This window comes from Streptosporangium sp. NPDC049376 (assembly GCF_044466505.1).
Taxonomy (GTDB): domain Bacteria; phylum Actinomycetota; class Actinomycetes; order Streptosporangiales; family Streptosporangiaceae; genus Streptosporangium.
Genome location: NZ_JBITMT010000004.1, coordinates 1 through 57,671, shown reverse-complemented (window position 1 = coordinate 57,671; position 57,671 = coordinate 1). Strand labels below are relative to the sequence as shown.

Genomic DNA, 57,671 nt, shown 5'->3' with positions numbered 1-57,671 from the left:
GGCACCTCAGGCACCACCGTACAAACAGCACAGTCAGACCCACTCACCGACGGCTGGCTCATCCGCTGGCGCGTCAGAGGCACCACCTACACCGGTAGCGCCACCGCCGTGAACGGACCATGGTCGGAATGGCAGACGGCGAGGGTGAGCATCAACAACCCCGCGGGGACCGGCCTTGGTGTCCTGCCGGGTATGCAGGCGGCCGGGGCGTGGACCCTGTCGTCCCTGACACCGTGGCTCTACACCAAGGTGACCTCCTCGGGCGGCGCCTCCTCCTATCTGGGCGTCGAGATGGAGCACGACCCCTCGGTGCCCGACCAGGGCTCCGGACAGATCTGGGCCGGGCAGGGCACAACCTCATACCCCTCGGGAACCAACGCCTGGGCACAGGTCCCCACCACGAAACTGTCCGACGGCTGGCTCATCCGCTGGCGCGTCAGAGGCGTCACCACCACCGGCACCAACGGCCCATGGTCAGACTGGCAAACCGCAAGAGTCGACCTGAAGAAGCCGTCCGTGACCGCTCTGGGAGTGACGCCGGGGACCATATCCGCAGGACTGTCAAGAACGGTCTCACTGACTCCATGGATATATGGAAAGGTCACCGACCCGGAGAATCGGGCGTCGTACCTGAGCGTCGAGATGGAGCACGACCCCTCGGTGCCCGACCAGGGCTCCGGACAGATCTGGGCCGGGCAGGGCACAACCTCATACCCCTCGGGAACCAACGCCTGGGCACAGGTCCCCACCGCGAAACTGTCCGACGGCTGGCTCATCCGCTGGCGCGTCAGAGGCGTCACCACCACCGGCACCAACGGCCCATGGTCAGACTGGCAAACCGCGAGAGTCGACCTGAACGAACCCGCCGTCGAGGGTGTCGGCATGAACCCCGCGACGCGGGGATCGGTGTCGTGGACATCGGCGTCACTGGTCCCATGGCTGTATGCGAAGGTGACCGATCCGCAGGGCCGGGCGTCGTATCTGGACGTCGAGATGGAGCACGACCCCTCGGTGCCCGACCAGGGCTCCGGACAGATCTGGGCCGGGCAGGGCACAACCTCATACCCCTCGGGAACCAACGCCTGGGTACAGGTTCCGTCGGGAAAACTGTTCGAGGGTTGGAAGATCCGCTGGCGTGTCAGGGGTGTCACCACGACGGCTGTGAACGGTCCGTGGTCGGACTGGCAGTTCGCCACTGTGGCCGGCCTGCCGTTCACGGTCTTCTCTCCGGACAACAACATGCAGGTCGGCACGCTGACGCCGACGTTGTCCACGCACGCGCAGCCGATGAACGAGGCTCCCGTCACCTACTGGTTCCAGGTCTGCGCCGGAACGAAGCCGAACTGGACATGGTGTGAGAGTTCCCCTGAGTGGACCAAGTCCGGCGCGTGGAAGGTTCCCGAGCAGAAGCTGAAGTGGGGTGAGACCTACTGGTGGTACGCGAAGGCGGCGACCAGCAGCGCCACCGTCACCTCAGCGTGGCGGGCCTTCACTCCCGTCCCCGAACAGGGAACGCTCAGTTCGCTGTTGACCTCGGGCACCGAAGGGCGTGAGTTCAACCACGCGTCGGGGAATTACACGCACACCGAAACCGACCTCGCCGTCGCCGTGGCGGGACCGCCTCTGACGGTTGCGCGCACCTACAACAGCCTGGACCCGCGTACCGACGGCGCGTTCGGATCCGGCTGGACGACCCGCTGGGACATGCGGATCGACAACGAACCACAGACGGCGACGCTGCTTGTGACCTATCCCGACGGAGAGCAGCTACGGTTCGCCGCCAAGGGGGACGGCACCTACGCGGCTCCCCTGGGAACGTACGCGACACTCGCCGTACTCCCCGAGGGCGGTTGGCGGCTGATGGACAAGTCCGCCGCTTCCTACTGGTTCGACTCCTCCGGCCGACTGACCAAGATCACCGATCACCGGAGTCGCACCCAGGAACTCACCTACGGAACCGACGGCAAGCTGGCCAAGGCGACCGCGACCGGTGGCAGGTCCCTCACCTTCACCTGGAGCGGTGGCCACATCGCCAGTGTGTCGACCGATCCGGTGAACGGCACTCCCATCACCTGGAACTACACCTATGACGGCGACAAGCTGACGAAGGTCTGTCCCCCGGCGACCGGCGGCGCCTGCACCGTCTACACCTACGGTGACGCCTCCCGTTACAGCAGTCTGGTGCTTGACGCCGCTCCGGTGGGCTACTGGCGGCTGAACGAGACGGCGACCGCCCTCGGTACGAAGATCCCCAGCGCGACGGCTTGGAAGACGGAGACGGACGACGCCAAACTTGCCGGTGTCCTTCCTGACGCCACCGCCGCGACTCCCGGAGCACTCACCGGCTCTCCGAACACGGCCATCCGGTTCAAGGGAACGGTGAACTCGGCCTATGTCTCGGTGCCGTCGACAATGATCAGTGGCCAGGGAAACTCGCTCGCGGTGGAGGCCTGGTTCAAGACGACCGGTTCGGGCACCGTGATCGGCTACCAGAACTCGGCCACCGACGTCCCCTCGGCCTTCACTCCCGTGGTCTACGTCGGCAAGGACGGCAAACTGCGCGGCCAGTTCTACAACGGCAAGCCCACTCCGATCACCTCGGCCACACCCGTGAACAACGGCGCCTGGCACCACGTGGTGTTGTCCGGCGCGGAGAACACCCAGACACTGTTCCTGGACGGCCAGGCGGTCGGCACCCTGTCAGGAACGATCATGCATGTCGATCAGTGGGAGACCAGGATCGGCTACGGTTACGGCTCCCCCAGCTGGCCGTCCACGACCAGTTCCACCGCGGCCTTCCCGTTCGCCGGTGACATCGACGAGGTCGCGGTGTACGGCAAGCCGCTGGGCGCCCAGGTGGTGAAGGCGCACTACGCGGCGCGGCTCCCGCAACCGCAGGTGACCAAGGTCGTCGCCCCGTCGGGCCGGACGGTGGCGGAGAACGTCTACGCCGCCGACGGTGGCCGCCTGACCACGCACACCGACAACAACGGTGGGGCCTGGACGCTGTCCTCGCCCGTGTACGCCAAGGAGTCCAGCACCCTGACCAGCGCCACGGTCACGGTCACGGACCCCCACTCGGGCACTCTGACCTACGTCAGCGACTCACTTCACGGAAACCGCGCCGTTTCCCAGACCGACCAGCTCGGCAAGACCACCAAGTACACCTACGACACCGGTGGTTTCCCTGCCAAGGTCATCGACCCCAACGGCAACGCCATCGAGATGGCGTACAACGTCCGTGGCAATCTGCTGGCCAAGAAGACCTGTCGGACGGCCGGCAGTTGCTCCAGCGAGTACTTCACCTACCGTCTGGACGTCGACAACCCCTTCGACCCGCGTAACGACCTGAGGGTCGCTCACCGTGACGCGAGGTCGGCCTCTCCCACAGACGAGACCTACCAGACGTCCTGGACCTTCAACGCCTTCGGCGAGGAGACCAAGCAGACGACACCGGTCACCCCTGACTTCCCACAGGGTCGTTCGACGACGAACGTCTACACCGACGGCACCGAACCCGCGATCGGCGGCGGCCTCACCCCGGCGGGCCTGCTGAAGTCCGCCAAGGACTTCAAGGGCAACGAGACCACCTACGCCTACACCGCCGCGGGCGACCGCGCGACCGAGACGAGCCCGACGGGTCTGGTCAAGAAGTACGAGCACGACGCGCTGGGACGGGTCTCCAAGGAGACCGTGGTCTCCAGCGCCTACCCGGACGGAGTTGCCACGGCCATCGTCTACGACGCACTGGGCAGGGTCGTCTCCCGAACCGACAGCGGCGTCAAGAACGACGTCACCGGGGTGACGCACACCGCCCAGACGACCCATACCTACGACGCGGACGGCCTGCCGCTGACCGAGTCGCAGGCGGACCTGACAGGCGGCGACCCCCAGCGCACCACCACCTACACCTATGACTCCTACGGCCGGGTGGAGACCGTCACCGCCCCCGAGGGGGGAGTCCAACGGTTCGCCTACAACCACAAGGGCCAGAAGGTCAGCTTCACCGACGAGCGCGGCACGACCTACACCTACGGCTACACCACCCGTGGTGAACTGGCCGAAACCACTCTGAAGGGCTGGACCGGCAGTCCGCTCAGCCCGCAGCCGGCCACGGACGTGGTCATGCTGTCGTCCGCCTATGACCCCGCCGGGCGGCTGGCCTCCCAGACGGACGTGATGGGACGCACCACCGCCTACACCTACTACACCGACAACCTGCTCTTCGAACGGATCGCCAAGGGCGTCAAGCTGAACGGCTCGGCCACCGCCCGGGACGTGGTGCAGGACTCGCTGGTGTACGACGCGGCGGGCAACCCCATCCGCAAGACCAGTGGTAACGGCACGCTGCGCGTGGACGCGGTATACGACGCCGCCGGGCGTGTCACCTCGCAGGCCACGGATCCGGCGGGACGGAACGTGGTCACCACCGCCGGTTACGACGCCAACAACAACGTGACCAAGGTCACTCAGACCGCGGCCGGCACCGATCGCACCGAGATCAGTGAATACGCATACAACGCGGACAACCAGCCCATTCGCCAGGTCACGCGCAACGGCGACGAGGACTTGATCACCACGCTCACGGTGGACGATCGCGGCCTGGTCACCGCCATGACCGACGCGCGCGGAAACGCCCCCGGAGCCGATCCGGCCGCCTTCACCTCCAACATGACCTACAACGCGGCAGGCCTGGCCACTCAGGTTCAGCTGCCCACGGTCACCGTGGAAAGGCCTGGAACGGCACCGGCCGGCCAGCGTCCCACGACCAAGCTGGGCTACAACACCTTCGGTGAGCAGACCCAGCAGGTGGACGCCGAGGGCCGCACCACGACCACGACCCTGGACAAGGCCGGTCGGCCCGTCGAGCAGACCTTCCCCGCCTACACACCGCCCGGTGGGCAACCGATCACTCCCAGGACCACCGGCGCCTACGACGCCGCAGGCCAGTTGATCAGCGCTGTCGACCGGCGCGGCCAGACCACCACCGCGGTCTACGACGCGTTGGGCCGCAAGGTACAGGTCACCGCCCCCAAGGTCGGTACGGCCGCGGCCGGAGTCTGGACCTACGGCTACGACCTCCTGGGCGAGGCGCTGTGGACAACCGACCCCACAGGAGCCCGTTCCGAATCCACCTACGACGACCTGGGCCGCCAGATCACCCTGACCACCGTCGAACGCAAACCCACCCAGGCCGCCTACGTCACCAAGCTCGAATACGACGACGCGGACCGGCTCGTCAAGAGCACCCGGCCGACCGGAGAGTCGAGCACCCGTGCCTACGACGCGACCGGAGCGCTCATCGGACAGACCGACCCTCTGGGCAACACAACGACGTTCGGCTATGACCTGGCCGGACGCCCCGTCAAGACGACCAACCCGCTGGGCGTCTCCAGTACGGCGAGCTACGACCTCGCCGGGCGGAGAATCCAGACACAGGAGCTGAACGCCGCCGGAACCGTCCTGCGGACGGAGAAGGTCGACTACGACCCCGCCGGTAACCCGATCAGCCAGACTTCGGCGGAAGGTCACATCACCACCCGGATATTCGACGCCGCGAACAGGCTGGTCGAGCTCCGGGAACCGGTTTCGGCCACCAAGAAGATCATCAGCACCTTCGGCTACGACGCCTCCGGGGCCCGGACCCGCTCGACCGACGGTCGTGGCAATGCCACCTTCACGACCTACAACAGCCTCGGCCTGATCGAGTCGGTGATCGAGCCCAGCACCGCCGCGCATCCGAACCTGTCGGACCGGACCTGGACCACCGGTTATGACGCCGGCGGAAACCCCGTCGCCACCGCCGTCCCCGGCGGAGTGCGGATCGACCGTACCTTCGACGAACTGAACCGGCTGGTCAAGCAGGTCGGAAGCGGAGCGGAGGCCGCGACGGAGGACAAGGTCTTCGGCTACGACCTGGCCGGCAGGCTCACCAGCGCGAACGACCTGAGTTTCACCCTGAACGACCGCGGCCTGCTGCTGAAGACCGCCGGCACGGGCGGCGACATCAGCGCCTACGCCTACGACGCCAACCAGCGGCTCACCCAGCGCGTTGACGCCACCGGCACCTCCGCCTTCACCTGGGACAACGCCGACCGGCTGACCCAGTCGGTGGACCCCGTCAGCGCCACCACGATCGACTACGCCTACGACCAGGCCTCGCGCCTGACCGGCATGACCTACGGAGCCGGAGGAGCCAGGCGCAGTTACACCTACGATCCGCTGAACCGCCTGACCAAGGACGAACTCACCACGTCGGCGAACGGTCCGATCGCCTCCATCGAGTACGGCTACGACCTCGACGACAACCTGACCACCAAGACCACCGCGGGTACGGCAGGCGCCGGAACCAACACCTACACCTACGACTGGTCCAACCGGCTCACTTCGTGGACCGCCCCCGGCGGCGCCAAGACCGACTACGAATGGGACGACTCAGGCAACCGCACCCGGGCGGGGACCAAGACCTACACCTACGACGAACGCAACCGTCTCACCTCCGGTGACGGCTACACCTACACCTACACCGCGCGTGGCACCCTGGCCGAGCAGACCAACGGTCAGGTCCACCTCTCCAAGTTCGACGCCTTCGACCGGCTCATCAACGACGACGCCGTCCAGTACGACTACGACGCCCTCGACCGCGTCGAGACCCGCACCCAGGGCCAGCAGGCCGCCCATTTCACCTACGACGGTCTGACCAACCAACTGGTCACCGTCACCGACGCCAACAACGTCAGGAAGGCGGCCTTCGGCCGCGACGCCCTCGGCCGTACTCTTGGCATCAACGACGGCACCGGTGCCCAGTTGGCCTTCTCCGACCTGCACGGAGACCTGATCGGCGTCTTCACCGCGACCGGCACCTCCCTGATCGACTCCACCGCCTATGACCCCTTCGGCGAAGTGATCACCCGTACCGGTAACGCCCACACGCTCGGCTACCAGGGCGGCTACACCGATCCGAGTACAGGCAAGGTCAACATGGCCGCCCGCTGGTACCAACCGACCACCGGCAGCTTCGTCTCCCGCGACACCCTGACCCAGAACCCCGACCCCTCGGTCCAGCTCAACCGCTACGTCTACGCCAACGACAACCCCCTCACCAACATCGACCCGGACGGCCACGCCGCCAGAGCGACTACGAAGAAAAAGTCGAAGACGAAGACGAAGACGTCGTCCATAAAGCCCGGAAAGAGCATCAAGTGCCCCAAGGGCACCAAGAAGGGCAACAACTCAATCTGTAGCGACGCGGCCGGCGAGTACAGGGAGTGCAAGGGAGAAAAGTACAGCAACGGAGTCTGTCAGGACATGAAAGACGACTACGTCGGCTGCCGAACCGAGAAGCGGGCCGGGAACTCCAAGAGCAACGCCGACATCTGCTCAGATTTCGCAGACCAGTATCTCGTGTGCCGGAAGGGAAGCGACTACCAAAGCAAAAAGAGCGACGACGTCTGCAGCGGCGCCGGCCGAGAGGTTCGCCGCTGCCAATACGGAGAGCTCGACAGCAGTAAGAGGGGATACGGAGAGTCGACCGGGGCCTGCGGAAACGTGCGCTTCGACTACTACTCGTGCCGCGCGGACAAGCGAGGCGACGACCAGGGGTGCAGTTCCTTCTCCGAGGTGAAATACAAGTGCTCGCTGCACCGCGACGTCCGATGCGACGATCTGGAGGACAAGTTCCTCTCGTGCTACAAGAAGGGCAGAGGAGGTTCGGCGAACGAATGCGCCTTCGGCGCGAACATGTTGGCCCACTGCCGTGACAGCATGAACAGAGGGTTCTTCGACAAGAAGAGCACCTGCGGCGACGCATGGAATACCTTCCTCAAGGAATGCCAGGGCTCACGTGGCTCCTACGGGGAGAAATGCACCAAGGGCGAAAGCTGGCAGGACGTCACATACTCCATCTGCGAGAAGCGCGCACAAGGCCACGGGTGCGTGAGCTACGTCAGCGGGCAGGACATCGGAAAGGTCCAACAGGGTGGTGGCCTGACCATGGTGTTCGTGTTCGCCGGACTCGATGTCTGCACGGCCGTCGGTGGCGCCGTTCCGCAGGTCGCGGGTGTCTGCGGAGTGGCGAAAATCATCGGTTCCACCATCGAGGAGATCCGGAAGGACGTGATCAGTTCCGCGATCGCCGGAAGCGCGGAACACGCCGAGGAGGGTGGTCTTCAGATGAGCACCACGACCAGTAACTGTGTGGCCAAGAACCCCTCGAAATACACCTCATCGGGCCAGGATTGTTCTCCGAAGAACGAGCACGTCGTGAGAACGCAGTACGCACCATTGTGAGCCGAACGGTTTGGAGAACGAGATGAACGACCTGGCCGGAGCCCGGCAGACGGACGCGCACGACAGCACACGCTGGAAAACACGTGCGATTCTGTTTGCCGTGCTCCTGGCCGGCTCCTTGGTCGCGGCCGGACTCGCATGGAGTCATGAACACGGCAGGGCGCTGGCCCAGGAGCGCGTCGCGCTGGCGCACGGGCTCGCGCTCCACGCCGCGGAGTTACGCGACGCCGACTTCGACGCGGCCAGGAAGCTCGGCACGGCCGCGGTCGGGATCCACTCCGACGAGCAGACCCGGGCGGGGCTGGTCGACACGCTGGTCGACACATACGGCAGAGCTCTCTCGCCTCTCATTCAGGAGCCATCTCACGAGGTGACGGTGAGCGGCGACGGGCGGGTCGCCCTGAGCAACGACGGAGGCGAGGCGAACGTCTGGGACCTCAAGTCCTGGACCGACCCGAAGGCCATCAGAAAGCCTGACCAGGTTCCCCCATTGAAGGGGCGCGAAGGAGCATCCGTGAACACGACCGCGCTGTCCTTCGACGGGAGGACCGCGCTCACCGGTGACGACGGCAACACCACGACCGTGTGGGATCTCACCGACCTGGCCAAACCGGTCCGGCTGGCGACGATGGAGGCCGACCGGACCGCCCAGTCCACCAACGGCGTGAAAAAGGTGATGTTGTCACACGACGGCCGTACGGCGGTGATCGTCGACCACGACGGCGTCATGACCGTGTGGGACCTGGCCGACCGGTCCCATCCGAAACGCCTGTCAGCAACAGGATCGGACACCGTCCCCATCCGCGACTTCGCGCTCAGCGCGGACGGCCGGACCGTCGTCGCCGTGGACGATCACAACAAGGTGGCGGTCTGGGACGCCGCCGCCGAGCACCCGGTCAAGGCGGCGGATCTGGACCTGTCCATGAAGTTCTCGCAGAGCGCGACGAGGACGGCGATGAGCGCGGACGGGCACGTCGTCCTCGTCCAGAGGGCGGGGCAGATCGAGATCTGGAATCTCAACGACCGAGCGCACCCGGTGCGCCACACCACGCTCGACCTGTCCTTCGACAAGCTGTACGGCACATACGACATGTCCCTGACTCCCGACGGGAAGCGCGTCCTGGTCGCCGGGCCGAGCGGTTCCGGCACCCTCTGGGACCTCTCCGACCCGGCCAAACCGGCCCGGCTGGCCACGCTGAACGGGCACATGCCGGAGGTCGAATCGGTGGCCCTCGGCACCGACGGCCACCTCGCCCTGATGGCCGGTTCCAGCGGGGTCTACTTCTGGAACCTCACCGGCCTCGATGAGATCGTCGCCGACCCGAAGCAGGCGTCCTGCGACCGTTACAGCGCGGAGATCAGCAAGGCCGAGTGGGCTCGTTACGCGGGTGGCGAGGACTGGTCGGAGTACAAATCGGAAGACTCGGACAGCGTCAGTGTCTGCCTCATCGATTGGTGGTCATGACAGACCGGCGACGGCGGCGCCGAGTTGGAGGACCGTGACGTCCACCTGGCCGTGGCCGTCCTTCCAGCCCGCGACCACCGAGCAGCCGCCCTCCTCAAGGAGAGGACCGAGGGGGGCGTCCGCGCCCAGGTAGGTCAGGCCCTCGGCCTCGGCCACGTCGCAACAGCCCAGGCTGAGGTGGGCGCGCAACCGGGAGTCGGCCACGGCGTCGAGGGCCGGGGTCCACGTCTCGTCGGCGTTGCCCTCGAAGGGGATCAGACTGCCGGGGCCATCGCCGATGCCGGTCGCGACCCGCATCGCGTCCAGGAGCGAGCCGTCCGAGGCGATCCTGGCGTAGCAGACGTGCCAGTTCTCCGCCAGGATCGGGTCGGCGAGGTCGAGGTCGTGACGCCACAGCACTGGTGCCAGGTCGGCGCCCCGTACGACGTCGGGGGCGAGGCAGGCCCGTGCCAGGTCCGCGGCGAAGGCGTCGGTCAGGCCGTGACTGGAGAACTGGAAGAGCGAACGGCCCGCGTCGAAGCGCAGGGGTGGCTCCCCCATGTCGTACAGGTAGAGGTCTCCGACCTCGATCGGCTCGCCTCCGGTCAGGATCGCCGGGTTCAGCCAGATCGGGTCCCTGTCGATGCGTGTCTCGTGGAAGAAGTGCCCGTGGTAGTAGGCGGCGTACTCGGCACCGCGGTCGTACCCGGCGAGCGGACGGCCGAGAAGGGCCCCGAAGGCGGCGGACAGCGACGCCTTCCAGGCCACGGCGCCACCGGTGACAGAGGTGTAGCGGGTCATGCCTTGAACTCCTGGGGGGAAACTACGCCGGCCGATGGTCAGGTGGACGGCAGAGCGCCAAGCTTGCAGGCCTTTCGACTCTTGTATGGCAGATTCGCATGGTCTCATGGAGCGGACAGCCGTACGACATGAGAATTCACCGCATGTTCCCGCACGTGCCCCACGGTGGCCGGATACGGCTGCGCCCCACGGGGTAGCCGTGCGCCGAACATCACGCCGGTGGCGCCTTATCGTGAGGAAGTGATCACAGTTGGGGTGGACCTCGCCGCTGAAGCCGTCCGTACGGCGGTCGCGTGGCTCGACTGGTCCGATGGCGGAGCCCGGGTCCGTGAGGTCGTGGTCGGCGCGGACGACGATCTGATCGTCGAGGCGCTCATGGGCGCGGACAAGGCCGGGGTGGACTGCCCGTTCGGCTGGCCGGACAGGTTCGTCGACTTCGTCACGGCCCACAGGAACGGACACGTCGAGGTGCCCGCCGAGGTGGCGGGCCGTACCTGGCGCGGGGACCTCACCTACCGGGTCACCGACCGGGTGGTCGTCGAGTCGACCGGCCAGAGGCCGTTGAGCGTCTCGGCCGACCGTATCGGGCACACCGCCATGCGCTGCGCGGCCCTGCTCGCCGAACTGGCCCGGCGGGGACAGCCGGTCGACCGCGCCGGGAACGGTGTGGTCGTCGAGGTCTACCCGGCGGCGTCGCTCAGGTGCTGGGGACTGACGTCCAACGGCTACAAGCGGGCGGCGAACCTCGGCACGCTCGGACTGCTGGTCGACCAGCTCCAGGAGACGGCCTCCTGGCTGGATCTGGGGACGCACGAACAGTTGTGCCGACGTTCCGACGACGCCACGGACGCCGTCGTCGCCGCGATCACCGCCCGCGCCGCGGCTCTGGGCCGCGTGACGGCCCCCACTCAGGAGCAGGCTCCCACAGCGCGTTCCGAGGGGTGGATCGCGCTTCCCACCGGCGCCCTGCGGGACCTCGGTCGAGGATGACCCCGTACGGCTTTGCCTGGGGGAAGGGCTCGTCGCCTACGCTGGAGCCGTGAACCAGCCTCGCCCGCAGGACCTGCGACCGCTGCGGACCAACGACACGGCCACGATCCTCGTGGGGACCGTCCTGTGGGCGGTCGCCCTGGTCGTGCTCCTGGTCGTACGGCCCGCCCCCGAGCAACAGTGGTGGATGTGGACCTGCGTGTCCGGCATCTGCGGCGGCTTCTTCGGCCTGTGGTTCGTACGGCGCCGCGACCGGCGGGCCTCCAAGGCGTCCCGGGAGGAGGACGAACCCGCCCCCCTCCCCTGAAACCCTGAACACTCCTGAACGACCCTGAGCGGCCCGGACGACCGGCCGGAAAAGGGTCAGGTCGAGGCGGTCCAGCTGTCGAGGTCGGCCTCGGCCAGCAGCAGCGGGACGGCGGCCGGGTCACGGAGCAGGGCCGCCACGGCGAGCCGGTCACCCCACTGGCCGGACGCCCACGCCAGCCCGCGTGCCAGGCCCTCGACCCCCGAGGCGTGCACGGTGCCCTCGTGGAAGCGCCAGGTGGCGGCGACCCCGTCCACGAGCAGCTTCTCGTGCTCCACGTAGGTCGTCGGCGCCGTGGGCAGCAGCGACCGCACGGCGGCGGGCACCTCGCGGACCGCGCCCTCCGAGGTCACCTCCCCGGCGGCCTCCTCCCCGGCCAGCGGCAGGTCGAGCAGCTCGGACAGCGCCTCGGCCAGGTCGAACGGCGCCAGCACCAACGGCCGGTCGGCCACCAGGGGCAGCAGGTCGGGCGCCTCGACGACCACCGGCTCCCCCGCCGCCGGATCCGATTCGGAGTCCGATTCTGACCCGGACGACAGCAGGTGACCGTCCTCGACGTCGGCGACGACGATCTCCCCGTCAAGCACGGCCCGCACCGCCCGAGGCGGGGCGACGCGAACCGGGTCAACCCCCGCCAGAGCCACCCACAGGGCACGAAGCTGGGCCCGGTCCACCTCGACGGAGGGGTCGCCGAGCAGTTCGAGCAGCTCGTCGGGGCCGCCGTGCGAGGCCAGCAGGTCGGTCAGGGTCGTCCGGACGCCGATCATGGACAGCGCCGCCTCGTCCACGACCGCCGGGGCGTCGCCGTACAGGCCGAACAGCAGCGGGTCGGCGTTGGGCAGCCGCAGCTGGGTGGGGCGGCGCCCGCCGAGGACCGGGTGGGTGGACAGCCACCACGCCGTGTAGGAAGGCACCTCGACGACCTCGCCGGCGACCAGCAGCCGCAGCGGGTTCAGTACGGCGCGCAGCGGCGGGCGGGAGAGCAGGGCCAGCGCGGAGGGCCAGTCGGCGACATACTCCAGGTCGCGGACCGCGGAGAACTCCCTTGCGACCGGCGGCACGTCCACCTCGGGCAGCAGGTCGAGCACGGCTTCGAGCCACTCGTCCTCGCGGTCCAGGTCGTGGTCGCAGTCGTCGGGGTCGATCATCACGTCGGTGTCGTTGACCACGGCGAAGCCGTCGAGCACCCCGGCCGCGGCCAGGACCCGCGGGCCGTACCGGTCGACGAGTTCGGGGGCGGCCGTGCCGAAGTGGGTCTCCTGGTCGAGCAGCCCGGCCAGCGAGCCGTCGGCCAGCAGCAGCTCACCGGCGGGGTACAGCTCGCCGTCGGTGCCGCGCAGCGCCAGGTTGGACAGCCAGGGGGCCTCACCGGCGACCAGCCCTGCCGCGTCGACCAGGGCGAGCACCGCCTGGGCGACCGGCTCGGCGTCCGCGCTGTCCAGGGACTCGGCGACGGCCGTACGGGTCAGCGGGTCCTCAAGGACCGTCCTCGGCGTGGCCTCGGCGGCGCCGAGCCGCAGCAGCAGCGGGTGGGCGGCGTCCGGGTGGACGACGCGCAGCCCGAGGGGGGCGAGCACGGCCGGGTCGAGGGAGGAGCCCTCGGTCAGCAGCAGCGTGCCGCGCGGCCCCCTGACCAGGCGGCCGTCGGCCAGCGGCACCGGCAGCGCGCCGAGCGCCTCGGGGTCGTCGGCGGGCAGGACCTCGTACAGCGACCGCCACCAGGACGGCTCCCGGTCGGCGACGACGTCGCCGGACAGCATGTCCACCACGTCGGCCAGCTCGACCCGCCGTACCCCGAGCGAGGTGATCGCCGGGTGCCTGGACGGCCATCCCGCGGGCAGCAGGCCGGGGACCATGGGGGCGACCTTGCGCAGCAGCTCGCCGGGGGCGGAGACCACGGACGCCTGCCGCCCGGTCACGACCCACTCCTCACCCGTGTCCTGCCGGCTCTCCGCGTCGGCGGGCGGAGAGAGGGCGGGCAGCAGCGCGGCGTCGGGCAGCCTGCGCAGGATGGCCCTGCGGATGTGGGCGTCCAGCTCGCCCTTGCCCATCAGGCCGGGGACGAGGTCGAGCAGCTTGGAGGTACGGGCGAGGCCGGACAGCAGTTCGACGTAGGCGTCGGCGGCGCGCTCGACCAGGAAGTCCGTCAGCGGCCCCATGGCCACGTGCCGCCGGTCGGTGGCCATCGGGAACGAGGCGATCAGCAGCGCGGGCAGGTCGAGCGGCTCGTCGCTGGGCGTCGGCGCGTGCACGACGGGCGGCACCCGGGCGGGCAGCGGCCTGGGCTCCTCCTGCCCCGTCGCCGTACCGACGACAGGAACCGCCCAGCGGACCAGCCAGTACGGCCTGGCCCGCTCCTCGGTCGGCCGGTCGGCGAACAGTTCGGCGGCCTCCTCGGGGGAGAACCGTCCCGAGGTGGAGACCACCTTCCAGCCGTCGGGCAGGATCGTCCGCGTCTCGCCCTCAAGGTCGATCTCGATGGACTCAAGGGCGGGCAGGCCGAGCAGCAGCGCGGCGCTGGTCTCCTGGAGCATGCGGCGCACGGCGTCGACGGCGGCCTTGTCGCGCAGCGGCAGCCGTACGAGGGTGTCGAAGCCGCCGGGCACCTCGACCGGCCCCGCGGGGAAGGGCAGGCGCAGCAGCGGCACGTGCCCGCCACGCTCGGCGAACTCCTTGGAGAGGGCGACCTCGGCGGCCACGAGCACGGCGGTCTGGTCACGGGACCAGCGCACGACGCCGGAGCCGAGTGAGCCGATCACCGGCTCGTCGCAGACGGAGACCACGGCCGCGAAACCGACGCCGAACCGCCCGGCGGCGCCGGAGTCGTCGCGCTTGTTGGAGACGCGCAGCGTGGACAGGCTCTCGATCCCGGCGGCGTCGACCGGGGCGCCGGTGTTGGCTGCCGAGAGCACCCCCTCGCGCAGCGAGAGGCGCAGCCGTCCGGGCACCCCGGCGCGCAGCGCCGCGTCGGCGGCGTTCTGGGCGAGCTCGACGATCAGCCGGTCCCGGTAACCGCCGAGCGCGAAGTCCTCCTCCGCGTTGGCGTCCTCGCGGAACCTCGCGGGCGAGGCGATCCAGGCCGCGAGTACGGCGGAGCGCATTCGGTCGGTGCCGAAGATGTCAGTCACAGCGATGAGTCCAAAGGTCGGGGGCCCCACAGGTCACGTCGCATCGGGGCACGCCGGGGTCTTCCGGCGTGCCTGTGATGACGTCGGATCAGGAGTGACCCAGCGGCTCGGCGGCGGTGTCGTCCACGGAGCCGGCGAGGTCCGTCTCCGAGGACTCCTCTGCGATGTCGTAGGCGAGGTCGTCGAGGATCGGCGACGTCGGCTCGACCTGGTGCGGAAGCACGGCGGCCTCGGAGTGCGCGCCGCAGCCGTGGTCGGCGGCGACGACACGGCCGTCGTCGGGGGCGTACTCGTTGGTGCACGCCCCGAAACCGATGCCCAGCGCACCGGCGAGCGGCCAGTAGAAGCCGCAGGTCGAGCACTGGGCGGGCGCGGCGTGCGCGAGCGGGGTGTGCGGCCCCGACTCACCCGAGTGCCAGCGGCGCACGGCGCGGTCCCTGCCCGTCGGGGAGAGCACCCTGGCCCTGCCGAGGCCGTACTCGAAGATCATCTGTCGGTCGACGTCGTCCTCGGTCTGGGTGAAGCCGGGCGCGAGGCGTACGTCGTCCGCGGAGGTCGGCAGCAGGTCGCCGACGCCGAGGTCGCCGGGGAGCAGCCGTTCGCTCCACGGCACCCACTCCGGCGGCAGCAGCGCTCCGGTGCCGGGCAGCAGCACGACCTCACTGACCGTCACCTTGCGCGCCCGGGAGGCCCTGACGACGGTGACGGCCCAGCGCCACCCCCGGTAGGCACGGTCGAGGCAGGTGAAGTAGTGGGTGACGACGCGGTCGCCCTCGGGTTCGACGCCGAGGTGGTCGCCGATCTCCTCCGGTCTGACGTTCTCCTCGATCGCGGAGCGGGCCAGGTCGACGGCGGCGGCGCAGGCCTCGTCGACGACGACGGCACGGGTTCTCGGACGGGTCACGAGTCCTCCTCCGCAGGCCTCGCGACCTGACGGCCGCTGTCCCCACTGCCTAGCTCGCTACGCTGACTCACAGTTCATTCTCACCCATGCCCGGAGCGAACAGCACCTTCACCGGCCCCGGGCGGGGTCGCGCCGGGTCGCCGCCAACGGACCGTAACGCGCTCTCCCCTCGACCGGCAACCTGTCCCGTTGTTCACTGACCATTCAAGGCTTAGATAGGACGGACCGCCACATACATCCCATCCGCCCTATGGGTAAGACTGGATGCGTGGCAGGTGGCTGGGAACAAGCACGCAGGACGGCAGGTGACGTCTCCCGCCGGATCGGACGCTCCGCGGTGGGCGCCGGCCGGGCGACGGCGCGCGCGGGCCGGGGGGCGGGCCGGATGACCGTCCGCGCCGGGCGGGGGGCGGCGAGCGGGACCCGCCGGGTCGGCGCGGCCTCCCGGCGGCTGACCCACGCCCAGGGCGCGGGCCGTACCGGGCTCGGCCAGCTGATCGAGCTGACCGCGCTGGAGAGCGCCGGTGACGCGCTGGTCACCGCCGCCCTGGCCGGGACGCTGTTCAAACTGCCGGTCAACGAGGCCAGGGGGCAGGTCGCCCTCTACCTGCTGATCACGATGATCCCCTTCGTGGTGGTCGCGCCGTTCGTCGGGCCGGTCCTCGACCGGTTCCGTTCGGGCAGGCGCTTCGTGATGGCGGGCACCCTGTTCGGCCGGGGCCTGCTCTGTTTCGCGATGGCCGCGGCGATCGTCCCCGGTGACGTTTTCACGATCTTCCCGGCGGCGCTGGCGGTGCTGGTGTTGTCCAAGGCCTACAGCGTCTCCCGGGCGGCGATCATGCCGAACGTGCTGCCCGCCGACATCGCGCTGGTCACGGCCAACGCGAGGGTCGCCCTGTTCGCCCTGGTCACGGCGGGTGTGGCGGTGCCGGTCGGCGCGGGTGTCAGCGCCTGGCTCGGCGCCGAGTGGACCCTGCGCGCCGCCCTGGTCCTCTTCCTGCTGCTGGGCGTGCTGGCCGTACGGCTGCCGCGGCACGTCGACTCCCCCGACCTCGACGTGCTCGACGGGGACCCCGACGAGGAGGGTCAGGAGCGGCCCGCCCGCTGGCGCACCCTGCTGAACGTCGGGCCGGTGGTGACCGAGGCGATGGCGGCCAACGTGGCCGTCCGTCTCTACTCGGGGTTCCTGCTGTTCTATCTGCTCTTCCTGGTGCAGGACAGGAACCTGCCGGGGCTCGCCCCTCCGGTCACGATCGGCCTGCTGGCCGTGGCGGCGGGCGTCGGAGGCCTGACGGGTACGGCCGTCGCCTCGTGGACGCGCGGACGCTCCCCGCAGGTGATCGTGCTGCTCACGCTGGCGCTCTCACTGGTGACCACGGTCGTGGCGGCCGTCTTCTTCACCCTGTGGGCCGCGGTCGCCGTGGCGCTGGTCGCCGCGTTCGCTCAGGGGCTCGGCAAGCTGGCGCTCGACGCGATCGTGCAGCGGGAGATCGGCGAGGAGGTGCGTTCGTCCACCTTCGGAGTGGTCGAGGCGTTCCTCCAGGTCTCCTGGGTGGGCGGCGGCCTGGTCGGACTGCTGCTTTCGCTGTTCACCGAAGGCTCGGCCGGACTGACCGTGATGGCCGTCGTGCTCGCCGGCTCACTGGGCTGGCTCCTCGTACGGCGCCGCAGGAGGGTGGACGCCCGGGACGCCAGGGTCGAGGCGGCCAGGGCGGCCCGGCCCCGCCCCGAACAGGACCCCGGGAAAGACCCCGAGGAACACACCGAACGGCGACCGGAGGAGCGGCCGGCCTCCCCTGTGGGGAACGGCTCAGGCCACACGACGACCACCGTCGTCCGGCGTGACGCCCCTCCGCCGGACAGGCGTACCAAGCCGCTGACCAACCCGCACGGCTGACCCTCCGCTGGATGGACCGCCGCCCGCCCCTCCACACGCGGGAGAGGCGGTTCTCACGCGGGGAGAGGCGGGCGGAACGGGCCTGCGGGAGGCGGTCAGTCCTCCAGGTCGTCGGCCACGGCGCGCAGCACCGCGGCGATCTTCTTCGCGTGCACGGCCTCGGGGTGCTTGCCCTTCTGGTAGGACATCGACACCGAGTCCAGCAGCTTGATCAGGTCTTCCACGATGACCACCATCTCGTCGGGCTTCTTGCGCTTGCCCTTGGGCTTGGCGGTCTTGGCGAGAGTCGGGGGCTGGTCGATCACACGCACCGAGAGCGCCTGTTGTCCACGGCGCCCCTCGGCCACGCCGAACTCGACCTTCTGTCCCGGCTTGAGGGATTCCACGCCACCGGGGAGCGCGGAAGAATGCACGAACACCTCACCGCCGTCGTCGCGGGTGAGGAAGCCGAAACCCTTGTCGGCGTCGTACCACTTGACCTTGCCACTCGGCACAGGGGTGACCTCGTTCAGACTGTCGTGAAAAGGAATGGATGTAGGTTATGCCCAGCGCGGGCTGGGAGCGACCGTGTATTCAGCCCTGAATTACACGAATACGGTTGGGCTGCGCCAACCGCCGTACCACTCGGCGAACTCGGTCAGATCGGCGAGCACCACATCCGCCCCGTGGCCGCGTAGTTCCTCCACCAGATGGTGCCCGGTCGCGACCCCGACGCTGAACGCCCCGCCCGCCTTCGCCGCCTCGATGTCGGCCACGTGGTCCCCCACGTACGCGGCGGCGCCGAAGGCCACCAGCGCGGGCCCCTTCGCGGGGCCGAAGACCGATCCGGCGACCTCGTCGACGTCGAGTCCCAGGGCTCTGACCGTCCGCTGGGCGTCCGGGAGGTTCTTGCCCGTCACCACGATGACCCTGCCGCCCGCGCGCCGTACGGCCTCGACGGCCTGGGCGGCTCCGGGCATCGGGGTGGTCACCGGGACGGCGATCGAGGGGTAGAGCGCCCGGTAGAGCGCGACGGCCTCGGGGATGCGTTCGGCGGGCAGCCAGTTGGCCAGCTCCCACTCCAGGGGCGGCCCGAGCCTGGAGACCACGACGGCGCTGTCGATGGGCACCCCGACGCGCGACGCCAGTTCGTCGTAGACCGCGGCGATGCCCGCGCGTGTGTCGGCCAGTGTCATGTCCAGGTCGAACCCGACCGCGTCCATCGCCCCGCCCACGCCCTTTCCTCTCCCGCCCGCGAAAACCCCCGCGAAGCCTCACAGAGCTCCCACAGAGCCCCACAGAGCCACGAAACCCTCGTGAGAGCTCTCGCGAAAAGGCCTTCTCCTGCCGAAGGCCCTCGCGGAAAGACCCTATGGAGTCCTCCGTGCGGCGCTCCCGGCAGGATGCCAAATCCCCGCCCGGCAGAACCCGCACTTCGTATTTTCGCTGGATAGGGTCGCGGTGGAGGTGTCTGCACAGAGATGACCAGATCGACGCGTGAGCGCATCCTCGAAGAGGCCCTGCGCCTGTTCGCTGAGCGAGGCTACGCGGCGACCTCGGTGGCCGAGATCGAGTCAGCCGCGGGGCTGTCCCCCGGCGCGGGCGGGCTCTACCGGCACTTCAGGTCCAAGTACGAGGTGCTGGCCGCCTCGGTGAACGAACGTGTCGTGCGGGTCGAGGCCAGGGTCGCCGCGATGGGCGCCGCCGACCCCGCGGCCCCCGTCACGGAACGGCTGACGGGCCTGTGCGAGGCGGGGCTGGCCGTGGTCCGTGAGGAGGACGAGCTGGTCCGCGTCTTCTTCCGCGATCTCGGGCGCTTCCCCGAGCTGGTCGAGGTCGTGCGGGCGAGGCTGCTGCAGCCGATGTTCGACGCGATCGGCTCCTGGCTGTGCGCCCAGCCCGAGTACGCCGGAGCCGGCCTCGACCGGTCCTCCGTCGGCGCGGTGCTCGGCGGCTCCCTCGTCCACTGTCTCCTCTTCGAGGAGACAGTCGGCGAACCCCCTGGCCGGACGGAACGCGAGCGTTTCGTCACCTCCTGGGTGTCCCTCGCACTCGGCCTGCTGCCCGTGGCCCAAGGATGTCCACGTGAACCCGAACTTTCCCAAACCTAGCTTTGTCGGTCAGGGCTCCTACCATTGACGGAATGAGCACGGAGTTCACCGAGTGGCTGCGCGACCGGAGCGACGAGCAGCTGCGGGCGCTGGTCACGGTGCGCCCCGAACTCATCACGCCGGTCCCCGCCCACGTCGAGGGCCTGGCGGGGCGGGCGAGCAGTCCCTCCGCCGTCGGGCGCGTGCTCGACCGGCTCGACCGGTTCACGCTCTCGGTCGTCGAGACGCTCGTCGTGCTGCCCTCCCCGGCCGACCAGCGGGCGCTGCGCGAGCAGATGGCCCGCGCGCTGCCCGAGGGGGTCACCGCCACGGCGCTGCGGGCCGCCCTGAAGGAGACGGTCGAGCGGCTGCGGACCCTCGCCCTGGTGTACGGCCCGCAGAACGCCCTGCTGCCCGCCCCCGGGGTGCGGGAGATCCTGGAGACGCCCGCCGGGCTCGGCCCGCCCGCGGTCGAGGCGTTCAGGCACCATCCCGCCGAGCGGCTGGCCGAGCTGATCCGGGACGCCGGTGGTGAGAGCGGCGACACCAGGCAGGCCCTGGCCGAGCTGCTCGGTGACCGTGAGGTCGTCGCGCGGCTCGTCGAGGGCGTCTCGCCGCAGGCCAGGTCCGCGCTCAACGAGCTGGCCTGGGGGCCGCCGAGCGGCCGGGTGCCCAACGCCCGCAGGCAGGTGCGCGCCGCGAACGCCCACTCCCCGATCGAGGAGCTGCTCTCCCGCGCGCTGCTGGCCGCCACCGGCGACGAGAGCGTCGCCCTGCCCCGCGAGGTGGGCCTGTTCCTGCGCGGCGGCCGGATACACCGTGACCTCTCACCCGTCCCGCCCCCGCTGGACGGCGCAGGCCGTGACCAGGCGCTGGTCGACCGCACCGCGGCGGGGCAGGCCTTCACCTTCGTGCGGGCGGTCGAGGAGTTGTGCGAGCGCTGGAGCGCCGACCCGCCCGGGGTGCTGCGCGGCGGAGGGCTGGCCGTACGCGACCTGAAGCGGACCTCCGGCCTGCTCGACCTGCCCGAGTGGGCGACGGGGCTGGTCATCGAGGTGGCCCACACGGTCGGGCTGATCGCCGCGAGCGGTTCGGTCGACGGTGACTGGCTGCCGACCCCGCTCTACGACGCCTGGCGGATCAAGAGCACCGAGGACCGCTGGGTGGCGCTGGCGTCCGGCTGGCTGTCCACGGACCGGGTTCCCGGGGTGATCGGCGAGCGTGACGAGCGTGACCGGCTGCTCAACGCCCTCCACCCCGACCTGCGGCGTTCCTCGGCCCCCGAGGTGCGCGCGACCACGCTCGGCCTGCTCGCCGCAGCGGGCCCCGGGGTCGCGCCCGGCCTTGGGTCGGTGCTCGGGCGTCTGACGTGGGAGCAGCCGCGCCGTCGCGGCGGCAGGCGCGACCAGCTGGTCGAGTTCACGCTGCGTGAGGCGGAGCAGATCGGGGTGACCGGTCTCGGTGCGCTCGCGGGCCACGGCCGCGCCCTGCTGTCCTGCGGCGGCCGTTCCGGGGCGGTCGCCCTGGCCCTGGCGCCGTTGCTGCCCGAGCCGCTCGACCACGTGCTCCTGCAGGCCGACCTGACCGCCGTGGCGCCCGGTCCCCTCACCGGTGATCTGAGGCGCTGGCTGGCGCTGGCCGCCGACGTCGAGTCGACCGGCGGCGCGACGGTCTACCGGTTCTGCGAGCAGTCCATCAGGCGGGCTCTCGACGCCGGGCAGGGCGCCGACGAGATGCTGTCCATGCTGGAGCGCCACTCGACGACGCCCGTGCCGCAGCCCCTGAGTTACCTGGTCACCGACGTGGCCCGCAGGCACGGCCGCATGCGCGTCGGTACGGCAAGCGCGTACATCAGGTGTGACGACTCCTCCCTGCTCGACGAGGTGATGGCCGACCGGCGGGCCGTCCCGCTGCGGCTGCGCAGGCTCGCCCCCACCGTGATCGCCTCCAAGACCTCGCGGGGGACGCTGGTCGACTCGCTGCGCGCGATGGGATACGCCCCGGCCGCCGAGTCCCTCGACGGTGACGTGATCATCGCGCAGCTCGACGTCCGCAGGACCGAGGGGCAGCCCCTCCCGCGTCAGGTCGTCACGTTCACCGGCCCGGAGGCCGAGGTCGTCGCGGCGGCCGTACGGGCGGTCAGGGCGGGTGACGCGGCGCACCTGGCCCGCAGGGCGCCCGTCGACGCCCCGACCGGGCAGGTCCCGCGCTCCCCGGCGACCGCGACGATCAACGCCCTGCGGGAGGCCATCCGGCAGGGGTCCCAGGTCTGGATCGGCTATCTCGACTCCCAGGGCAACGCGACCAGCAGGATTCTCGAACCCGCCCGGATGGAGGGGGGCTACCTCACCGCCTACGACGAGACCCGGGCGGCGGTGCACCGCTTCGCCCTGCACCGCATCACCGGGATCTCCGACGTCGAGTGAACGCCCGGATTTCCGGGTTTCCCCTACGGTGGGATCGTTGGCGCACGAAAGAAGGAAGTGAGAGGCTCCCGTGAGCAGTGGTCCCCCCGAAGGCCCCAGCGCGAACCCCGACGACTGGAAGAGCCCCTACAGCACCGGCCCCGGGCAGACCCCCGGCTACGACGCCCCCACGTACAACCAGCCTCCCGCCTACGGCCAGCCTCCCGCGTACGGCCTGCAGAACACCCAGCCGAGCCAGGGGTCGGGTCAGCAGCAGCCCTCCTACGACCAGGGCTACGGCCAGCAGCCCGGCTACGACCAGGGCTACGGGCAGGGCTACGGGCAGCCCGGCTACGGCCCCGTCCAGGGTTACGGCGAGTCGCCGTACGGGCAGTACCCCCCGGCCTACGGCCCCGGCCCCTACCCGGGTCCCCCGCAGAACGTCGACGGCGTCAGGACGCACGCGATCATCGCGCTGGTCGTCGGCATCCTCATGGGGCTGACCTGCTACGTCAGCATCGGCGGCATCACCGGAGCCGTCCTGGCCGGCGTCGCGCTCGGCAAGGTCGAGCGCGACCCCCAGGGGGCGAAGGGACTGCTCAAATGGACCTGGATCAGCATCGGCATCAACGTCGGGCTGGTCGTTCTGGGGGTCGGCGCCATCATCCTCGCCGGAGTGAACGGCGCCTTCGACTGAACCCTCCGGGATTGTCCCGGGTCTCGGCGCCGTTGGACATACGAGGTCGGGGAGGCGGTGGGCGAGTTCCCCGGGTGAGTGCGACCATGGGCTCGCCCGCCGTACAACGAGGGAGAAGCCGTGAGTGACGGACCGCTGATCGTCCAGTCGGACAAGACCCTGCTGCTTGAGGTCGACCACGACAGGGCCGACGAGTGCCGCAAGGCGATCGCGCCGTTCGCCGAGCTCGAACGCGCCCCCGAGCACGTGCACACCTACCGGGTGACCCCGCTGGCGCTGTGGAACGCGCGGGCGGCCGGGCACGACGCCGAGCAGGTCGTCGACGCGCTGATCGGCTACAGCCGCTACCCCGTGCCGCACGCCCTGCTGGTGGACATCGCCGAGACCATGGCGAGGTACGGCAGGCTCAGGCTCGACAAGCACCCCGTCCACGGGCTCGTCCTGACCAGCACCGACAGGGCCGTCCTTGAGGAGGTCCTGCGCTCAAGGAAGATCCAGCCGCTGCTCGGTGAGCGCATCGACGCCGACGCCGTCGCGGTCCACCCGAGTGAGCGCGGCAACATCAAGCAGCATCTGCTCAAGCTGGGCTGGCCCGCCGAGGACCTCGCCGGATACGTGGACGGCGAGCACCACCCGATCACACTGCGGGAGGACGGCTGGCTGCTGCGCGACTACCAGCGGGAGGCCGCGCAGGCGTTCTGGCACGGCGGTTCCGGCGTGGTCGTGCTCCCCTGCGGCGCGGGCAAGACGATCGTGGGCGCGGCGGCGATGGCCCACGCGAAGGCGACGACGCTGATCCTGGTGACCAACACCGTCTCGGCCCACCAGTGGAAGCAGGAGCTGATCAGGCGGACCTCGCTGACCGAGGACGAGATCGGCGAGTACACCGGGACGAAGAAGGAGATCCGCCCGGTCACCATCGCCACCTACCAGGTGATGACGACCCGCAGGCAGGGGGTCTACCGCCATCTGGAGCTGTTCGACGCCCGTGACTGGGGTCTGATCGTCTACGACGAGGTTCACCTGCTGCCCGCCCCGATCTTCCGGATGACCGCGGATCTGCAGGCCAGGCGGCGGGTCGGGCTGACCGCGACGCTCGTGCGCGAGGACGGCAGGGAGGGCGACGTGTTCTCCCTGATCGGCCCCAAGCGCTACGACGCGCCGTGGAAGGAGATGGAGAACCAGGGCTGGATCGCCCCGGCCGACTGCGTCGAGGTGCGGGTCACCCTGAGCGACGAGGAACGGCTCGCCTACGCGATGGCCGAGGCCGAGGAGCGCTACCGGTTCTGCGCGACCACCCCGTCGAAGACCCGGGTGACCGAGGCGCTCGTCCGGCGCCATCCCGACGAGCAGGTGCTGATCATCGGTCAGTACATCGACCAGCTCGACGAACTCGGCGAGCACCTGGGCGCCCCGGTGATCAAGGGGGAGACCAAGGTCAAGGAGCGGGAGCGGCTGTTCCAGGCGTTCCGCGACCGGGAGATCCAGGTGCTGGTCGTCTCCAAGGTGGCGAACTTCTCCATCGACCTGCCCGAGGCGGCGGTGGCCGTACAGGTGTCGGGAACCTTCGGGTCACGGCAGGAGGAGGCCCAGCGGCTTGGCCGGGTGCTGCGCCCGAAGGCCGACGGTGGCGGGGCACGGTTCTACTCCGTGGTCAGCCGTGACACGGTGGACCAGGACTTCGCCGCGCACCGGCAGCGTTTCCTGGCTGAACAGGGATACGCCTACCAGATCATCGACGCTGACGACGTGCTCGCTGACGACTAGCGTTCCCATGGCGAACACGCCGTCGTTCGTGTCAGGTCCACGAGATTCCGCAGGCTTTCTCCAAAGCGACCACCCCCTCGCTAGGCCTCGACGGCCACTGGCGACATACCCCCATGATCTGCGCGCGTCACTGGATTTTCCCGCCTTTTTAGCGATTTGGACGCACAAACACGGACGGTGGTAACGCGCTCACGCAAGGGATGCGACCGTTAATCGGTTTGAGCCGTCGAGGCGCGTCGCTAGGCTGGTGGATTCGCTGCCTGATGGCCACCACCGCTTACCGAACAGGAGGCGCTTTCCCGTGTCCGGACATCCATTGTCCCCCGACATATCCCTGGACCCCCTCACAGAGCCCACAGACCTCACAGAATCCTCGGGGTCCTCAGGGTTCGCGGAACCCACGGACCCCGACGAGATCCTCGCCGCCGAGCGCGAGCACCTGGCCCTCTCCCGGACCGCCCTGCGCGCCATGCGCGAGCACGCCCAGTCCCTGTCCTCCGACGCCGCGGGCGACTGGGTGTCCCAGCAGATCCTCCAGGCGCTGCTCGACCAGCGGGTCGCGGCGCTGGCCGACCACGCGGGCACCCCGCTGTTCTTCGGCCGCCTGGACCGCGCGACGGACGACGACCTGCCCGCGACCGTCCACGTCGGCCGCAGGCACGTCCACGACGACCGCAGCCGCCCCCTGGTCATCGACTGGCGGGCGCCGATCTCCCGTGCGTTCTACCAGGCCAGCCCGGCCGAGCCGATGGGCGTCAGACGCCGCCGCAGGTTCGGCTACCACGGCGGGGACCTGACCGCCTACGAGGACGAACGTCTGGACCAGGGCGACTCCCCCGGCGGCGGCGCCGGGCACAGCAGGATCCTCACCGAGGAGATCGAACGGCCCCGCTCGGGGCCGATGCGCGACATCGTCGCGACCATCCAGCCCGACCAGGACGAGATCGTCCGCTCCGAACTGGGCACGACCGTGTGCGTCCAGGGGGCGCCGGGCACCGGCAAGACCGCGGTCGGCCTGCACCGGGCCGCCTACCTGCTCTTCACCCACCGGGAACGGCTGGCCAGATCCGGTGTGATGATCGTCGGCCCCAACCGGGCCTTCCTGTCCTACATCTCCTCGGTGCTTCCGGCGCTCGGCGAGGTCAAGGTCGACCAGACCACCGTCGCCGACATCCTGGGCGACCACGCGACGCCCGAGGACCCCGCGGTCAGCGCGATCAAGGGCGACGCCCGGATGGTGCCCGTGCTCAACCGCGCGTTGTGGGCGTACATCGTCAAGCCGACCGAGGGCGTGCTGTTCACCAAGGGGGTCAACCGCTACCGGGTGGCCGACTACGAGGTCCGCGAGATCGTCGCCTCCCTGCGCGGCACCACCCGCTACGCCCCGGGCCGCGCGGCCCTGGCCCAGCGGCTGGCCCACGCGGTCCTCGTCCGGATGGAACAGCGCGGCGAGTCCCCCGACGACCGGGTGCAGGACGCCGTCGCCAGGTCCAAGCCGGTCAAGCAGCTGGTGGACACGGTGTGGCCGAAGGTGACCCCGCAGCAGGTCCTCCACCGGCTGTTCAGCGACCCCGCCTTCCTCGCCGACTCGGCCAGGGACGACCTGACCGCCGAGGAACAGGCCGTGCTGCTGTGGGCCAAGCCGTCGAAGACCTTCCGCTCCGCGAAGTGGTCGGCCGCCGACGGGGCGTTGATGGACGAGCTCGGCGACATGATCGAGCGGACCGCCCCGCTGGGTCACCTGGTCGTCGACGAGGCCCAGGACCTGTCGGCCATGCAGTTGCGGGCGCTGGGACGGCGGTGCCGTACGGGGTCGGCAACGGTCCTGGGTGACCTCGCGCAGGGCACGACCCCCTGGTCGGCCCGTTCGTGGAAGGAGGTCCTGGCCCACCTGGGGTTCGAGGAGGGCGTGGTCACCGAACTGACCCTCGGCTTCCGCGTTCCCCGTGAGGTCCTCGACTACGCGGCCAGGCTGCTGCCCTCCGTCGCCCCCGGCCTCGCCCCGCCCCGCTCGCTGCGACCCGGCGTTGGTTCCCTCACCGTACGGCCCGCCGCGGACCTGGCCGCGTCCCTGAGGGAGGTGGTGGGCGCGACACTCTCCCGCGAGGGCTCGATCGGCGTGATCGCCCCCGATGCCGCGGTGGCCGAGGTCTCCGCCATCCTGGAGGCCGTGGAGCACCGGGTGCTGAGCCAGGACGCGACCGAGGAGCACCGGCTCCTGGTGATCCCCGCGAGCCTGGCCAAGGGCCTGGAGTACGACCACGTCATCGTGGTCGAGCCCGCCGACATCGTGGCCGCGGAACCACGCGGCCTCGCCCGTCTCTACGTGGTTCTGACCAGGGCGGTGACCTCGCTGACCGTCCTGCACACCGGCGACCTGCCCGCCCAGCTCCGCTGACCGGTTCCCCCTGCGTGCCGTGAAAGTCCGTCCGGCCGAAAAGGCCACCCCTCCCGAAGGCCCTGGCGGCCGGAAACGTCCGGTCTCCGAACGCGGCGGCCGTGAAACGCACGCCCGGCCCGGGTAAAACACCTGGCCGACCGGAAAGGCCCGCCTTACGGGCCGGTGAGAAATCGGGTGGAAAACAAAAAGGGGCGACCCCGACACCTCGGGGTCGCCTCTTTTGGGAAAGCTCCGGACTAGAAGTCCATGTCGCCGCCGCCGGGAACGGCGGGAGCGGCACCGGCCTTCTCGGGCTTCTCGGCGATGACGGCCTCGGTCGTCAGGAACAGCGCCGCGATCGAGGCGGCGTTCTGCAGCGCCGAACGGGTCACCTTCGCCGGGTCGATGATGCCCGACTCGAACAGGTTGACGTACTCGCCCGTGGCGGCGTTCAGGCCCTCGCCGGGGGTCAGGTTGCGCACCTTCTCCACCACGACGCCGCCCTCAAGACCGGCGTTGACCGCGATCTGCTTCAGCGGCTCCTCAAGAGCCTTGCGCACGATCGCCGCACCGGTGGCCTCGTCCCCGGCCAGTTCGAGCTTGTCGAACGCCTTGGCGCCGGCCTGCAGCAGCGCCACGCCACCGCCGGGCACGATGCCCTCCTCGACGGCCGCCTTGGCGTTACGCACGGCGTCCTCGATGCGGTGCTTGCGCTCCTTGAGCTCGACCTCGGTCGCCGCACCGGCCTTGATGACCGCCACGCCACCGGCCAGCTTGGCCAGGCGCTCCTGCAGCTTCTCGCGGTCGTAGTCGGAGTCGGTGTTGTCGATCTCGGCACGGATCTGGTTGACCCGGCCCGCGATCTGCTCGGCGTCACCGGCACCGTCGACGATCGTCGTCTCGTCCTTGGTGACGATGACCTGACGAGCGCGGCCGAGCTGGTCGAGCGTGGTGGACTCCAGCTTCAGACCGAGGTCCTCGCTGATGACCTGGGCACCGGTCAGGATGCCGATGTCGCCCAGCATGGCCTTGCGGCGGTCGCCGAAGCCCGGAGCCTTGACGGCGACCGAGCGGAACAGGCCGCGGATCTTGTTGACGACCAGGGTCGCCAGCGCCTCGCCCTCGATGTCCTCGGCGATGATCAGCAGCGGCTTGCCGGCCTGCACGACCTTGTCGAGGACCGGGAGCAGGTCCTTGTTCGCGGAGATCTTGGAGTTGACGACGAGGACGTAGGGGTCGTCGAGGACGGCCTCCATGCGCTCCGGGTCGGTCACGAAGTAGGGCGAGATGTAACCCTTGTCGAAGCGCATGCCCTCGGTGAGCTCAAGCTCAAGGCCGAAGGTGTTGCTCTCCTCGACGGTGATGACGCCTTCCTTGCCGACCTTGTCCATCGCCTCGGCGATCATCTCGCCGATCTGCGGGTCACCCGCGGAGATGGAGGCCGTGGAGGCGATCTGCGCCTTCGTCTCCACGTCCTTGGCCAGCTTGGAGAGCTCCTCGGAGACACGCTCGACGGCGGCCTCGATGCCCTTCTTCAGGGACATGGGGTTGGCGCCCGCGGCTACGTTGCGCAGGCCCTCGCGGACCAGCGCCTGAGCAAGCACGGTGGCCGTGGTGGTGCCGTCACCCGCGACATCGTCGGTCTTCTTGGCGACTTCCTTTACGAGCTCGGCCCCGATCTTCTCCCACGGGTCCTCAAGCTCGATCTCCTTGGCGATGGAGACACCGTCGTTGGTGATCGTGGGGGCGCCCCACTTCTTCTCCAGCACGACGTTGCGGCCCTTGGGGCCGAGGGTCACCTTGACAGCGTCCGCGAGCTGGTTCATGCCACGCTCGAGACCGCGCCTGGCGTCCTCGTCAAACGAGATCATCTTGGCTGCCATACGGCTAGACCTCCCAAACACAGGGTGGCTTGCACCAGACCGAGGCGACGCCCGCGACGGCATACGGGCCCGCGACTCCGTTCGGCGGGCCCCATCGTCTCGATCCAGGTTTGGCACTCTCCAATGAGGAGTGCTAACCACTGTTTAGCACTCTCCCCCGACGAGTGCAAGCCAAGGACCTTTGACCTGAGTGTCAGCTTAGGCGAAGGCCCGGCCCGCCGATGGGAGCGACGAGCCGGGCCGACATGCCGAGGGCGATCCGCGCGAACTGCGCTGCCGCGGGATGCGCCAGCGGGTTCCCGACGAGCTGACGGAGGACGAGATCAGACCGTCCGGACCGATTCCGCCTGAGGTCCCTTCTGTCCCTGCGTGATCTCGAACTCGACCCTCTGGCCCTGTTCGAGCGCACGGTAGCCATCCATCATGATCGCGGAGTAATGGACGAAAACATCCTTACCACCGTCTACCGCGATGAAGCCGTAGCCCTTGTCCGCGTTGAACCATTTGACGGTGCCTTGCGCCACTTCCGACTCCTCTTACTGGGCTTGAGGACGTCGCCCATTCCTCTCGCGAGGTCCTCAATCTCCGAGGCGGAGACATCGCCTACGTCGATCGCCCTCGACCATACCTGTGAGAGCCCGTGGGGCAACAGAGTCAACCAGCAAACTACCGCTTTACGGACGCATTCAACACGCCAACATAGTTTTGCTATCACTACTAGTTAGTTAAATATTACATTATGTCTTCGCACAAAAATGTGAGCTTGCATCACAAAAGACGACACCCGCACGCGGCCAGGCCGGTGCGGGTGTCGTGAGGGTGTTCCGGGGGCGCCGTTCCATGACAGTGGACGACATCGGGATCCGGGAGGCCGTCCAGGGCCCGCCCAGGGCCCCGCGCGGCCTCCGCCGGGATCAGCCTCCGGCGACCGCCGGAATGATGGAGACCTGAACGCCGGACGGCGTCACCGTGTCGAGGTTGTCGGCGAAACGGACATCCTCATCACCGACATAGACGTTCACAAAACGGCGAATCTTGCCCGATTCATCGAGAATACGGGCACCGATCCCGGGGAAGTCGGCGTCGAGCTTCTGCAGAACCTCACGCAGGGTCCCGCCCTCGCCGTTCACCTCGGCCGCGCCGCCGGTGTACGTACGGAGAATCGTCGGAATCCGTACAGAAACGCTCATAATTCAGTACCTTTCAGAGCTCTAGGCGACGACAGCGCGGAACGCGTCGAGTGAGGGCCGGATGACAGCGGTGGGACGTGCCTGGTCAGCGACCGCGTCAAGGGTCTTCAGGCCGTCACCTGTGTTGAGGACCACGGTCTCCGCGTCGGGGTCGAGCCGACCCGACTCGACCAGCTTGCGCAGCACCCCGACGGTGACACCGCCCGCCGTCTCGGCGAAGATGCCCTCCGTCCTGGCGAGCAGGCGGATGGCGTCCACGATCTCGGGGTCGGTGACGTCCTCGACCCCACCGCCGGTGCGCCTGGCGATGTCGAGCACGTAGGGCCCGTCAGCCGGGTTGCCGATGGCCAGCGACTTGGCGATCGTGTCGGGCTTGACAGGGCGGATCACGTCGTGGCCCGCCTTGTAGGCCGCGGAGACCGGGGAGCACCCCTCGGCCTGGGCGCCGAAGATCTTGTACGGCGTGTCCTCGACGAGACCGAGGGCGATCAGCTCCTTGAACGCCTTGTCGATCTTCGTGAGCTGGGAGCCGGAGGCGACCGGGATGACGATCTGGTCGGGGATCCGCCAGCCGAGCTGCTCGGCGATCTCGTAGGCCAGGGTCTTGGAGCCCTCGGCGTAGTAGGGCCTGAGGTTGACGTTGACGAAGCCCCACTTGTCGCCGAGCTCGTCACCGATGAGCTCGGAGCAGAAGCGGTTGACGTCGTCGTAGGTGCCGTCGATGCCGATCAGCTTGCCGCCGTACACGGAGGCCATGACGATCTTGCCCTGTTCGAGGTCGGCGGGGATGAACACGCAGGCGTCGAGCCCGGTCCTGGCGGCGGCGGAGGTCACCGCGCCCGCCAGGTTGCCGGTCGAGGAGCAGGACAGGGTGTGGAAGCCGAAGTTCCTGGCCGCCTCGACGGCGATGGCGACCACGCGGTCCTTGAAGGAGTGCGTGGGGTTGCCCGAGTCGTCCTTCACGTGCAGCGAGCGCAGGCCCAGCTCACGCGCCAGGTTGTCGGCCTTGACGAGCCTGGTCCAGCCGGGCTCGGTGTTGGGCTTGGAGGCGACGTCCGCCGGGACGGGCAGGAGGGAGCGGTAGCGCCAGATGTTGGCCGGCCCCTGCGAGATCTGTTCCCGGGTGACGTTCCCGAAGTCGTAGGCGATCTCAAGGGGCCCGAAACACTCGATACAGGCGAAGCTGGGACCGAGGTCGTAGCGGGCACCACACTCACGACAGGAGAGAGCGACGGCGGGACCGAAGTCAAGAGCAGTGGTGGTTGCGGTGTTCGCGAGCGCCATGAAGCGAGGCCTTTCCCTCATCTTCGTCTGCGACCACCCTGGTCACAGACCGGAATTGGCACCTGTCCCGGTCGACCCCTCGCCAGATCGCGAGTCTTGAACCGGGAGGGTTGCCGGGGCTTCGCAGGGCCGGTCCCTCCACCCCTCTGGATGAGCAATGTTCAGTTGTGGACCTGACATGCAGGTCTCAAGCACTCTACCTCGCCTTGTGCCCCTCCTGACCAGTTGTCTCACCAAACGAGATGAAGTGTGTCATTAACCGGACAAACCTCAGAAGCCGTAGGCGTCGCCGAGCGCTCCCTGGACGTACTTGCGGGCCTGGTGGATGCGCGACTTGGCGGTGCCGAGGGGGATGCCGAGCTGCTCGGCGACCTCGTTGTAGTCGAGCTGGCAGATGTCGCGCAGCACCAGCGCCTGGGCCAGGTCGGGCTTGTCCGCCTCAAGGGCCTCCATCGCGTCGAGCAGGTCGAGGCGGGAGCCCGCGATCACACTCACCCTGGCGACGTCGGGCTTGTTGTGCAGCGGCAACTCCTCCGAGCTCTGCTCGGCGGAACGCCGCTTGAGCGAGCGGTAGGTGGTGCGCGCGCAGTTGGCGGTCACGATGTGCAGCCACGTGCTGAACCGCGCCCGCCCCTCGAACCTGGCGATGTTGCGGGCCACGGCGAGCAGGGTGTCCTGACAGGCCTCCTCGGCGTCCTGCCGGTAGGGGAGGATCCGCCCGCAGTGCCGCAGCACCTCGGGCTCGATCCGCTTCAGCAGTTCGCCCAGTGCCCGGTGGTCGCCTCCGGCGGCCGCACGGGCAAGTTCCTCGGTCGTCTCGTCCAGCGCCATCACGGGTTCCCATCAACGGTCACGGTCGCTCGACATCCTATGGTCGCCGGTTATCGTTTGGTTAACCTTCGGGACAAGCCACGTCCTCCCGGGCGAGGAGGTCAGATGAGTGGGATTTTGGTGGCCTCGAACCGCGGCCCGGTCTCCTTCACCATGTCTGAGGGCGGCGCGCTGAGCATGCGCAGGGGCGGCGGCGGCCTGGTCTCCGGCCTGTCCGAGGTGTCCAAGGAGCTCGACGTCCTGTGGGTCTGCGCCGCCCTGTCCGACGGCGACCGCGGTGCCGTACGGCTCGCTCCCGGGGGGCGGCTCGACCAGGCGGGATACGAGACCGGGGCGCTGCGGATGCTCGACATCCCCCCGGCGACCTTCCAGCGGGCCTACAACGCGGTCGCCAACTCGACCCTGTGGTTCGTCCACCACCTGCTCTACGACACCCCGAACAGGCCGCACTTCGACGCCAGGTTCGGCAGGGAGTGGGAGTCCTACCAGGCCTACAACGAGGCGTTCGCGATGGCGCTGGCCGAGGAGGCCTCGCACGGCGCCAAGGTCATGGTGCAGGACTACCACCTGGCCCTGGTCCCGGCGATGCTCAGGAGCGAACGGCCCGACCTGCGCGTCTCCCACTTCTCCCACACGCCCTGGGCCCCTCCCGAGTACTTCGGCCTGCTGCCCGACGAGGTCGCCGCCGAGTTGCTTGAGGGCATCCTGGGCGCCGACCAGGCGGGTTTCCTGACCGACCGCTGGGCCGGGGCCTTCATGGACTGCTGCGAGAGCGTCCTGGACGCGCGGGTCGAGCGCGCGGGCCGTACGGTGACCCACGCGGGCCGGACCACCCGGATCGGCGTGCACGGCCTGGGCGTGGACGGCCGGGCGCTGTGGGAACGCGCCCGCGAGCCCGACGTCGAGTCCCACATGGCCGCCCTGCGCGAGCTGGTCGGCGACCGCAGGCTGATCGTGCGCATCGACAGGACCGAGCTGTCGAAGAACATCGTCAGGGGCCTGATCGCCTACCGGGAGTTCCTCGCGGCACACCCCGAGTGGCACGGCAGGGTCGTGCACCTGGCCTTCGCCTACCCCTCCCGCCACGACCTGCCCGAATACCGTGAGTACACCGCGGCGGTGCAGCGTTGCGCCTCGGAGATCGAGGACGAGTACGCCACCGAGGACTGGGATCCGCTGATCCTCAACGTCCAGGACGACTATCCCCGGTCGCTGGCCGCCTACCGGCTGGCCGACGTGATGCTGGTCAACCCGATCCGCGACGGGATGAACCTGGTGGCCAAGGAGGGGCCGGTGCTGTCCCCGAACAGCGCGCTGGTCCTGTCGCGCGAGGCGGGGGCCGCGGCCGAGCTGGGCGCGGACGCGCTGCTGGTGAACCCCTACGACGTCTCGGCCACGGCGCGGGCCATCCACGAGGGCCTCGTCATGCCCGAGCATGAGCGCGCCGTCCGGGGGGACAGGCTGGCCCGTCTGGCGACCGCCCTTCCCCCGCAGCGCTGGTTCGCTGACCAGCTCGCCGCACTCGGCTGAGATTTTGCCCTGATATGAGATAGTTCAGGGGACTTCGCGCTTCATTGACGTTCGGGGGAACCCGTGACCGCCAGGCTCACCCGTGACCGTCCGACCTGGCTCGTCTACCTGCAGCTCGGTGTCTTCGCCACCTACCTGTACGGCCTCAGCGCCGCCCTGCCCATGCTCCGCGCCGAACTGGGCCTCTCGCAGACGGTCGCCGGGCTGCACGGCACCATGATGGCCGTCGGCGGCGTCCTGACCGGCCTCGCGCTGCCCCGGCTGACCCGCCGCCTCGGCACGCGCGTCACCGTCTGGACGGGCCTGACCGGGATGAACGTGGGGGTGCTGCTGGTCGTCCTCGGCCACACACCGCAGGTCACGCTCCTCGCGTACTGCCTGGCGGGCGGGATGGGCTCGATCAGTCTCTACACGAGCATGTCCGTCCTCGGCCGGCACCACGGTCCCGCGGGGCCGTCGGCGATCAGTGAGGCCAACGCGGTCGGCGGGACCATCGGCCTGTTCGCCCCGTTCGTCGTCAGTCTCGCGGCGCAGAGCGCGCTCGGCTGGCGGACGGCGCTGCTGCTCACCCCGCTGCTGACCGTGCTGCTCGCGCTCGCCATGGGCCGCGTGTGGGTTCCCACGCCCGCCCAGGAGGAGCAGGCGGCGCCCTCCGGGAGCGCGGGTTCCCCGGGGCTCGGCATGCGCTTCCACCTGGCGGGGGCGGTGCTGTTCTGCTGCGTCGGGCTTGAGTTCTCGTTCAACCTCTGGGCGGCCAAGCTGGTCAGCGACAACACGGGCCTGTCCGCGGCGGTCGCGGCGAGCGCGCTGACCGCCTTCACCGCCGGGCTGGCGCTCGGGCGCTTCGGCGGGGCCAGGCTGGCGTTGCGGATCCCGCCCGCCTCGCTGCTCATCGGCGCGCTGGGGCTCACCTTCGTCGGCTGGCTGCTGTTCTGGACGAGTACGGCCCCGCCGGCGGCCTACGCGGGGCTGCTCGTCTCAGGGGTGGGGGTCTCGCTGCACTTCCCGCTCGCGCTCTCACGGGTGCTGACGGCCACGGCCGGACGTCCCGAGCGGGCGACGGGCGTCGCCTCCCTCTATTCGAGTTCGGCGACAGGTGTCGGGCCCTTCCTGCTGGGAGCGCTCGCCGACGTGTCCGGCACCCAGCAGGCCTTCCTCATGGTGCCCGTGATGATCGTGCTGGCCGTCGGCGGCATCCTGGTCAGCTCCAGGTAGCCGCCGCGAGCACGGACGCCAGGCGCGGGTTGTCCCACACGTCCACGACGAGGATCTTCGAGGTGGGCAGGAACCACTCACGCTGGTGGAAGGTCCCGGTCCGCTTGCTGCCGTTGTAGCTGTAGCACTCGCCGCGCCAGCCCTTGAAGGCGGCCTTGTGCCCGCGTCCCACCTGCCGCAGCCCCGAGGCGTACGCGTTGCCGAACGTCTGGCCGCTCTTGGCGTCGAACGGGCAGCGCTGCACATCGGTGGCGGGGTAGTACGGCTGGTCCCCCCGGTAGGCGGAGAACAGCTCACGCCCGTACTTGATCTGCTTGGGGCCGAAGACCCAGAACGCCTCACAGTTCGGGGTGAAATACGCCGAGTGCGGCTTCGCGCACCTTCCCGTGACCACCTTGACGCCGTCGGCGCCGCCGTAGACCCGCCAGCCCGAGGGAAGCTTGAGGGTCATGCCGCGGAAGGTGAAGGTTCCCGAGGCCTGCGCGGTCGAGGCCGAGGCCGCCTGGGGAACGGTGAACAGGGTGGCGCCGGCGAGCACGGCGGCGGCGAAGGCGAGTTTTCTCATGCCGGGGACGTTAACCGTCCCCACTTGTCGGTCACTTAACGTTCAATGGCATCGGCGATCGACGCCAGCAGGTCCATCACCCCCTCCGGGCCGTCCACGACGATGTCGGCCTGGGCGGCGACCTCCGCGCTCGCCTCGGCCGAACCACTGAACACCGTCACGCCGGGCAACCCCGAGGCCCGTACGGCGGCGAAGGCCGCCAAATCCCCCAGGTCGTCACCGGCGAACAGCACCGAGCGCGCCCCGCGTTCGGCGAGGAAGGCGCCGAGCGCCGCCCCCTTGTCCGTCCCCGGAGGCCGCAGCTCCAGCACGAACTTGCCCGGCTCGACCGCCAGCCCCACCTCGGCCGCGAGCTTGGCGACCGGGTCGCGCAGCGCCTCAAGCGTGGCCTGCGGTTCGGCGGTCCCCCGGGTGTGCACGGCGACCGAGCGCTCCTTGTCCTCGAACCTGGCGCCCGCGACACCCTCGATCAGCCGGGGCAGCTCGGCCCTGGCCCTGTCCAGGCCGGGGTGGACGGGCGGGGCGGTGAGCGTGCCCGCCTCCCAGCGTTCGAGACCGTAGTGGCCGAGCACGACCACCCCGGGCACCTCGGCCAGCGAGCCGTACTCGACGGCCGTCGCGGCGGGACGGCCCGTCACGACCGCCACGGCGCGGACCCGTCCGCCCAGCCTGGCCAGCAGCTCCGGGCCGCGCGGGTGGATCCTGGCCGCGTCGGGGTCGGGCACGATCGGGGAGAGCGTGCCGTCGAAGTCGAGGCCGATCACCGCTCCGGCGGGGTCGGCCAGGATCGCGCGCAGTCCTTCGGGGGTCTCCATGGGGTGTTCTCCCGCTCGTCGTCAGGCCAGGATCGTACGGCGCGGCGTCAGGCGCGCATGACCGGCTCTACCCCGGACGTCAGGGACGTAGTCCCCGCCTCCTGGCCGCGCGCTCGCGTCTGCGCGTCTCGCGGAGCCTGCGCAGGCGCTTGATCAGCATCGGGTCGTGGGCGAGCGCCTCCGGCCGGTCGATCAGCTCGGCGAGCAGCTGGTAGTAGCGGGTCGCCGAGATGCCGAAGGCCTCCCGCACCGCCTGCTCCTTGGCCCCGGGACGTCGCCACCAGCGGCGCTCGAAGGCCAGCAGTTCCCGCTCCTTCTCGGTGAGGGGCCTGGGAGCGTTCTCCGGTCCCGTCCCCTCGCCGGGAGGTGGCACATCGTCCATCGCTGTCGCCTCCCGTCGCGCCCCCGCAGGCCGTACGGCTCCGCGCGATGCCAGGATAGTCGGGAATTTCCTGCTGTTCATGGCCGGTTCGGAGACGTACAGTCACCAGATGTGACTCCAGTGATCACCCTTCTCACCGACTACGGGCTGGCGGACGGCTACGTCGCCGCCTGCCACGGTGTGATCGTCCTGACGGCGCCGCAGGCCCGGATCATCGACGTGTGCCACCTGGTCCCCACCGGAGACGTACGGCGCGCCGCGGCGATCCTGGCCCAGACGATCCCCCATCTCCCGCCCGGCGTCCACGTCGCCGCGGTGAGCCCGGTCGGCGCCTCGCGCAGAGCCGTGGCGATCGAGGCCGGCGAACACGTCTTCCTCGGCCCCGACAACGGGGTGCTCTCGTGGGCGGTCTCCGCCGCGGGCGGGGCGCGGACGGCCTACGAGCTCACCAACGAGGACCTGTTCAGGAAGCCGGTCTCCCCGACCTTCCACGGCCGTGACGTCTTCGCCCCCGTGGCGGCGCGGGTGGCGACCGGACTGCCCCTCGCGGAGCTGGGGCCGCCGATCCCGCCGGAGCGGCTGGTCGCGCTGCGCGCGCCGACGTCGCTGGTGCGTGACGACGAGGTCGAGGGCGAGGTCCTCTCTGTCGACGGCCACGGCAACGTCCAGCTGTCGGTCAGCGCGGCCGACCTGGCGGTCGTGGGCGTACGGCCCGGCGGCTCCCTGGTGGTCTGGCTGGGCAGGAGGCACGCCGCCGTGCCGTTCAGGGAGACCTTCGCCGCGGTGTCTCCCGGCGAGCTGGTCGCCTTCACCGACTCGGCGGGGCTGGTCGCGCTCGCGGTCAACGCCGGGGACGCCTCCCAGCGGCTCGCGCTGCCGCCGGGCGCGCACGTGCGCCTGTCCTCGGGCCCCCGCCGTACCCCTCTCGAATCCCTCTGAGGAGGGGTCAGACGAAGTGGCAGGCGACGGCGTGCCCGGTACTGAACCGCGCCTGCAGCGGCGGCTCCTGCTCCGCGCACACGTCCCTGGCCTTCCAGCACCGGGTGCGGAAGCGGCAGCCCGACGGCGGGTTCGCGGGTGAGGGCGGGTCGCCCTGCAGGACGATCCGCCCCCGTGTCTCGCGGCCCCGGGGGTCGGGCACCGGCACCGCCGACAGCAGCGCCTGGGTGTAGGGGTGGGCCGGCCGCTCGCAAACGTCGGCCTCCGCGCCGAGTTCGACCAGTTTGCCGAGATACATCACGCCGATCCGGTCGGAGACGTGACGGACGACCGACAGGTCGTGGGCGATGAAGACGTAGGCCAGGCCGAACTCGTCCTGCAACCGTTCGAGCAGGTTGACGACCTGGGCCTGGATCGAGACGTCGAGTGCGGAGACCGGCTCGTCACAGATGATGATCTCCGGCCTGAGCGCCAGCCCCCTGGCGATGCCGACGCGCTGCCGCTGACCGCCGGAGAACTGGTGCGGGTAGCGGTCCACGTGGTCGGGGTTGAGACCGACCACCTCAAGCAGTTCCTGCACCATGCGGCGCCGCTCACGCTTGGGGACGACCTTCCTGTGGACCTCGTACGGCTCTCCCACGATGTCGCCGACGGTCATCCTGGGGTTGAGCGAGGTGTAGGGGTCCTGCATGACCATCTGGATGTTGCGGCGGACCTGCCTGAGCTCGGAGCCCCTGGCCCGGGTGATCTCGCGTCCGTTGATCCGCACCGAGCCCGAGGTCGGCCTCTCCAGGGCCATCAGGAGCCTGGCCAGGGTGGACTTGCCACAGCCGGACTCACCGACGATGCCGAGCGTCTCGCCGCGCCTGAGCGTGAAGGACACCCCGTCGACCGCCCTGATCTCCCCGATCCGCCGCCGCATGACGACGCCCTGGTACATCGGGAAGTGCTTGACCAGGCCGCCGACCTCCAGGATCGGTTCACCCGTGGCTGCCATCGAGGACCTCTCTCCAGTAGTGGCAGGCGCTGTCGCGTGTCGGCCCGATCCGGTAGCGCGGCGGCGCGTCGGTGACGCAGTTGTCCTGACGGTAGGAGCACCGGGGGTGGAAGGCGCAGCCGGAGGGCATGGCCAGCGGGTCCGGCGGGGTGCCCTCGATCGCCGGCAACGCCCTGCCCTTGCGGGCGAGGCGGGGGATCGACTCCAGCAGGCCCCTGGTGTAGGGGTGCGCGGGCGCCTGGTAGACCTCGTGCACGGGAGCGGTCTCGACGACGCGACCGCCGTACATGACGACGATCCTGTCGGCGGTGTCGGCGACCACGCCGAGGTCGTGGGTGATCAGGATCATCGCCATGCCGCTCTCCCGCCGCAGCTCGGCCAGCAGGTCCATGATCTGGGCCTGGACCGTCACGTCGAGCGCCGTGGTCGGCTCGTCGGCGATGAGCAGTTCGGGACCGAGCGCGATCGCCATCGCGATCATGATGCGCTGGCGCATGCCGCCGGAGAACTGGTGCGGGTAGTCGTGCACCCGCTGCGCGGCGGCGGGGATGCGGACCCGGTCCATCAGTTCGACGGCCCTGCGCTCCGACTCCCGCCACGACACGCCCTCGTGCACCCGGAACATCTCCCCGATCTGCGCGCCCACGGTGAAGACCGGGTTCAGCGCGGACAGGGCGTCCTGGAAGACCATCGCGATCCGCCGTCCCCTGATCCTGGCCCGGTCGTCCTCCCGCAGCGCGAGCAGGTCGGTGCCGTGGAAACGGATCGTTCCGGCCGGGACACGGGCGGACGGCGTGTCGAGAAGCCCCATGATCGCGTGCGCGGTGACCGACTTGCCCGAGCCCGACTCACCGAGTACGGCGAGCGTCTCCCCCGCATCGATCCGGTAGCTGACGCCGTTGACCGCCTTGACCACGCCCTGCCTGGTGACGAACTCCACCTGCAGGCCGTCCACGGCCAGCAGCGCCTCCCCGCCGGGGACGTGCCCGTCCCGCTCGGCCGTCGAGGACCTCCACACGGCTTTCCCTACCTCAGTTTCGGATCGAGGGCGTCGCGTACGGCGTCGCCCAGCATGACGAAGGCCAGCACGGTCAGGCTCAGGAACAGCGCCGGGAACAGCAACGGCTCCGGGGCCTCAAGGAAGCGCCTCCTGGCGTCGGAGATCATGAGCCCCCAGGAGATGTCGGGCGACTGGAGCCCGACCCCGATGAAGGAGAGCCCGGCCTCGGCCGCGACGAACGTCCCGAGGTTGATCGTGGCGACCACGATCACGGGGGCGATCGCGTTGGGCATGATGTGCCGGAACATGATCCGCCCCGCGGAGGCGCCGAGCGCCCGCGCGGCGAGCACGTACTCCTGCCCCTTCACCGTGATCACCGCCGCCCTGGTGATGCGGAACGTCATCGGCCAGGCCAGTACGGCCAGCGCCAGGACGACCGTCCAGACGCTTCCCGTGCGGAAGACCGACAGGATGAGCAGGGCGCCGAGGACCGAGGGGATCGCGAAGAAGATCTCGGTGACCCGGGACAGCAGGGCGTCGAGCGCCCCTCCCGCGAACCCGGCCAGCAGGCCGAGCAGGCCGCCGACCAGCGCGGTCAGGGCGGCGGTCGTCGCGCCGATCACCACCGAGTTGCGGGCGCCGTACACACTGCGGGCGTAGACGTCGCAGCCCTGGTTGTCGGTGCCGAACCAGTGCAGGTCGCCCACCCCCTGCCTGGCGTCCGACAGGTGGCAGGTCGCGGCGTTGTGCGGGTCGATCGAGGTGAACAGCCAGGGGAAGGCCGCCATCAGGAGGAAGACGGCGATGACGAAGGCCGCGCCGACGAACATCGGCCGCCGCCGCAGGTCCTGCCAGGCGTCGCTCCACAGGCTCGCGGGCTTGGACGGCCCGCCCGCCGGCCCCGTGGGTGTGTCCCTGGCGTGCCTGCCGCCGGTCGACCCGCCTCGCCCCCGGCGCCCGGCCGCGGTCTCACTCATAGCGGATCCTCGGGTCGAGCACGGCGTAGAGCAGGTCGACGACCAGGTTCGCCAGGACGTAGATCAGCACCAGGAGCGTCACCACGCCCACGACGACGGGCTGTTCGCGCAGGGAGACCGAGGTGAACAGCTGCTGACCGATGCCGGGCAGGTTGAAGACCGTCTCGGTGATCACCGCGCCGCCCATCAGCGTGCCGAAGTCGGCGCCGAGATAGGTGATCAGCGGGATCAGCGCGTTGCGCAGCGCGTGCCTGCCGACGACCCGGCGCCGGGGCAGCCCCTTGGCGGTCGCGGTGCGGATGTAGTCGGCGCGCAGCGTCTCCACGAGGCTGGTCCTGGTGAGCCTGGTCAGGTAGGCGATCGAGGTCCCGGCGAGCACGAGGCCGGGCAGCAGGTAGCCGCGCCACCCCTCGGCCAGGCCCGCGACGGGGAAGAGGTCAAGCCCGGCCTGCTTGAGCCTGACGCCCAGCAGCAGTTGCAGCACGAAGCCGGTGACCAGGGGCGGGATGGAGATCAGTATCAGCGTGGCGGCCAGGACCAGCGAGTCCTGCGCCCTGCCGTGGCGCAGCGCGGCGTACAGGCCGAGGCCCACCCCGGCGAGCGCCTCCATGACCAGGGCCGTCATCGCCAGGTTGGCGGTCACCTGGAACCGGCCCGCCAGGATGTCGGAGACCGACCCGCCGGAGACCGTGACGCCCAGGTCGCCGTGGAACAGGCCGGTGAGGTAGTGCCAGTACTGCAGCAGGAACGGGTCGTCCAGGTGGTACCTCTCCCGCAGGACGGCGGCGATGTGCGGGTCCATCCGCTTGTCCCCGGCGAGCACCTCCACGGGGTCACCGGGCAGCGCGAAGACCACGGCGTAGACGAGCAGGGTCGCGCCAAGCAGGACAGGGATCGCCTGGACCAGGCGCCTGATGATGTAGCGGCCCATTCAGCCTCCGGTACGTACCACGTCGGGGACGCTCTTCCCGGGCCGGTCGCTCACACGGCGCCGGGACCCGTCAGGGCCGCTCCCGGCGCCGGGGAACGGCCCCGCCCTCTCTCAGCCGACCTTCTCGATCTTGTTCCACTCGACCAGGTTGATCAGGTTGATCTTCAGTCCCCTGATGCGCTGGGAGTAGGCCGCGTTGGTGCGGTAGTAGAAGATCGGGATGTACGGCAGTTCCCTGACCAGGATGTCGTCGGCCTGCTGGTAGTACCTCAGGCCGTCCTTCAGCGAGGTCGCGCCGTCGCCCTGGGTCAGCAGGTCGTCGAACTCCTTGTTCGACCAGCCCGCGTAGTTGGAACCGGTCTTGATGGCGTTGGTGGAGAAGACCGGGGTCAGGTAGTTCTCGACCGAGGGGTAGTCGATGAACCAGCCCATCCGGAACATGCCGCCGTAGTCCTTCTTGACCAGGCCGTCGAGGAGGACGGCGAACTTCTCGAACGTCTTGACCTTGACCTCGACGTCGAGGTTGGCGCGGAGGTTGTTGGCGATGGCCTCGATCCACTCCTTGTGCGCGCCGTCGGTGTTGTAGCCCAGCTCGATCAGCTTGGGGCCGTTGTTCTCCTCGTACTGGATCTTGGCCCTGGCGGGGTCGTAGGTGCAGGCCGCACAGATGCCGGGGCGGTAGCCGTCCAGGAGGGGGTTGATGAAGTCGTCGGCCGGGGAGCGCGTCCCGGCGAAGACCGTCTCGGTGATCGTCTTGCGGTCGATCGCCATCGAGATGGCCTCGCGGACCTTGATGTTGGAGTAGGTGCTGTTGAACTGCAGCGGGAAGCCGATGTAGCCGATACCGGCGTCCGCCTGGTCGATGTAGCGCTCACCCAGCTCGGCCTTGGCGCTGGCGATCGCCGCGGGCGGCAGCGCGTCGTGGATGTCCAGCCCGCCGGAGCGCAGGTCGTTGAAGGCCGTCTCCGAGTCCGCGTAGATCTTGAACTGGAGCTTGTCGAACTTGGGCTTCGTGCCGGGGAAGCTGTCGTAGCGGGTCAGGTCGATCGTCTGGTCGACGCCCTTGTTGTACGGCCGGTCCATCTTGAAGTAGCCCTGGCCGATCGGCTGCTTGGCGTAGGTCTCGGTGACCTTGCCCTTGTCGTCGAAGGCGGCCTTGGGCAACGGGTAGAAGGCGACGTAGCCGAGCATCGTCTTGAACTGGGAGAACGGCTTGCTCAGCGTGACCTGGAGGGTGTGCTCGTCAAGGGCCTTGAGGCCCCGCATCGCCTTGACGGTGACCGGCTTGCCCTCCGGCGGGTTCAGGTCCTCCCAGCCCTCGATGCGGCTGAAGAAGCTGTTGGCGCCCTGGGCGTTGTCGCGGTTGGCGGCGTAGTTCCACGCGTCGACGTAGTTTTCGGCGATCAGCGGTTCCCCGTTGTGCCAGGTGTAGCCCGACTTGAGCACGATCTTCCAGACCCGGCTGTCGCTGGTCTTGATGGAGTCGGCGACGTTGTTGACGACCTGCTTGTCGTCGTTGTAGCTCACCAGCGGGGCGAAGACCGCGCCGAGCACCTCGGCGCCCTCGGTCTCGATGGTGTCGCCCGGGTAGAACGGTTTCTGTGGCTCGGCGATCCGCATACGTACCGGCGGATCGCCCGCCGCCGTGCCCGTCGCCCCCTGGCCGCCACACGCGGCCAGGCCGAGAGCGAGCAGCGCGATACCAGCGATGACCTGTGCGCCCTTAGTAACGCGCATTACGGTGTTTCCTCCCTTTGCAGGCGGCGCCGCCGCGGACTACCGAAGCCCGCGCGACCGGCGGAGGATCTCGTGCCCTCCGCTCCCGCCGTCCCGGCTGACGCGCCGACGTCACACCGGTCGGACGCGACTATCCCGTACCGCTCCACACCGAGTTGTCTCTGTGATGTTGCAGTTCGGTCACGTACACGTCCGGCGGATGCCGTACGGCCGCCAACTGGCCCAGCCCAACTTCACAGCAGGATATAAAGCCGACATAGAGTCATATGCGATACGGGAAGGGTCACGCAAAAATACCCTCGCGTCCAGGATGCTCGCGTTCATCGCCCACGGGTGGGCCGCGGCTGGGCTAACGTTGGCGAGGTCGCGGGGGGTTCGAGGCTCCGGCGGCGAACCGCACAATTGCCCTGGAACCTCTTTCTCGGAGATCCCGTCCAATGTGTGCGGCGGACCACCGCCGCAGGCACCCCATCCACCCGCATCCAATAGAGTCCTTGCCATGAGCCAGCCGGAATCCGCGATCGCGGACGCCCAGGCGGGCGGCCCGAGTAACGGCACCCCTGCCAAGCCGCAGGAGCCGCTGGCCAAGCTCGCCGAGCGTTACGGACTTCGGCGTGCCATCGCACGCCCTCGTCTGACCGTCTACCTACGCCAACTGTGGGAACGACGGCACTTCGTCATGACGTACGCGACCTCGCGCAACGTCTCGAAGTACAGCACCTCAGCCCTGGGCCAACTCTGGCAGGTCCTGACGCCCCTGCTCAACGCGGCGATCTACTGGCTGATGTTCGGCGTGATCCTGGGCGCCCGGGGCAACATGGACCCCAACGTCTACATCGCCTTCCTCGTCACCGGGGTGTTCGTCTTCACCTACACCCAGCGCTCGGTGACCAGCGGCGCGAAGTCGATCTCCGGAAACCTGTCGCTCATCCGTGCCCTGCACTTCCCCAGGGCCGCGCTTCCCCTGGCCTACACGATCCAGGAGTTCCAGCAGGTCCTGATCTCCATGGGCGTGCTGATGGTGCTCGTGCTGGTCACCGGCCAGCCGATCACCTGGATGTGGCTGCTGATCCCGGTCGCCCTGCTGCTGCAGACGATGTTCAACATCGGCGCCAGCATGGTCCTGGCCAGGGTCGGCTCGACCGCACGTGACCTGAACCAGCTGCTGCCCTTCATCACGCGCACCTGGCTCTACGCCTCCGGGGTGTTCTTCTCCATCCAGGACAGGGTCGTCGCCCAAGGGCACATGCCCCAGTGGATCGCCGACCTCATGTACTTCAACCCGGCGGCCTCCTACATCGAACTGATGCGCGACCTGCTCATCCAGTTCCACCCCACCCGCCCCTGGGTGTGGTTCACCTGCATATTCTGGGCACTGTTCGCCCTGATCGGTGGCTTCTGGTACTTCTGGCGAGCCGAGGAGAAGTACGGCCGTGGCTGAGTTGACCGAGGAGCTGCCCCAAGTGAAGGCCGACAAGCCTGCCGTCCCCAGCACGGACGTCAGAGTGCATCCCGCTCCGGAGAAGGCTCCACACCCCCGCGCGGGCACCCCGACGGTCATCGTGGACGACCTGCACATCATCTACCGCGTGTACGGCGCGGCCTCGGACAGCGAGAAGGGCAACGCCGCCAACGCCCTGATGCGCCTGGTCAAGCGCCAGGGAAGGCCGGAGATGAAGGAGGTGCACGCCGTACGGGGAGTGTCCTTCGTCTCCTACCACGGCGACGCCATCGGCATCATCGGCCGCAACGGCTCGGGCAAGTCGACACTGCTGCGCGCCATCGCCGGACTGCTGCCGCCGCACTCGGGCGCGGTCTACACCGACGGCCAACCCTCCCTGCTCGGCGTCAACGCCGCGTTGATGCGCGAACTGACCGGCGAGCGCAACATCGTCCTCGGCTGCTACGCCATGGGCATGACCCCCTCCCAGGTCAAGGAGAGGTACGACGACATCGTCGACTTCTCCGGCATCGGAGAGTTCGTCCAGTTCCCCATGTCCACCTACTCCTCGGGCATGGGCGCCAGGCTCCGCTTCGCCATCGCCTCGGCCAAGGCCCACGACGTGCTGCTCATCGACGAGGCCCTGGCGACCGGCGACCGCGAGTTCAAGCGCAAGAGCCAGGAGCGCATCATGCAGATGCGCGAGGAGGCGGGCACCGTCTTCCTCGTCGCCCACAACCTCGACGTGATCGAGGAGACCTGCAACCGCGTCATCTGGCTGCACAAGGGCAAGATCAAGATGGACGGCGACCCCAAGACGGTCCTCGCCGCCTACAACGCCTGAGACACCTATGTGATCACCTGACAGGGCAGGATGAGGAGCGACCAAGAACTACGCTCCCATCGGAGGTGAATCCGTGTCCTCACGGCCACCGATTCCTTATGAGTTCCTGCCCCAGGTTCCCGCGCTGACCGTCGAGAGTGACGACGTCCGCGACGGCGAGACCCTGTCCCTGACCCACGTGTTCGACCGGTGGGGGTCCAACGGGCAGAACGTCTCTCCGCACCTGCGCTGGTCGGGCGCCCCGGAGGGCACCCTCAGCTACGCGGTGACCTGTTTCGACCCCGACGCCCCCACCGGCAGCGGGTTCTGGCACTGGCTGCTGTTCGACATCCCCGCCGACGTGACCGAGCTGCCCGCGGGCGCGGGTGGCCCGGACACCACCTTCGGCGTGCACGGCCGCAACGACTACTCCATCAACGCCTACGGCGGCGCCGCCCCGCCGCCCGGCTGGCCGCACCGTTACGTCTTCGCGGTGCACGCCCTGGACGTGGAGAAGCTCGACGTGAGCCCCGACTCCCCGCCCGCGGTCGTCGGCTTCAACATCACCGCCCACACCGTGGCCCGCGGCTACATCGCCCCGGTCTACGAGAACTGACCCGTCCCCAGGCGGGCACCGGCGTGTCGCGTCACGACCGCCGGCGTCCCGCCTGGTCGGCGGCGCGCCACCTCGGGACGAGCCACACCGGACGGCAATTGACGGACATCGTGATCGACGTTCCGCTATGATTCGAACGTTGTTTCGATCCGAGGAAGTCGTCATGGAGTGGGAGCGCGCGATGCGAGAGTTGTCGGCCGCGATCGACCACCTGGCCACAGAGGACCCGTCCGAGATTCCACGCCTGCAACTCGCCGAGCAGCTCATCGAGCTGCACTGGCAGATGGCCAGGCTTCAGGCCCAGATCGCCCGCCGCACCTCCGTCCGCCCCCCGCGCCCCCAGGACCCGCAGAACCTCTGATCCACCGCGGAAAGCGATCAACACGGAGGGCTGCGGGAAACGCACCGGCCGGAAACCCCTTCCGGCCGACCGATCAGGCCGTCAACCGCCGGGCCAGGGGCACGCGCTCGGCCAGTGAGGGTTCGAAGGGGAAGCGGTCGGCGAACGCGGGGCGCAGATCGGTCAGCCAGACCGCCTTCGGGTCATACTCCGCGAAGAAGGGCTGTCCGACCAGACCGGGGTCACGCGCCTGGATGAGGTGGAGCACGAAGACCTTCCTGCCCTCGACCTCCGTGACACCGTCCACGCACACCTTGCCCGGCGTCGCCGACATGGACGGCCCCCGCACCGTACGGCACAGCCCCGAGACGCTCGCGTAGGCGTCCCTGAAGATCTCGTACCCCCTGGCCAGGGGAACCGCGAAGTAGTCCTGGGGCCCCGTGTCCCGCTCGACGAACATGTAGTACGGCACCATGCCCATCGTCTGCTGGGCACGCCACATGGACGCCCAGGTCTCGGGGCGGTCGTTGATGGACCTGATCAGCGGGGCCTGGGTCCTCACCACCGCGCCCGTCGCGCGGATCCGCTCGACGGCGGTCCTGACGACGGGCGGCTCCATCTCGCGGGGGTGCGAGAAGTGCGCCATGAAGGCCAGGTTCTTGCCGGCCTCGACCACGGAGGCGAACAGGCGCAGCGTGTCGTCGGCGTCCGGGTCGGACACGAAGCGCTGCGGCCAGTAGGCCAGCGACTTGGTGCCGATGCGGATCGACTCCAGCTGCTCAAGGTCGAGCAACGGCTCCAGATAGCGCCTGAGCACCGGCTCCCCCATGATCATGGGGTCGCCGCCGGTGATCAGCACCCCGGTCACCTCGGGATGCTCCTTCAGGTAGCCGACCAGGCTCGCGACGTCGCCCGAGGCGAACTTCAGGTCGGGCTCGCCGATGAACTGGGCCCATCGGAAGCAGTAGGTGCAGTAGGCGTGGCAGGTCTGTCCTTGTTTGGGGAAGAAGAGGACGGTCTCTGGATATTTGTGCTGCATTCCAGGCACCGGGTCGTCCCCGACACGGGGGACGTTGAGGTTGAGCTGCCCCGCGGGATGCGGGTTGAGCCGCTGCCTGACCTCGTGCGCCGCGGCCTGGACCTCTCCCTGGGGAGCCTCCTCCCTCAGCAGGGTGGCCAGCCGGGAGACGTCGGCCTCGGGCAGCATGTCCGGCTGGGGGAAGACCAGCCGGTAGAGGGGGTCGTCGGGTGCCGCCGCCCAGTCGATGAGCTCGTCGACCACGTAGGCGTTCGTGCGAAAGGGCAGCACGGTCGCGACCGCCCTGACCCGGATCCGGCTCTCCTCGTCGAGTCCGGCCCGTCGCAACAGGCCGTCGAGGTGTTTCGCGGTGTAGGCGCGAAACCCGCGCACCACGCTCTCTTGCACGCTCACTAAGTTTTACCTCCGATTTTTGTTGCTTTTGACGTAAACCTCTCCCGCTTCTCGCGCGTCGTTGGCGCTTATATACCCGGACGTAACCAGCTCAGCGGCCGGTTCCCCGGTTCGTCATTTCTTTGCCATCCACCATCGCGATATATCTCGAATAGTCGTACAATCGCCCCATGACCTCCCCAGAACCCACATCTCGGTTCGCTCCCCTGTCCCCCGTGTCACGGGACCCCGGCCTCAACGGCGCCAACGGCGCCGGCCCCACCCTGCGCGCCTCAGACGCCGACCGCGACCAGGTGGCGACCGTACTGGCCGAGGCCCTCGCCTCGGGGCGCCTCACCAGCGTCGAGCACGCCGACCGTCTTGAGGCGACCTACTCCGCCGTCACGGTCGGCGAACTCGCCCCGATCACCCACGACCTGCCGGAGGTCACGACCCCGTCCGGCGGTCTGGGCGCCCAGAACCAGGAGGTCAGCGCGGTCTTCAGCAAGGTCGTCAGGAGCGGCCGGTGGATCGCGGGCCGTCACACGAAGCTGTCCTCCACCTTCGGCGCGCTGATCGTCGACCTGTCCGACGCGGTACTGCCCGGCCGGGAGATCACCCTTGAGGTCACCTCCCTGTTCGGCAAGCTGATCGTCAGGGTTCCCGAGAACGCCCACGTCATCGACGAGGTCGGCGCGCTGTTCGCCAAGCGCGGCATCTCCGGCGGGGTCGGCTCCGGCAACGGCCCCGTCATCAGGGTCACCGGCAAGGCGACCTTCGGTAAGATCATCGTCTCCAGGGAGCGAAGCGACTGGAACCTCCCGGACAGGCCCTAGCCCCTCCGTGAGAGGCCTGGGAAACACGCCCCGGTCCCCCCGACTGCGTCGTTCACCACGGAGCACGCCTACGATGCGGACAAACCATCCCGCACGAGGTGACCGCTTGCCCGAAACCGAGGCTCCCCGCGCCGCAGCGGCCGCCCCGCACGCCTCCTCACATGCCGCTTCGCAGGACATGGCGCCCATAGCCCTCGACGCGATGGGCGGCGACCACGCTCCCCACGAGATCGTGGCGGGAGCCGTACAGGCCGTCAGGGAGCACGGGATCGGCGTGGTGCTCGTCGGCGCGCCGCGCCCCCTCCAGGAGGCGCTCTCCCTCCACGACGCGACCGCCGAGATCCCGATCGTCCGCGCCGAGGAGGCGCTCGCCATGGACGAGGGCGCCCTGGCCAGCCTGCGCCGCCCCCGCTCCAGCATCGCCGTCGCCTGCCACCTCGTACGGCGCGGCGAGGCGTCGGCCGTGGTCTCCGCCGGATCGACCGCGGGCATCGTGGCCACCGGCAAGCTCAGGCTCCGCGGCCAGCAGGGAGTGCTCAGACCGGCCATCGCCGTCGCCCTGCCGACCCTGCCCTCCCCGACCATCCTGCTGGACGCCGGGGCGAACGCCGAGGTCAAGCCGGAGATGCTCGTGCAGTTCGCCCACCTCGGCGCGGCCTACGCCGAGACCGCGCTGCGGATCGAGGACCCCAGGATCGGCCTGCTGACCATCGGCAGCGAACCGGAGAAGGGCAACAAGCTCGTCAAACGGGCCCACGAACTGCTCTCCGCCGCCCCCGGCCTGAACTTCACCGGCAACGTCGAGGGCCACGACCTGCTCACCGGAACCGTCAACGTCATCGTCACCGACGGATTCACCGGCAACGTCGCGCTCAAGACCATGGAGGGCAGCGTCCGCTACGCCTTCGCCGAACTGCGCGGGACGATCCAGGAGAGCCCCGTCGCCAGGGTCGGCGGCATGCTGCAACGCGGCCGCATCAAGCGGTTGCAGCGCCGTCTCGACCCCGAGGTGCACGGCGGCGCCGTACTGCTCGGCCTGAACGGCACGGTGGTCATCGCGCACGGCGCCTCCCAGGCCACCGGCGTGAGCGCCGCGTGCGTGCTGGCGGCGGAGCTGGCCAGAACCGGCGTGGTCGGCCGCGTCGGCGAACGCCTGGCCGCGCACCGTCCCCATCGTCTGTGGTGACGCCCCAGGCGTTCCTCATCCCCGTATGGTGGGATTCGCACCGACCTCGGGGGGACGACACGTGGAGCAGCTGGCCGACCGAGGGCTGACCACGGCCGAAATCGCCGAACGCACGGCCCGGGGACAGGTCAACGAGGTGAGCAGGCGGTCGAGCAGGTCGCTGTCGGCGATCGTCCGCGCCAACGTCCTCACCCTGTTCAACGCGGTGATCGCCGCGCTCTGGGTCCTGATCATGATCTTCGGACAGTGGCAGGACGGCCTCTTCGGGCTGGTGATCGTCGCCAACTCCGCGATCGGCATCGTCCAGGAGTTACGGGCCAAGCGCACCCTCGACCGGCTCGCCGTCGTCAACGAGGCCCCGGTCAGGGTCAGAAGGAACGGCGCGGAGACCGAGATCCCGCCCAGGAAGGTCGTGCTCGGCGACCTGATCCTGCTCTGCCCCGGCGACCGCCTGCTGGTCGACGGCGAGATCACGGGCTCCGGCGGCCTGGAGATCGACGAATCCCTGCTCACCGGGGAGGCCGACCCGGTGCACAAGGCCGTCGGCGACCAGGTGCTCTCCGGCAGCTTCGTGGTCGCGGGCACCGGGTCCTATGTCGCGACCAAGGTCGGTGACGACGCCTACGCCGCCAAACTCGCCCAGGAGGCCAGCGCCTTCGGCCTGGCGCACTCCGAACTGCGCGCGGGTGTCACCAGGTTCATCAAGTACATCACCTGGCTGGTCGTCCCCATCGGCATGCTGCTCACCTGGAGCCAGCTCAACAAGGCGGAGGACTTCGGCCAAGCCGTCACCGGCGCCGTCGCGGGCATCGTCACCATGATCCCCGAAGGGCTGGTGCTGATGACGAGCATCGCCTTCGCCGTCGGCGTCGTCCGGCTCGGCCGCCGCCGCTGCCTGGTCCAGGAACTCCCCGCGATCGAGATCCTGGCCCGGGTCGACGTGCTCTGCCTCGACAAGACCGGCACCCTCACCGCGGGCGGCATGAACCTGGCCGAGGTGCGTTCCCTCGCCGACGACCCGCTCACCCCCTCGCTCACCACTGAGGCCCTGGCCGCGCTCGCCAACCTGGAGGAGACCCCCAACCCGACCGTCCAGGCCATCAGGGTCGCCCACCCCGCCCCGCCCGGCTGGCACGCGACCACGACCGTCCCCTTCTCCTCGGCCCGCAAGTGGAGCGGAGCGGAGTTCGCCGGCAAGGGCGCCTGGGTCCTCGGCGCCGCCGACGTCCTGCTCACCCCCGAGACCCCCGGGTACGGCCAGGCCGCCGACCTGGCCGCGACCGGCCTGCGCGTGCTCGCCCTCGGCAGGGTCGCCACCCTGAACGACCCCGTGGGCTCCGTCGAGCCCCGGGCCCTCGTCGTGCTCGAACAGCGCATCCGCCCCGAGGCCGCCGACACCCTGCGCTACTTCGCCGAACAGGGTGTCACCATAAAGATCATCTCGGGGGACAACCCCGAGTCCGTCTCCGCCATCGCCACCGCTCTCGGCGTCCCCGGCGGGCGCGACGCGGTCGACGCCCGCACCCTGCCGGAGGACGACCCGGACAAACTCTCCGAGATCCTCGACACGAACACCGTCTTCGGCCGGGTGACCCCGCACCAGAAACGGCTCTTCGTCAGCGCCCTGCAGTCCAGGGGCCACACGGTCGCGATGACCGGCGACGGCGTCAACGACGTCCTGGCCCTCAAGGACGCCGACCTCGGTGTGGCGATGGGCTCCGGCAGCGGCGCGACCAGGGCGGTCGCCCAGATCGTGTTGATGGACGACGACTTCACCAGCCTGCCCTCCGTGGTCGGCGAGGGCAGACGGGTGCTGGCCAACATCGAACGCGTCTCCAGCCTCTTCCTCACCAAGACCTTCTACGCGCTCGTCCTGTCGCTGCTCGCAGGAATCTTCGGGCTCGCCTTCCCGTTCACCCCCCGGCACTCCACGCTGGTCAACGCGCTGACCATCGGTGTCCCCGCCTTCTTCCTCGCGCTCGCGCCGAGCAGCGAACGGGCCAAACCGGGGTTCGTGCCCCGGGTGCTCCGCCTGGCGATCCCCTGGGGAGTGGTCTGCGCGCTGGCCGTCCACCTGTCGTACCTCCTGGCCGAGACCCGCGGCGCGACCCCGGAGGAGAGCCGTACCGCGGCCGTCATCACCCTCTTCCTGGTGACCTGGTGGGCGCTGGTCCTGATCGCCAGGCCGTACCTGTGGTGGCGCGTCACACTGGTCGGGGCCATGGTGGTGCTGTTCGCGCTGTCCCTCGCCGTACCGTTCACCCGCGAGTTCTTCGCGCTCACCCTCAGCGACCCCGCCGACGACGTGGTCTCGATCGCGATCAGCGTGGTCGCCGCGCTCGCCCTGACGATCGTCTTCCGGGTCATGCGACCGGTCGATAAATCGCCGGTTCAGGACAGACCAACCGATACCCTTGAGGTATGACCGACCCGCAACTCGTGCTCACCGAGCGCGTCCAGCAGGCGCTGGGCGCCGCCTTCGGTGCTGAGTACACCGACGCAGACCCGCTGATCCGTCCCTCGCAGTTCGCCGACTACCAGGCGAACGTCGCGATGAGTCTGAGCAAGCGACTGCGACGAGCCCCGCGGGAGGTCGCCCAGGAGATCGCCGACCGGCTCACCGACTTCCCCGGCACCGTCGAGGTCAGCGGCCCCGGCTTCCTGAACATCACCCTCTCCGACGACTGGATCACCGCCCAGGCCAACGAGTCGCTCGCCGACCCGCGCACGGGCGTGGCCCTGACCGGCTCCCCGCAGACCGTGGTCATCGACTACTCCGCGCCGAACGCCGCCAAGGAGATGCACGTCGGCCACCTGCGCACGACCATCGTCGGCGACGCGCTGGCCCGTGTCCACGAGCACATCGGCAACCGGGTCGTCCGGCAGAACCACCTGGGTGACTGGGGCACCCCCTTCGGCATGCTCATCGAGCACCTGCTCGACATCGGCGAGAAGGCCGCCGTCGCCCAGCTGGAGGCGGGCGAGGGCAACGCCTACTACCAGGCGGCCAGGGCCAAGTTCGACTCCGACCCGGAGTTCAACCAGCGCGCCCGCTCCCGGGTCGTCACCCTCCAGGCCGAAGAGCCGGAGACCATGCGGCTGTGGCACATCTTCATGAACGCCACCGTCCGCTACTTCAACAAGGTCTACACCCAGCTCGGCGTCACGCTGACCGACGACGACATCGCCGGCGAGAGCATGTACAACCCCGTGCTCGCCCAGGTCTGCGACGAGCTCCAGGAGCGCGGCATCGCCGTCGTCAGCGACGGCGCGCTGTGCGTCTTCCCGCCCGGCTTCACCGGGCGCGAGGGCCAGCCACTCCCCTTCATGATCCGCAAGAGCGACGGCGGGTACGGCTACGCCACCACCGACATGGCCACGATCCGCTACCGCGTCCAGGACCTCAAGGCCGACCGGCTCCTCTACGTGATCGGCGCGACCCAGGCCCAGCACATGTCGATGCTGTTCGCCTCCGCCAAGATCGCCGGATGGCTGCCCGACCACGTCCACGCGGAGCACGTCCAGATCGGCAGCGTGCTCGGCAGCGACGGCAAGATGTTCAAGACCCGTAGCGGCGAGTCGGTCAAACTCCTCGAACTCCTCAACGAGGCAGAGGTCCGCGCCGCCGAGGTCATCCGCGACAGCGACTACGGCGACGAGGAGCGCAGGGAGATCGCCCACGCCGTCGGCATAGGCGCGGTCAAGTACGCCGACCTGTCGGTCAGTCACGACAGCGAGTACGTCTTCGACTTCGACCGCATGCTCGCCCTGACCGGCAACACCGGCCCCTACCTGCAGTACGCCCAGGCGCGGATCCGCTCCATCTTCCGCAAGGGCGAGGTCGACCCGGCGCAGGCGACCGGTCCGATCGTCATCGGCCACCCGGCCGAACGGGCCCTGGCGCTGCGACTGCTCGGGTTCGGTGCCGCCGTCGCGGAGATGGCCGAAAGCTCCGCCCCGCACAAGCTCGCCGCCTACCTCTTCGACACCGCCAGCGCCTTCACGACGTTCTTCGAGAACTGCCCCGTCCTGAAGAGCGACGTCGACCCGGCCGTGCGCGCCTCCCGGCTCGCCCTGTGCGCCCTCACCCTGCGTGTCCTGGATACCGGTCTGGGCCTGCTCGGCGTCCCGGTACCCGACCGTATGTGAGCCGTTCCGCCGGATGATCACCTCGATTCGGCAAATCGAGGTGATCATCCGGCAAAGTTCGATTCGGCGCGCCTCCCGAGGGGGATGACCGAATCGCACTACGCTGGCGCGGTCATCGGTCACAACTTCGGAGAGTTCTCTGCCTTGAGCATGGACCTGACCGCGAACCCTCACGCCAAGACGGAGTTGCACCGCTACGCCGAGGCGCTCCTGACGAACCTGGCCGCCGACGCCACCTGCTCCACGATTCCCGCCCCCACGAGCTCGACGAACGTTCCCGACTACTGGCTGTCCCCCGCCGTCGAGGCCCTGCTGCTCCTCCTGCGGGGACAGGACGCCGTCGAACCGCTCGGCCGCGCCGCCCAACTCGACGATCGGCGCACCGCCCTGTTCCTGTGTCTCTCCCTGGCCCTGTGCGGGCAGGGCGAACGCATCCACGCCTCCTGGATGGGCACCGCCTTCGGCGAACTGTCCCTCGACCGTCCGGTGTCCCACGGCCAGCGCGCGCTCTGGCTCGCCGCCGCCCAGGGGGCGTACGGCCCGGCGGGCAAGATCTTCGTGCTCCGCAAACTCGACGCGGTCGCCGTACCCTCACGATCCGAACCCGCCAGATGGTTGAGCGCGCTGACCCCGCACGAACCGTCGATGGTCGTGCCGCCCTCGCTGGTCGACTTCCCCGAACTGGCCGAGTTCCCCGAGCTGGCGCAGCCGGTCCAGGCCTCCGCCCAGCTCACCCGCCTGCTCGGCCGCTGCACCGAGATCACCACGACCAGGGCCGCCGGCACGGGCCGTACGTCACGCGCCCTGTGGTCGGCGGAGGAGACCTTGACCGTACTGCGTGGCCTGGTGCGGCCGGAGCGCGTCGTGAAGGGGCCGCAGCGGCCGGAGAAGCCGCTCACCGAGCACCTGCTGGACGACCTGCGACCCTCCTCCGACCCGGCCCTCGCGGCCATCGCGCTGCACGTCGCCGCGCCGATCGTACGGACCGCCGCGGAGAGCCTGACCAGGGCCACGCAGGTGGCGCCGCCCGAGTCGGTCTCCATCCCGCTCCTCGGTCACCGGGTGATCCTGCGGCCCTCGGGTCCCGACCCCGAATCCCTGGCCGCCGCCGAACGGCACATCGCCGTGGAAGGCGTGCAGACCCTGGGCAAGCCCTGGCTCGCCTACTCCCTGCTGGCCCTGGCGGTGACCGCCCTGGTCGTCGCGGCCGTCACCCCGGCCACGCTGCCCTCCGCCGTGCTGGCGCTACTGCTGGCCGCGGGAGGGGCGCACCAGCTCTGGTCGCGCCGCCGACGTGAGCGGGCGGACGCCGAATATGTCACGAAGCAGCTCTCCGAGCTGCGGGAACTGGCCGACGGCGCGGTGTGGGCCCTGCACGAGTACGCCCGTGAGGCCGACAAACGCGCCCAGGGAGCCACCTCCGACCTGGCGGAACTCACCCGCCTGCTGCGCAGGGGCCCCCGGGCCGCCTAGCCGTACGGCCTCACACGACCCGGGGCACCGCTGTGACTTCGGGGATCAGGCGGTGGTGATCTCCACATCCGCGGGGGCCAGCAGGAAGACTTTCTCCGCGATGCGCTCGATGTGCCCCTCGCAGCCGTAGGCCAGCCCCGCCGCGAAGTCCACCATTCTTGTGGCTTCCGCGGTGCTCATGCAATTGACATCCATGATGACGGTCTGGCCTTCACGGAAGTGCTTGCCGATGATCGGAGCGTCGTTGTACTTACGCGGAGTGAGCATGACGATGCGGGAGGGCTCGACGACGGCGCGCCAGCGCTTGGCCGCACGCTCCGAGGCCGGCTGCCAGTCCTCGCCCTCGACCTCGTCCTCGTAGTCGTAGGCCTCGTCGTAGTCCTCAGCTCCACCCAGCCCCAGGTAGCTCGCCACCTTACGCACTGCCCCCATCGGCTTGTCCTTTCCTACAGGACCGCGCCGTACTCGGCCTGTCCCTACAACCTTGGACGTTAACCGACGAAGTAAGGTTCGCCGCGCGACACGCCCAGCGCATATTCCCACTTTGTACGGCTAGCGCACCGGTCCTGTCTGGCCTCTCTACCCGCTTTGGGCTGCTTATCTCCCACATGGCTAGAGTTACGCCATGCATATATACACAGTTGATTCGTTTACTGATCAATTTTTCAAGGGCAACCCGGCGGGGGTCTGTATACTCGATAACCCCACGCCGGACGGCTGGATGCAGGACCTCGCCGCGGAGATGCGGCACTCCGAGACCGCGTTCCTGCTCGGCGGACAGCCCGGCGAGCCGTACTCCCTGCGTTGGTTCACGCCGAAGACCGAGGTTGATCTTTGCGGTCACGCGACGCTGGCCGCGGCGCATGTGCTCTACTCCACCGGGCCCGCGCCGGACACCCTCAGGTTCAGCACCAGGAGCGGAATCCTGTCCACGACCAGGGAGAACAACGGCCTGATCAGCATGGACTTCCCCGGTAAGACCCTTGAGGAGGTCGCCCCTCCCGAAGGGCTACTGGAGGCACTCGGGGTCGAGCCCCGGTGGGTCGGTAAGAACGTCTGGGACTATCTGGTCGAGGTCGAGTCCGAGGAGACGGTACGGGCCGCCTCTCCCGACCTCCGCGCGCTGGAGGCCGTGGACGCGAGAGGGATCATCGTCACGGCCCAAGCATCGCAGCCTGGCGTGGACTACGTCTCCCGGTTTTTCGCCCCCCGGGTCGGCATCCCGGAGGACCCGGTGACCGGTTCGGCCCACTGTGCCCTGGCGCCTTGGTGGTCGAGCCGGCTCGGCTCGGACACGTTGCTCGGCGCCCAGCTGTCCGAGCGTGGCGGCCTGGTTCGCACGACCGTACGGGGAGACCGGGTGGAGCTGGCCGGCCGAGCGGTAACCGTCCTGTCCGGCGAACTCCACGCCCTCCCACCCCGCTCCTGAAACAAAAAAGGGGCAGCTACCGCCGCCCCTCAAACACCCACACGCACCCCAAAGCCAGACATACACAAAAAAGGAGGACAGCCCCCCCACGCCCCGCCTGGAACACCACCACACCACACCACACCACACCAAAAACCCCAGGGAACCCAGAACCAACCCCGCGGGGAACCCCACACAAAAAAGGGGCGGCCTTCGCCACCCCACACCCAGGGAACAACCCCCAAGAGCCACACACAAACAAAAAAGGGGGGGCCACCCCGAAAAGGATGACCCCCCACAAAGATTGTCCGGCGGCGACCTACTCTCCCACACCGTCCCCGGTGCAGTACCATCGGCGCTGAAGAGCTTAACTTCCGGGTTCGGAATGTAACCGGGTGTTTCCCCTTCGCCATAACCGCCGTAACACTATGAAACACACAAACAACCACCGCACCAACACGGGTGTTTGCTGTCTCAGAATTGCCTAGTGGACGCGAGCAAAACCCCACCACACCACAACCATGGTCTGTGATGGACACAAAAACCTTGAGGTCAAGTCCTCGGCCTATTAGTACCGGTCAGCTCCACACGTTACCGCGCTTCCACACCCGGCCTATCAACCCAATCATCCATT

43 protein-coding genes, 2 rRNA genes and 1 riboswitch (1 of these 46 running past the window's edge) are annotated in these 57,671 nt (G+C 69.2%); of the genes, 23 read left to right on the top strand and 22 right to left on the bottom strand.

Going from position 1 to position 57,671, the window contains the following annotated elements:
- On the top strand, positions 1–8,289 hold the 3' portion of the coding sequence (locus tag ACIBVQ_RS13185; protein WP_399177511.1) for an RHS repeat-associated core domain-containing protein. Its footprint begins 1,344 nt before the window's first position; only the last 8,289 of its 9,633 coding nucleotides appear in the window; the start codon falls outside the window, past its left edge; the stop codon is at positions 8,287–8,289.
- Between the two features lie 22 nt (positions 8,290–8,311).
- Complete coding sequence (locus ACIBVQ_RS13180; protein ID WP_399177509.1) at positions 8,312–9,754, top strand: WD40 repeat domain-containing protein; 1,443 nt, start codon at positions 8,312–8,314, stop codon at positions 9,752–9,754.
- Here ACIBVQ_RS13180 and ACIBVQ_RS13175 read toward each other — a convergent pair.
- A complete protein-coding gene (locus ACIBVQ_RS13175; RefSeq protein ID WP_399177507.1) occupies positions 9,749–10,534 on the bottom strand; it encodes a hypothetical protein in 786 nt (261 codons plus the stop codon). The genes ACIBVQ_RS13180 and ACIBVQ_RS13175 overlap by 6 nt on opposite strands.
- Positions 10,535–10,774: 240 nt before the next feature.
- Here ACIBVQ_RS13175 and ACIBVQ_RS13170 point away from each other — a divergent pair, with 240 nt between their 5' ends.
- Both ACIBVQ_RS13170 and ACIBVQ_RS13165 read left to right on the top strand, forming a co-directional pair.
- Positions 10,775–11,524: a DUF429 domain-containing protein gene (locus ACIBVQ_RS13170; protein ID WP_399177505.1), complete on the top strand. Its 750-nt coding sequence runs from the start codon at positions 10,775–10,777 to the stop codon at positions 11,522–11,524.
- Between the two features lie 49 nt (positions 11,525–11,573).
- Positions 11,574–11,831: a DUF2530 domain-containing protein gene (locus tag ACIBVQ_RS13165; protein WP_352014307.1), complete on the top strand. Its 258-nt coding sequence runs from the start codon at positions 11,574–11,576 to the stop codon at positions 11,829–11,831.
- Between the two features lie 56 nt (positions 11,832–11,887).
- On the opposite strand, the gene ACIBVQ_RS13160 is transcribed toward ACIBVQ_RS13165, so the two are convergent.
- Positions 11,888–14,959, bottom strand: a complete 3,072-nt coding sequence (locus ACIBVQ_RS13160; RefSeq protein WP_399177503.1) for a sacsin N-terminal ATP-binding-like domain-containing protein — start codon at positions 14,957–14,959, stop codon at positions 11,888–11,890.
- A gap of 88 nt (positions 14,960–15,047) precedes the next feature.
- Positions 15,048–15,863, bottom strand: a complete 816-nt coding sequence (locus ACIBVQ_RS13155; RefSeq protein WP_352014309.1) for a DUF3027 domain-containing protein — start codon at positions 15,861–15,863, stop codon at positions 15,048–15,050.
- A gap of 250 nt (positions 15,864–16,113) precedes the next feature.
- On the opposite strand from ACIBVQ_RS13155, the gene ACIBVQ_RS13150 reads away from it, so the two are divergent.
- The gene (locus tag ACIBVQ_RS13150; protein WP_399177501.1) at positions 16,114–17,760 is read left to right on the top strand and encodes an MFS transporter; all 1,647 of its coding nucleotides are present in this window, start codon (positions 16,114–16,116) and stop codon (positions 17,758–17,760) included.
- Positions 17,761–17,855: 95 nt separating this feature from the next.
- On the opposite strand, the gene ACIBVQ_RS13145 is transcribed toward ACIBVQ_RS13150, so the two are convergent.
- Together ACIBVQ_RS13145 and ACIBVQ_RS13140 are read right to left on the bottom strand one after the other, a co-directional pair.
- Positions 17,856–18,254 (bottom strand): cold-shock protein, encoded by a 399-nt coding sequence (locus ACIBVQ_RS13145; RefSeq protein WP_362917559.1) that lies wholly within the window; start codon positions 18,252–18,254, stop codon positions 17,856–17,858.
- Positions 18,255–18,344: 90 nt separating this feature from the next.
- Complete coding sequence (locus ACIBVQ_RS13140) at positions 18,345–18,974, bottom strand: HAD family hydrolase (RefSeq protein WP_399177499.1); 630 nt, start codon at positions 18,972–18,974, stop codon at positions 18,345–18,347.
- 246 nt (positions 18,975–19,220) lie between these two features.
- On the opposite strand from ACIBVQ_RS13140, the gene ACIBVQ_RS13135 reads away from it, so the two are divergent.
- From ACIBVQ_RS13135 to ACIBVQ_RS13115, 5 genes are all read left to right on the top strand, one after another.
- Positions 19,221–19,850 carry a TetR/AcrR family transcriptional regulator gene (locus ACIBVQ_RS13135; RefSeq protein WP_399177497.1) on the top strand — a complete coding sequence of 210 codons (630 nt, stop codon included), beginning with the start codon at positions 19,221–19,223 and terminating at the stop codon, positions 19,848–19,850.
- A gap of 32 nt (positions 19,851–19,882) precedes the next feature.
- On the top strand, positions 19,883–22,255 hold the full coding sequence (locus ACIBVQ_RS13130; protein ID WP_399177495.1) for a helicase-associated domain-containing protein: 2,373 nt from the start codon (positions 19,883–19,885) through the stop codon (positions 22,253–22,255).
- Positions 22,256–22,325: 70 nt separating this feature from the next.
- Positions 22,326–22,931, top strand: a complete 606-nt coding sequence (locus tag ACIBVQ_RS13125; protein ID WP_362779211.1) for a DUF4190 domain-containing protein — start codon at positions 22,326–22,328, stop codon at positions 22,929–22,931.
- A 120-nt stretch (positions 22,932–23,051) separates the two neighbouring features.
- Positions 23,052–24,698, top strand: a complete 1,647-nt coding sequence (locus ACIBVQ_RS13120) for a DNA repair helicase XPB (RefSeq protein WP_352014316.1) — start codon at positions 23,052–23,054, stop codon at positions 24,696–24,698.
- 415 nt (positions 24,699–25,113) lie between these two features.
- Positions 25,114–27,096, top strand: a complete 1,983-nt coding sequence (locus ACIBVQ_RS13115) for a HelD family protein (RefSeq protein ID WP_399178023.1) — start codon at positions 25,114–25,116, stop codon at positions 27,094–27,096.
- Between the two features lie 239 nt (positions 27,097–27,335).
- Here the strand turns inward: ACIBVQ_RS13115 and groL are convergent, their stop codons facing one another.
- The 5 genes from groL to ACIBVQ_RS13090 form a co-directional block, all read right to left on the bottom strand.
- Positions 27,336–28,961, bottom strand: a complete 1,626-nt coding sequence (gene groL, locus ACIBVQ_RS13110; protein ID WP_352014317.1) for a chaperonin GroEL — start codon at positions 28,959–28,961, stop codon at positions 27,336–27,338.
- A 323-nt stretch (positions 28,962–29,284) separates the two neighbouring features.
- Complete coding sequence (locus ACIBVQ_RS13105) at positions 29,285–29,485, bottom strand: cold-shock protein (protein ID WP_113704857.1); 201 nt, start codon at positions 29,483–29,485, stop codon at positions 29,285–29,287.
- A gap of 390 nt (positions 29,486–29,875) precedes the next feature.
- A complete protein-coding gene (locus tag ACIBVQ_RS13100; RefSeq protein ID WP_352014318.1) occupies positions 29,876–30,151 on the bottom strand; it encodes a MoaD/ThiS family protein in 276 nt (91 codons plus the stop codon).
- Positions 30,152–30,172: 21 nt separating this feature from the next.
- On the bottom strand, positions 30,173–31,435 hold the full coding sequence (gene thrC / locus ACIBVQ_RS13095) for a threonine synthase (protein WP_352014319.1): 1,263 nt from the start codon (positions 31,433–31,435) through the stop codon (positions 30,173–30,175).
- Between the two features lie 14 nt (positions 31,436–31,449).
- Positions 31,450–31,592, bottom strand: a riboswitch (SAM riboswitch).
- Between the two features lie 113 nt (positions 31,593–31,705).
- A complete protein-coding gene (locus ACIBVQ_RS13090) occupies positions 31,706–32,266 on the bottom strand; it encodes an RNA polymerase sigma factor (protein WP_352014320.1) in 561 nt (186 codons plus the stop codon).
- 105 nt (positions 32,267–32,371) lie between these two features.
- Here ACIBVQ_RS13090 and ACIBVQ_RS13085 point away from each other — a divergent pair, with 105 nt between their 5' ends.
- Together ACIBVQ_RS13085 and ACIBVQ_RS13080 are read left to right on the top strand one after the other, a co-directional pair.
- The gene (locus ACIBVQ_RS13085) at positions 32,372–33,796 is read left to right on the top strand and encodes a trehalose-6-phosphate synthase (protein WP_362779206.1); all 1,425 of its coding nucleotides are present in this window, start codon (positions 32,372–32,374) and stop codon (positions 33,794–33,796) included.
- 63 nt (positions 33,797–33,859) lie between these two features.
- On the top strand, positions 33,860–35,011 hold the full coding sequence (locus ACIBVQ_RS13080) for an MFS transporter (protein WP_399177490.1): 1,152 nt from the start codon (positions 33,860–33,862) through the stop codon (positions 35,009–35,011).
- Here ACIBVQ_RS13080 and ACIBVQ_RS13075 read toward each other — a convergent pair.
- The 3 genes from ACIBVQ_RS13075 to ACIBVQ_RS13065 all read right to left on the bottom strand — a co-directional run bounded on the left by ACIBVQ_RS13075 (position 34,998) and on the right by ACIBVQ_RS13065 (position 36,773).
- On the bottom strand, positions 34,998–35,576 hold the full coding sequence (locus ACIBVQ_RS13075; protein ID WP_399177488.1) for a hypothetical protein: 579 nt from the start codon (positions 35,574–35,576) through the stop codon (positions 34,998–35,000). The genes ACIBVQ_RS13080 and ACIBVQ_RS13075 overlap by 14 nt on opposite strands.
- A gap of 35 nt (positions 35,577–35,611) precedes the next feature.
- Complete coding sequence (gene otsB / locus ACIBVQ_RS13070; RefSeq protein ID WP_352014324.1) at positions 35,612–36,391, bottom strand: trehalose-phosphatase; 780 nt, start codon at positions 36,389–36,391, stop codon at positions 35,612–35,614.
- Between the two features lie 79 nt (positions 36,392–36,470).
- The gene (locus ACIBVQ_RS13065) at positions 36,471–36,773 is read right to left on the bottom strand and encodes a DUF3263 domain-containing protein (protein WP_362779199.1); all 303 of its coding nucleotides are present in this window, start codon (positions 36,771–36,773) and stop codon (positions 36,471–36,473) included.
- 111 nt (positions 36,774–36,884) lie between these two features.
- On the opposite strand from ACIBVQ_RS13065, the gene ACIBVQ_RS13060 reads away from it, so the two are divergent.
- Positions 36,885–37,712, top strand: coding sequence for an SAM-dependent chlorinase/fluorinase (locus tag ACIBVQ_RS13060; protein WP_362917548.1), 828 nt, complete (start codon positions 36,885–36,887; stop codon positions 37,710–37,712).
- Between the two features lie 7 nt (positions 37,713–37,719).
- On the opposite strand, the gene ACIBVQ_RS13055 is transcribed toward ACIBVQ_RS13060, so the two are convergent.
- The 5 genes from ACIBVQ_RS13055 to ACIBVQ_RS13035 form a co-directional block, all read right to left on the bottom strand.
- Positions 37,720–38,709: a dipeptide ABC transporter ATP-binding protein gene (locus tag ACIBVQ_RS13055; protein WP_352014327.1), complete on the bottom strand. Its 990-nt coding sequence runs from the start codon at positions 38,707–38,709 to the stop codon at positions 37,720–37,722.
- Entirely contained in the window at positions 38,693–39,727 is a 1,035-nt protein-coding gene (locus ACIBVQ_RS13050) for an ABC transporter ATP-binding protein (protein ID WP_399177485.1), read from the bottom strand. Before ACIBVQ_RS13050 ends, ACIBVQ_RS13055 begins: the two co-directional genes overlap by 17 nt.
- Before the next feature lie 8 nt (positions 39,728–39,735).
- Positions 39,736–40,686, bottom strand: a complete 951-nt coding sequence (locus ACIBVQ_RS13045; protein WP_352014329.1) for an ABC transporter permease — start codon at positions 40,684–40,686, stop codon at positions 39,736–39,738.
- Complete coding sequence (locus ACIBVQ_RS13040) at positions 40,679–41,617, bottom strand: ABC transporter permease (protein WP_362917542.1); 939 nt, start codon at positions 41,615–41,617, stop codon at positions 40,679–40,681. Before ACIBVQ_RS13040 ends, ACIBVQ_RS13045 begins: the two co-directional genes overlap by 8 nt.
- A 111-nt stretch (positions 41,618–41,728) precedes the next feature.
- Positions 41,729–43,354, bottom strand: coding sequence for an ABC transporter substrate-binding protein (locus ACIBVQ_RS13035; RefSeq protein WP_399177482.1), 1,626 nt, complete (start codon positions 43,352–43,354; stop codon positions 41,729–41,731).
- A gap of 499 nt (positions 43,355–43,853) precedes the next feature.
- On the opposite strand from ACIBVQ_RS13035, the gene ACIBVQ_RS13030 reads away from it, so the two are divergent.
- The 4 genes from ACIBVQ_RS13030 (at position 43,854) to ACIBVQ_RS13015 (ending at position 46,595) form a co-directional block, all read left to right on the top strand.
- Positions 43,854–44,795, top strand: coding sequence for an ABC transporter permease (locus ACIBVQ_RS13030; RefSeq protein ID WP_352014332.1), 942 nt, complete (start codon positions 43,854–43,856; stop codon positions 44,793–44,795).
- Complete coding sequence (locus tag ACIBVQ_RS13025) at positions 44,788–45,639, top strand: ABC transporter ATP-binding protein (protein WP_362917539.1); 852 nt, start codon at positions 44,788–44,790, stop codon at positions 45,637–45,639. The genes ACIBVQ_RS13030 and ACIBVQ_RS13025 overlap by 8 nt, the downstream gene beginning before the upstream one ends.
- 73 nt (positions 45,640–45,712) lie before the next feature.
- Positions 45,713–46,234, top strand: a complete 522-nt coding sequence (locus ACIBVQ_RS13020; protein ID WP_352014334.1) for a YbhB/YbcL family Raf kinase inhibitor-like protein — start codon at positions 45,713–45,715, stop codon at positions 46,232–46,234.
- A 163-nt stretch (positions 46,235–46,397) separates the two neighbouring features.
- On the top strand, positions 46,398–46,595 hold the full coding sequence (locus ACIBVQ_RS13015) for a hypothetical protein (protein WP_352014335.1): 198 nt from the start codon (positions 46,398–46,400) through the stop codon (positions 46,593–46,595).
- Positions 46,596–46,668: 73 nt separating this feature from the next.
- On the opposite strand, the gene ACIBVQ_RS13010 is transcribed toward ACIBVQ_RS13015, so the two are convergent.
- The gene (locus ACIBVQ_RS13010; RefSeq protein ID WP_399177479.1) at positions 46,669–48,006 is read right to left on the bottom strand and encodes a KamA family radical SAM protein; all 1,338 of its coding nucleotides are present in this window, start codon (positions 48,004–48,006) and stop codon (positions 46,669–46,671) included.
- 215 nt (positions 48,007–48,221) lie between these two features.
- Between ACIBVQ_RS13010 and ACIBVQ_RS13005 the strand changes: the two genes are divergently transcribed.
- From ACIBVQ_RS13005 to ACIBVQ_RS12985, 5 genes are all read left to right on the top strand, one after another.
- Positions 48,222–48,821 (top strand): DUF1707 domain-containing protein, encoded by a 600-nt coding sequence (locus tag ACIBVQ_RS13005; RefSeq protein WP_399177477.1) that lies wholly within the window; start codon positions 48,222–48,224, stop codon positions 48,819–48,821.
- Positions 48,822–48,999: 178 nt separating this feature from the next.
- Positions 49,000–50,007, top strand: coding sequence for a phosphate acyltransferase PlsX (plsX, locus tag ACIBVQ_RS13000; RefSeq protein ID WP_352014346.1), 1,008 nt, complete (start codon positions 49,000–49,002; stop codon positions 50,005–50,007).
- A 61-nt stretch (positions 50,008–50,068) separates the two neighbouring features.
- Positions 50,069–52,432, top strand: coding sequence for an HAD-IC family P-type ATPase (locus tag ACIBVQ_RS12995; protein ID WP_399177475.1), 2,364 nt, complete (start codon positions 50,069–50,071; stop codon positions 52,430–52,432).
- Positions 52,429–54,156 carry an arginine--tRNA ligase gene (argS, locus tag ACIBVQ_RS12990; RefSeq protein WP_362779176.1) on the top strand — a complete coding sequence of 576 codons (1,728 nt, stop codon included), beginning with the start codon at positions 52,429–52,431 and terminating at the stop codon, positions 54,154–54,156. Before ACIBVQ_RS12995 ends, argS begins: the two co-directional genes overlap by 4 nt.
- 150 nt (positions 54,157–54,306) lie before the next feature.
- Positions 54,307–55,629 carry a hypothetical protein gene (locus ACIBVQ_RS12985; RefSeq protein ID WP_362779504.1) on the top strand — a complete coding sequence of 441 codons (1,323 nt, stop codon included), beginning with the start codon at positions 54,307–54,309 and terminating at the stop codon, positions 55,627–55,629.
- Between the two features lie 45 nt (positions 55,630–55,674).
- Here the strand turns inward: ACIBVQ_RS12985 and ACIBVQ_RS12980 are convergent, their stop codons facing one another.
- The gene (locus tag ACIBVQ_RS12980; RefSeq protein WP_352014340.1) at positions 55,675–56,061 is read right to left on the bottom strand and encodes a cell division protein SepF; all 387 of its coding nucleotides are present in this window, start codon (positions 56,059–56,061) and stop codon (positions 55,675–55,677) included.
- Between the two features lie 193 nt (positions 56,062–56,254).
- On the opposite strand from ACIBVQ_RS12980, the gene ACIBVQ_RS12975 reads away from it, so the two are divergent.
- Complete coding sequence (locus ACIBVQ_RS12975) at positions 56,255–57,058, top strand: PhzF family phenazine biosynthesis protein (protein WP_399177473.1); 804 nt, start codon at positions 56,255–56,257, stop codon at positions 57,056–57,058.
- 285 nt (positions 57,059–57,343) lie between these two features.
- Here the strand turns inward: ACIBVQ_RS12975 and rrf are convergent.
- Positions 57,344–57,460, bottom strand: a 5S ribosomal RNA gene (rrf, locus tag ACIBVQ_RS12970).
- 125 nt (positions 57,461–57,585) lie between these two features.
- A 23S ribosomal RNA gene (locus tag ACIBVQ_RS12965) occupies positions 57,586–57,671 on the bottom strand; the annotation flags it as partial.

Coding starts and splice junctions, on each gene's coding strand:
- ACIBVQ_RS13035 (WP_399177482.1), bottom strand. CDS start 43,354: ATGCGCGTTACTAAGGGCGCACAGGTCATCGCTGGTATCGCGCTGCTC.
- ACIBVQ_RS13065 (WP_362779199.1), bottom strand. CDS start 36,773: ATGGACGATGTGCCACCTCCCGGCGAGGGGACGGGACCGGAGAACGCT.
- ACIBVQ_RS13130 (WP_399177495.1), top strand. CDS start 19,883: ATGAGCACGGAGTTCACCGAGTGGCTGCGCGACCGGAGCGACGAGCAG.
- ACIBVQ_RS13030 (WP_352014332.1), top strand. CDS start 43,854: ATGAGCCAGCCGGAATCCGCGATCGCGGACGCCCAGGCGGGCGGCCCG.
- ACIBVQ_RS13040 (WP_362917542.1), bottom strand. CDS start 41,617: ATGGGCCGCTACATCATCAGGCGCCTGGTCCAGGCGATCCCTGTCCTG.
- argS (WP_362779176.1), top strand. CDS start 52,429: ATGACCGACCCGCAACTCGTGCTCACCGAGCGCGTCCAGCAGGCGCTG.
- ACIBVQ_RS13085 (WP_362779206.1), top strand. CDS start 32,372: ATGAGTGGGATTTTGGTGGCCTCGAACCGCGGCCCGGTCTCCTTCACC.
- thrC (WP_352014319.1), bottom strand. CDS start 31,435: ATGGCGCTCGCGAACACCGCAACCACCACTGCTCTTGACTTCGGTCCC.
- ACIBVQ_RS13055 (WP_352014327.1), bottom strand. CDS start 38,709: ATGGCAGCCACGGGTGAACCGATCCTGGAGGTCGGCGGCCTGGTCAAG.
- groL (WP_352014317.1), bottom strand. CDS start 28,961: ATGGCAGCCAAGATGATCTCGTTTGACGAGGACGCCAGGCGCGGTCTC.
- ACIBVQ_RS13180 (WP_399177509.1), top strand. CDS start 8,312: ATGAACGACCTGGCCGGAGCCCGGCAGACGGACGCGCACGACAGCACA.
- ACIBVQ_RS13100 (WP_352014318.1), bottom strand. CDS start 30,151: ATGAGCGTTTCTGTACGGATTCCGACGATTCTCCGTACGTACACCGGC.
- otsB (WP_352014324.1), bottom strand. CDS start 36,391: ATGGAGACCCCCGAAGGACTGCGCGCGATCCTGGCCGACCCCGCCGGA.
- ACIBVQ_RS13090 (WP_352014320.1), bottom strand. CDS start 32,266: ATGGCGCTGGACGAGACGACCGAGGAACTTGCCCGTGCGGCCGCCGGA.
- ACIBVQ_RS13150 (WP_399177501.1), top strand. CDS start 16,114: ATGGGTAAGACTGGATGCGTGGCAGGTGGCTGGGAACAAGCACGCAGG.
- ACIBVQ_RS13045 (WP_352014329.1), bottom strand. CDS start 40,686: ATGAGTGAGACCGCGGCCGGGCGCCGGGGGCGAGGCGGGTCGACCGGC.
- ACIBVQ_RS12975 (WP_399177473.1), top strand. CDS start 56,255: ATGCATATATACACAGTTGATTCGTTTACTGATCAATTTTTCAAGGGC.
- ACIBVQ_RS13015 (WP_352014335.1), top strand. CDS start 46,398: ATGGAGTGGGAGCGCGCGATGCGAGAGTTGTCGGCCGCGATCGACCAC.
- ACIBVQ_RS12980 (WP_352014340.1), bottom strand. CDS start 56,061: ATGGGGGCAGTGCGTAAGGTGGCGAGCTACCTGGGGCTGGGTGGAGCT.
- ACIBVQ_RS13175 (WP_399177507.1), bottom strand. CDS start 10,534: ATGACCCGCTACACCTCTGTCACCGGTGGCGCCGTGGCCTGGAAGGCG.
- ACIBVQ_RS12985 (WP_362779504.1), top strand. CDS start 54,307: ATGGACCTGACCGCGAACCCTCACGCCAAGACGGAGTTGCACCGCTAC.
- ACIBVQ_RS13135 (WP_399177497.1), top strand. CDS start 19,221: ATGACCAGATCGACGCGTGAGCGCATCCTCGAAGAGGCCCTGCGCCTG.
- plsX (WP_352014346.1), top strand. CDS start 49,000: ATGGCGCCCATAGCCCTCGACGCGATGGGCGGCGACCACGCTCCCCAC.
- ACIBVQ_RS13075 (WP_399177488.1), bottom strand. CDS start 35,576: ATGAGAAAACTCGCCTTCGCCGCCGCCGTGCTCGCCGGCGCCACCCTG.